Below are 57,671 nucleotides of genomic sequence, written 5' to 3'. Positions count from 1 at the left end.
GAAGTCATGCCAAATGTCAGCAAGTTCGCCGAAAAAACAGTGAATTTCACACAACATATGAGCGGCGGCAACTCAACTCAAGCGGGTATTTTCAGCCTGTTTTACAGCTTGCCAGCGACCTACTGGGAAAGCTTTTACGCAAGTCAACGCTCTCCTGTTTTTATGGATACGCTGCAAGCAGAAGGCTACCGCATGGGCATTTTTGGCTCGGCACCGCTCACCAGCCCGCCACTTTCTCGCACGGTATTCAAAAAAGTGTCGGACTTGACCCTGAAACAAACTGGGGAAACAGCAGTCGAGCGCGATCAGCAGATAACAGACAAGTTCATCGAGTTCCAAAAGCAGGATAGCGACAAGCCGTACTTTGGTTTTCTGTTCTACGATGCCGCCCACGGCACAGTATTTCCCGAACCTGAATTTGCGAAATTCAAACCATACTGGGAACGCGTTGACCACATTTTGCTCAACAACGATTTTGACGCTTCGCTTTACCATAATCGATACAAAAACTCGTTGTACTACATCGATAGCTTGATTGGTGATGTGCTGAAAAACGTCGACTTAGACAACACCATTGTGGTGATTTCATCAGATCATGGTGAAGAGTTTAACGACCATAAGATGAACTATTGGGGCCACACGGGTAACTACAGTGACGTTCAAGTACATGTGCCTCTTTACGTGTACATGCCAAATCGTCAGCCAGAGCAAGTTGATTACCGCACGACCCATTTTGACGTCGTGCCAACCATGATGAATACGCTGTTTGACGTTCAAGGCACAACGAGTTCATACAGTGTTGGTCATAACTTGTTTGATAGCTCTGCCTCTCGCGATTGGTATATTGCAGGCAGCTACTACAACTATGCATTGGTCGGCAAAGAACTGATGCTTGTGGTCAACCCTGGCGGGCACTCTCAGCAACTGAATCGTCAGTTAAAAGTCGAGAAAGAACAGAAAGTTCCTGTCGATATCATTCGTCATTCTCTGGATGAGATGTCGCGATTTTACAAAAAAGGCTAGCGTCCAACATCGACGCCGATTGAAATAAAAAAGCCTCTTGGTTGTAAGACCAAGAGGCTTTTTCCTATCTGTTATTTAAGCGTGATGAGCGTGCATCAAGCGTGGCTGAATCAACAAGTTGTTGATGTATTGTAAGGCCACATAAGAGACAACAAATGTTGCCACAATCAACTCAAGACCAGCTAAGCCTCGTACTTGTTGAACATAGTGCGCAGCCAATCCTTGCAACTCCATCCAATTCGCCATTTTAAACAGCGCCGTCGCACCAATCACCATCGGGAAGGTAAACGCTGCATAGCCTGGGCTAAATGGCAGTCTAAGCAATTTAAAGAATGCGAGGTAAATGATGGCTGTCATCAATACCGCGATACCAAATAGCATAGCGATGATCACTGGTGAAGGTGTTGCCGTTACGGTTAAGTACCCAGCCAACGATAGGCTTGCTGGTGCCGCCATGATTGCCATTGTTGGTTTCGCTGCATCTGGAATTTCATGAGTGAACATGAAACGGTAGATCATCATTGGCAACATCACCGCGTAAGCCACCATACCGAAGATCAACGCACCGTGTGCAATAGGTGCAAGCACTGGGTTACCTGAGAAAGACACGTCTGCAACGATAATACCCACTGGTGGTACGAACCAGCTTGGCACCATGTGGTGTAGTTCAAAATCTTTGGCGCGATGGTAAACAAAGCTCACCAAGAACACGATGTGCAAAACCACCGCAATCAGCCAAAGCGCATCGCCAGCTAATGGGTAAAAATGGCCGAGAGAGTTCGATACCACCATAGTGCCCATCGCAAATGTCGGAACCACGCTGCCCACAACCGGATGAGCAAGATCTTGTCTCAATAGATGATTATGTAGCAAAAACTTGGTTGCCAATATAGCCAATAATACGCTCGCGATACCCGCACTAATCCACTGTCCGTAGCCATGTAATTCGGCGAAGTTCTCCCAACTCCAGCCCAAGCTTGCAATACCAAGAGCCAAACCCGCCATTGGAGTTGGCGCTCCCATTACTTTTGCTTTTGTTCTTTGAATCATGATGACCTCAACCAGACTCACTCTTGATGGGACGTATAATACGCTTGCACTTCGTTCCGATATATCTAATTATTTAAAACAAACGTTCAGAATTACTTAACGGTGGGGTATGGCAAGTCACATTTCTCTTAAACAACTGAAAGTGTTTACGACGATCACGCAGCACAAAACGCTCACAGCAGCTTCTGATAGTCTCTTTTTATCGAAAGCCGCAGTGAGCATGGCACTCTCAGAATTAGAAAAACAGATCGGCCATCACTTGTTTGATCGTGTTAATAACCGACTGATTTTGAACCAAGAAGGTCAAAAACTGCTACCACTGGCGGATGAGTTACTCAACCGAGCCAAAGACATCGAGAGCATTTTCGATGGTGACCAAGCGCTATCGGGCCAACTTCGCATTGGTGCCAGCGACACCATTGGCAACCAAGTCGCGCCCTATTTGCTTAGCGAATTTCGTCAGCAAACGAACCATCGTTCTCAAAGCCTGTTCATTTCTAACTCCGCACAAATCTGCGACATGCTGACCGATTACGAGTTAGACATAGCCCTCATTGAAGGCAAAACACTTCACCCTGAATTGCAGTCCACCCAGTTTAGCGAAGATGAAATGTGCGTGATTTGCGCGCCCGATTCCCCAGCCGCGCACGAAGGGCCAGTAAACTTAACCGAGCTAGAAAACAGTGAATGGATATTGCGAGAGGCAGGATCTGGTTCACGCGAATTTTTTATGCGCGTTGTCGCGCCGCGCTTGGAACATTGGCATGAAGCTTTTCAGCTCAATACCACCGAAGCGCTGATCAACTCAGTATCGGCAGGGTTAGGCTTAGGTTGCTTGTCACGTTTGTCTGCAGAACCTGCTATTCGTGACGGCCGCGTAAAACTGCTCGACATGCCTTTAGATATGAAACGTCGCTTCTGGTTACTGGTTCATAAAGAGAAATATCAAAGCCCATTGCTCAGAACGTTTATCGAATTTTGCCAAGATTGGGAGCGACCAACAAACCTTCCTTTGGCGGACAAATCCGCAAAGTGAAACCAAGATAGTTTAAATGCTAGTCAGTTAGTTGTACGTGTCTCTCATTCTGAGGCTTGTCGCTAGACTTGATTGGTCAAAAACTGTATAAAAAGCCAGTATCAATACACCAAATTAGGGGACCAACCATGGCTGTAATCGTCAAGTACGTGGTAGAACGCAATGGAGAAGAGAAAATGACTTTTACCTCTAAAGCGGAAGCTGACGCATACGACAAAATGCTGGATATGGCAGACGAGTTATTCTCACTGCTGGGTAAAAGTGAACTTCTAGAAGACGAAGGTAAGCAAGAAGATCTTGCAATGTTCCTTGCGCAAAACAAAGAAGAAGTGCTTTACGCTCTTGGTGCAAAACGTAAACCTGCACCAAAAAAAGCAAAGAAGCTTGAAGCTGTTGAAGAAGATAGCGACCAAGAAGACGCTGCATAAGCCTCTCATTTGTTTAGAAAAAACGTCGCATTATGCGGCGTTTTTTTATTCCTGAAGTTAAACACTCTCTACTTCATAAAAACTAACCCCGGTAAACTCGTTTTTAGTCACTAGATTTAAAAAGCTATTGTCGGTATTTGAAGTATAGATGCTTATTGGAGAACCACTTAATTTGAAGAGCCTCGGGGTTGAAACTTTAGCACGATCAATAACAAAACGCTTATATGGTCTAGTTCTATGAACTCTGCCATTTGGCTTGTAGTTTATCTCGCACAGTTCAGTATGTAATGCATCCAATTTAGAAGTCACATTAAGTGCATACCAAATGGAGTTATCCACATTTACAGGTAGGAATTCACAACAATCTCCGAGCGTATCTTTGAACAAGCTAGCAATATCATGGCGAACTACGTACGTACAGCTACCCCAGGCAGCAATCATTGGTTTTATTAAGTCATCGGAATCATCATGCCGGAGCCAATCAAGTGTCAATGGTTGCCAAGTTGATATTTTTGAAGCTCCATCGAATATTGGTAAAACTTCATTATTCACGTCGTCTAAACCCAATAGGCTCGTGTGCTCTAGATATAAATATTTATCCACATCTGGCTGAATACCAAATACCTTAGTAAAAGTTTGTTTTTTAAACTGCAATTTCATTCGCCCTTATTTTTCTGGTTATTGGAAACATGCCCATTTTCAAGTCGTCTCCAATATCCTCTAAAACCTCAACGATATCTTCTCTATCTGCATCCTGAGCAATCGTATTTTCAAGTAAATGTTCAACGTTCAAATAGTAAAATGAAGTATGGATACAGGAGTGAGAATAAGCTTCAACCATTTGCGAATGGGGCACATGTTTATTCCATCTTGGTAAAAATACACCATTTTCCGCACTATCTATATCGATTCGAAATGCTGATAGCCTCATTCTGGACTTTGCAGCTCTAATGTCTTTCCATGATACAATATGATGAGCAGCTACATTCTTAGGACGACATTGCCCTGTTTTTTTAAGGATGTTTTTGGCCAAGCGATAACTATGGGCCTTATTATGCTCCCACCTTATATGTTGATTAAGTAAAAGATCATCTTTGGATATCACCCCTCTCTTATACTTAATAGAATCTATCACTGAACCTGCATAAAATATTTGAAATTGCGAAGCTTGCTTGGAAGCGAATAACTTATCACCAGTCACATTAAACAAATCTCTTTCCAGCTCAGACGTTGTAACCGTAACGACTTTTTTACCCATACTGATCTCATTGAAAATGCTTAAAAACGTAGATCAACCTTAATATGAATCAATATGAATATAAAGAATTATTTATCTCAAAACCGAGCCGCCTCAAGCTTGCGCCAAATTTATTTGAACTTATACGACACCTTGTTCTAAACAATTAAAAACATACCTCTGTATCTCGAAAGAACTCGCCAGAATAGGAAAACGCCCTTTCTTTCTAGAGCCGAGACAAGAAACTGCCTTCTATCGTTTCAGCAAAACTCCCCCAATAGACCACCTCGTAGCCACATTTCTCATCAGACAAACATATCTCTAAAAAGACAAAAGGTATCCATCTACGGACTTTCTCCATTTCCCCTCTTTAAACTCCCCAACACTCTCTTTATGATGACTGACAACTTAATTATTTCTTGTCAGTGAACAGACGAGACACAAGACTCAACACATGGAGATCAACTATGGCTTTCTTCTCTCTAGCCTTTGGTACGGCAACTAAAAACCGCGACGGCAAAATCATCGAAGCGTTTTTCCCAAACCCAGTTCTTAACCCAAGCGAAGCGCTTGTTAACGCACTAGCAGCAGTAGCAGGTTACGAGCAAGGCAACCAAGCTATCGAGATCTCTGCAGCACAAAGCGCAGAACTGGCAGCAGCATTTGAAGCAAACGGCGATGCGGCAAACGCATCTTTCGCAGCAAAAGCAGCAGAATCAGCACAACCACTTGTACTGGTTATCCTTGCAACTGACGAACAACCACAAAGCGTTGCTGAAGGCTTCCTAAAGCTTCAACTTATCTCTAACCGCCTAGTTCAACCACACGGCACGGTACTAGACGGCATCTTCGGTCTACTGCACAACATCGCATGGACTAACGAAGGTCCAATCGATCTACCTGAACTAGCAGAGCGTCAAATCGAAGCTCGCCTAGCGGGTCGTGCACTAAGCGTAGATTGCGTAGACAAGTTCCCTAAAATGGTGGACTACGTGGTACCAACTGGCGTTCGTATCGCTGATACTTCTCGCGTACGTCTTGGCGCACACGTTGGCGAAGGCACAACAGTAATGCACGAAGGCTTCATCAACTTCAACGCGGGTACAACAGGCGTAAGCATGGTTGAAGGTCGTATCTCTGCTGGCGTAGTGGTTGGTAACGGCTCTGACATCGGCGGCGGCGCATCTATCATGGGTACGCTATCTGGCGGCGGTAAAGTTGTGGTTTCTATCGGTGAAAACTCGCTACTAGGCGCGAACGCAGGTCTTGGTTTCCCAATGGGTGACCGTTGTACTATCGAATCAGGTCTGTACGTAACTGCTGGTTCTAAAGTACGCATGCTAGATTCTGACGGTCAAGAAGTCGAAGTGGTGAAAGCACGCGATCTTGCTGGAGTTTCTGACCTACTGTTCCGTCGTAACTCTGTAACAGGTCAAATCGAATGTCTTGCTAACAAGAGCGCGGTTGAACTGAACAGCGAACTGCATAAAAACAACTAATAAATAGTTAAGAAAAATCCCCCAGCAGGAAACTGTTGGGGGATTTTTTAGCTTAAAGAAAAATGCGTGATTACTGATTTAAAAAGCTGACCGCTTTATCTGGGAAATCAGTAAACAAACCATCCACTTTTACTTGGTTGTAGTACACATCCATCATGCCTTCAAAGCTGTCAGTGTACGCTGGAATGCGTCCTGGATCGGCGCGGAACGTGTATGGATGCACTTGCAAGCCAGCGTCTTTTGCAGCCTTCATCAACGGCTTGATGATGATATTGTCTTTGGTTGACTTATCATCCACCAGCATCGGCTTCCAAGGTCCAATTCCTTCCGCGTAACTCGCTACTTTCTTCATTCCGTCGGCTTCGAACATCCAGTCATAACTGTATGGTGTTGCCTTGTCGCCTTTGTACACCATAGTTTCGTTCCAGTCCGTGTAAGCCATAAGCTGAACGAGCTTTAAGTCCATGTCCATTGCAGGCATGAGTTCACTGTTGATGCGTTGAAGTTCATTCGCGTCAAAACACTGAAGGTAGACTTTGTCGTCTTGAGAGCCGTAACCGTACTGCTTCAAGACTTTAAGTACTGCTTTAGAAATGTCCTTACCTTCATGACGATGGAACCAAGGCGCTTTAATTTCTGGGTAAATACCGATGTCATAACCCAGCGTTTTGTTTAAGCCTTGGATCAGCTCAATCTCTTCAGCAAACGTCGGCACGGTGAAATCAGATTTCCACATAGGGAATCGGGTTGGATAGCCCGCTACTTTGTTGCCTTTGTCATCGATATTAAAGCCTTCAGTTACTCGCAAGGATTTGATTTCCGCCAGAGTGAAATCAATCGCATAATAACGACCATCTTTACGTGCACGATCAGGAAAACGCTCCGCAACATCCGTTACGCGATCGAGATAATGGTCATGCAACACGACCAACTGGTCATCTTTCGTCATTACCACATCTTGCTCTATGTAGTCAGGTTTCATTGCGTAAGCAAGTGCTTTGGCTTCTAGCGTGTGCTCAGGCAAGTAGCCCGATGCGCCACGGTGCGCAATGACAAGCGGCTTCGCAATCGCACCAGCAGAGAGGCTAAGTGCTAAAAAAGTAAGACATACTGACTTTGTTTTCATTGTTATTTCCTTGATAAAGCGAAGAGGCAGTATTCCACTGCCTCTTTAAACAAATATTACGCTAGCGCTTCCTTCTCGCGCTCTTTTTGCTCGTGGTGCGCACGCTCACCTAAGAAGGCGTACATCAAACACACGATAGAAGTAATACAAGAACCCACTAAGATGATAAAGCCACCATCCCAGCCAAAGTGGTCTACGGTGTAGCCCAAAATCGCGTTTGCGGCAACTGCCCCACCCAGGTATCCAAACAAACCAGTAAGACCAGCGGCAGTACCTGCGGCTTTCTTCGGAGCGAGTTCAAGTGCGTACAAACCGATCAGCATAACCGGACCATAGATTAGGAAACCAATTGCAATAAGCGCCATCATATCTACTGTTGGGTTGCCCGCAGGGTTAAACCAATAAACCATCACTGCAACTGTCACTAGCACCATAAATAAGATACCAGCAGGTGCACGACGACCTTTGAACAATTTGTCAGAGATCCAGCCACACAATAGTGTTCCGGGAATGCCAGCCCATTCGTATAAGAAATAAGCCCATGACGATTTATCTACCGAGAAATCCTTCGCTTCTTTTAGGTAAACAGGTGCCCAGTCCAGTACGCCGTAACGAATTAGGTAAACAAATGCGTTTGCAATTGCAATCGACCAAAGAAGTTTGTTGTTGAAGACGTATTTGAAGAAGATTTCCTTCGCTGTCATTTCTTGTTCATGGGACTTGTCATAGTCATCTGGGTAATCGTCTTTGTATTCTTCAATAGGAGGCAGACCACAAGACTGAGGGGTATCGCGAACCGTCATCCAAACAAACACAGCAACCAACGTGGCGAAAAATGCAGGAACATAAAATGCAGTGCGCCAATCATCGTTAAATGCCCATAGGCCAAGAATAAATAGTGGACCAATCAAACCGCCACCCACGTTGTGCGCCACGTTCCAAACCGAAACGATCTCACCACGCTCTTTACGTGACCACCAGTGCACCATGGTTCGGCCACAAGCAGGCCACCCCATCCCTTGGAACCAACCGTTCAAGAAAAGCAAAATGAACATCGCAGTGACGCTACCAGTCGCCCATGGCATAAAGCCAAAGCAAAACATCACTAATGCAGACATCAATAGGCCGCCACTAAGGAAATAGCGAGGGTTGGAGCGGTCTGAAACGCTGCCCATTAGAAACTTAGAGAGACCATATGCAATGGAAACAGCTGCCAAGGCGACACCTAAGTCTCCGCGGCTAAAGCCTTGCTCGATAAGATAAGGCATCGCCAAACTGAAGTTTTTACGAACTAGATAGTAACCGGCGTAGCCAACAAAGATACCGATAAAGAGTTGCCAACGGAGGCGAGAGTAGGTGCTATCGATGCTGCCAGGGGACAGACGATCAATGTGCGCCTTAGGTTTGAATATTCCAAACATAGGAACCTCATTATTTTGTATGCGATGGTAAAAACACAAAAGGAGCGAACGAAACAAAATAAATCTTCGTTCGAAAGTTCATGAATTGTATGGAGTTAGGATTTTATTTCTGTGACAAATGTTGCACATGGATTAAATATAAGTAAATACAGTAAATTATATGAGCATTAATTAGATCATCGTTCAACTTTACTCAAGATTCGTTAATATGAAACTGATATTCAAACCTCTCACTTGAGCATTCCAATTCGAAACCTTTGAAACAAAGGCTCGAATTAGAACATAAACTAACCGTAAAAAGGGCGATTTACGCCTGCCCTACTCGCTCCGAACCAACTAATAACTAAAAAGCTGAAAAACGATCACGTTTAGCATCAAACGAAATAAAAAAAACAATTTTTATTTGAATACAAGCCGAAGCAATGATTCACAAACACAAGACATTAACAGCGTTTATTCTCTTATCAACTCATCCTATTGGTACCAATGGGATGACGATTTTTTCTAAAAGTCCAAACATGACAGCGTATTTTTTATATCACTGCTATCCCTTGATACATTTGACATTCCGCTACTCCTTTAGGGTTAATTGCTACACAAGTTCTGTGCAATAAGTCTCCAAGCACGTAGCAGCTTCACAAAACTCCTCTTACCAGTTGTGCATTCTTTTTCACATCGGTAATTTGAGCGCTCTCAACACTGGCCTCGTGACAAATAAATTATTTTCGTTGTGTTCTTTTCCGGTTAAAAGATGCGCCATTTAACAAAAACGAAGACTTTGATTAACAAATTTATGCTCAAACGCTCATTTTTAACGCTCGTTTGTTTTCGCAAACGTTTATATATGCACAATAGTATCGTGCTAGACAGGCAAAAATGATCAAAGGACTTTTAACATGACAACGAACAAACACCCCTCTCTGCTTGGAGAATGTTTGGCCGAGTTTATCGGTACAGGACTACTTATTTTCTTCGGCGTAGGCTGTGTTGCAGCCTTAGTTCTAACAGGAGCATCATTTGGACAATGGGAAATCAGTATTGTATGGGGCTTCGGTGTCGCCATCGCTATTTACTGTACGGCTGGCGTCTCTGGTGCACACATCAACCCTGCCGTTACCATCGCACTTGCTATGTTCCATGGTTTTGATAAGGCGAAAGTGGTGCCATACATTATCGCTCAAATGCTTGGGGCATTCTGTTCTGCTGCATTGGTATACAGCTTATACAGCAACCTTTTCACCGACTACGAAATCGCTCATAACTTCGTTCGCAGCAGCCAAGATGCACTAGCAACTGCTGGTATCTTCTCAACCTATCCGCATGCCTCCCTCTCTTTCTTTGGTGCTTTTGCTGTGGAATTCGTTATCACTGCTGTGCTGATGTTTGCGATTCTGGCTCTGGGCGATGAAAATAACGGCGCGGCACGTGGCGCAATGAACCCTCTATTGATCGGTATTTTGATTGCCGTCATCGGTGGTTCACTTGGCCCACTAACAGGCTTTGCGATGAACCCTGCTCGTGACTTTGGACCGAAGCTGTTCGCTTACTTCGCAGGCTGGGATTACGCTCTGACAGGTGCTAAAGACATTCCTTACTTTATCGTGCCTTTACTTGCTCCGATTGCAGGTGCGTGTTTTGGTGGTTGGTTGTATCCAAAAGCGATTGCCGCTTACCTTCCACAACAAGGTCACGGTTGCACGATTCCAAACCAATGTGAGACGGAAGAAGAAACAGAAGAAGCTAGAGCTTAAAACTGACGTAACTCGAACATTTACTAAAATATAAATAACGAAACAAAAGGATTCTTACCATGACTGAGCAAAAATACATTGTTGCCCTAGACCAAGGTACAACAAGCTCTCGCGCAGTGATTCTTGATCACGATGCGAACATCGTAAGCGTCGCGCAACGCGAATTTACTCAGATTTATCCAGAAGCTGGTTGGGTTGAACATGATCCAATGGAGATCTGGGCAACACAAAGCTCTACCTTAGTAGAAGCTCTAGCTAAGTCTGGCATCCGTAGCGACCAATTAGCGGCTATCGGTATTACTAACCAGCGTGAAACGACCATCGTCTGGAATAAAGAAACAGGTAAACCCGTTTACAATGCGATAGTATGGCAATGTCGCCGTACTGCTGATATCTGTGAAGATTTAAAAGCACGCGGTCTCGAAAACTATGTACGTGACAACACTGGTTTGGTGCTTGACCCTTACTTCTCCGGTACCAAAGTTAAATGGATTCTGGACAATGTTGAAGGCGCACGAGAAGACGCAGAAGCAGGCAAGCTGTTGTTTGGTACTGTCGATACTTGGTTAGTTTGGAAGATGACTCAAGGTCGCGTTCACGTAACCGACTACACCAACGCATCACGTACCATGCTGTTTAACATCAACGATCTATGTTGGGATCAAAAAATGTTAGATGAGCTTGGCATCCCAGCATCTATGATGCCAGAAGTGAAGCGCTCATCGGAAATTTACGGTAAAACCAACATCGGTGGTAAAGGCGGTACTCGTATTCCTATTTCTGGAATCGCAGGTGACCAACAAGCGGCGCTTTACGGCCAAATGTGTGTTGAAGCGGGTCAAGCGAAAAACACTTACGGTACGGGTTGTTTCTTGCTAATGAATACGGGCCAAGAAAAAGTCACTTCGACACATGGTCTTCTAACAACTTTGGCTTGTGGTCCTGCAGGCGAACCAGCTTATGCACTTGAAGGTGCCGTATTCATGGGTGGAGCTTCTATCCAATGGCTACGTGATGAATTAAAAATCCTAAACGGTGCAGAAGACTCTGAATACTTCGCGACAAAAGTGGATACATCAAACGGCGTTTATGTCGTGCCTGCATTTACTGGTTTAGGCGCACCATACTGGGATGCCTACGCACGTGGCACGATTGTCGGCCTTACTCGCGGCGTGAATTCAAACCATATCATCCGTGCAACATTAGAAGGCATCGCTTATCAAACTCGTGACGTACTGGATGCGATGCAAGCTGACTCAGGCATTAAGCTTGCGAACCTTCGCGTCGATGGTGGTGCAGTAGCGAACAACTTCCTCATGCAATTCCAATCCGATGTATTGAACACAGAAGTACACCGCCCTCAAGTAACTGAGGTTACCGCTCTTGGTGCAGCCTACCTTGCCGGCCTTGCCGTTGGTTACTGGGATAGCATTGATGAGTTGCAGAATAAAGCGGTACTTGATCGCACCTTTGAGCCACACGATGATGAAGAAAAACGCAATCGTCGTTACAAGGGCTGGAAACGTGCAGTGAAATGTGCACAAACCTGGTCTGAACTTCACGACGAAGAAGATTAATCTCATCTCCATAAGAAAAAAAGAGCGCCATTTGTGCGCTCTTTTTGCGCTTTATCCCCGATTCCTGAACTCGCTTACTTCTCACAACGAGCAAATTCGAGCACAATAGAGCTTCGAATTTGAAGCATTGGCCGTTACCAATGCACAAGGGAGTGGTAAGTGAAGCAAATACCTCGACACCAGCAGATTGTTGAGCTGGTGAAAAAACAAGGCTATGTCAGCACGGATGAGTTGGTAGAAAGATTCAATGTCAGCCCACAAACCATCCGACGCGATCTCAATGAACTCGCCGATGACAACAAAATTCGTCGTTATCACGGTGGAGCCACTATTCCTCTCAGTTCTGAAAACACATCTTACAACACGCGTAAAGCGCTCAACTTCAATGAAAAAGATGTCATTGCAGACGAGGTAGTCAAACACATTCCAGATGGTGCCACACTATTCATCGATATTGGCACTACACCAGAAGCAGTTGCGCGAGCGCTCAATAAAAACCATAAACAGTTGCGTGTTGTCACCAACAACATCAATGTTGCGACCATTCTTTTCCCTAACCCTGAAATCAAAGTCATTTTGGCGGGTGGAGAAGTCCGCAGCAGAGACGGCGGTATTGTTGGCGAGGCTACCCTCGATTTCGTTAAACAGTTCCGTCTCGACTTTGGTATTCTCGGCATTAGCGGTATCGACTTCGATGGCTCGCTATTAGACTTTGATTACCACGAAGTCCGGGTCAAACAAGCGATCATTGACAATAGCCGTAGTGTATTTCTGGCCGTAGACCACACCAAGTTCGGGCGCAATGCTATGGTGAAACTAGGCAATATTGCACAGCTCAACATGATCTTTACCAATAAGCAGCCACCAGAAGAAATCTTGTCAATTTTGAAGGAAGCTTCTATCCCACTTGAAGTGGTTGAAGCTAACGAATCAAACTCCGAAAACGAGTAACGTCAATCGTATAATTTCCCCTCAAATGACCTCTGTCTTAATTAGACAGAGGTTTTTTTGTGTCTAAATCACACAAAACGCTCACAAACGAAAATAATAGATGATCACAAACGAAACCTGAGCTAGGATTACATTATGTTCTAAAATGCTCGTTCGCTCACCAAGAGGTCAAATTTATGAGTATACAAAATAATGCTTCCACTACTAGCTCATCCACTACCTTAGACTTGATCGTAATCGGTGGCGGCATTAACGGAGCTGGTATTGCAGCAGACGCAGCTGGCCGAGGTTTGAGTGTTGGCTTATATGAAGCAAATGACTTCGCATCTGCGACTTCTTCAGCAAGTTCTAAACTGATACACGGCGGTTTACGCTACCTTGAACACTACGAGTTTCGTTTAGTTTCGGAAGCGCTCGCAGAGCGTGAGGTTATTCTTCGTAAAGCACCACACGTCGCATTACCAATGCGTTTCCGTTTACCGCATCGCCCATTCCTACGCCCAGCTTGGATGATTCGTTGTGGCCTTTTCCTTTACGATAACTTGGGTAAACGTACGACGCTGCAAGGCAGTAAAACCGTCAACCTTGCGAAATCTGGCTTGCTAAAACCAGAGATGAAAACGGGTTTCGAATACTCTGACTGTTGGGTTGATGATGCACGTTTAGTATTACTGAACGTTCTTGCGGCTCGCGAAAACCATGCTGAAGTACGTAACTACTGCCGCGTGGAAAAAGCACACCGTGAAGGTGGTATCTGGCACGTTACTATTCACGATGTGATGACAGACCAACGTTTCGAACGTAAAGCGAAAGCGTTAGTCAATGCTGCAGGGCCTTGGGTAAAACAGTTCTTTGATGATGGATTAGAGCAAGCCTCTCCTCGTAACATTCGCTTAATCAAAGGCTCGCACATCGTTGTTCCTCGTATCCACAACGAACCGCAAGCCTACATCCTTCAAAACAAAGACAATCGCATCGTATTTATGATTCCTTACTTAGATAAGTTCTCAATCATTGGTACAACAGATGTGGAATACAAAGGTGACCCACGCGAAGTATCGATCTCAGATGACGAAGTCGATTACCTCATTGATATCGTAAACCAACACTTTGTCCACCAGTTGACTCGCGAAGATGTAGTTTGGACATACAGCGGTGTTCGTCCTTTATGTGACGATGAATCTGACTCTCCGCAAGCAATCACACGAGACTACACGCTAGAGCTCGATGCGGAATACGACCATGCACCTCTGCTTTCTGTTTTTGGTGGTAAGTTAACGACCTACCGTAAGTTAGGTGAAGCAGCAATGAAGAAACTTGCTCCGTTCCTACCTGAAATGGGTAAAGACTGGACGGCCAACCAAACCCTTCCTGGTGGTAACTTCAGCTGTAGTCGTGAACAATTAGCTAAACAAATTCACGCTAAATACACCTGGGCGCCAGAAGCATTGATTCTTCGTTATGTCACACAGTTTGGTACCCAAACCTGGAACTTAATGGAAGGCACAACAAGTGAAGCTGACTTAGGACAAACGTTCTCGGCACAAGCAGGTGGTGTTTACCAACGTGAGATCGATTACTTAATGAACCATGAAATGGCAATGACCGATGAAGACATTTTATGGCGCCGTACTAAGCTTGGTCTTTACATGAACGAGGAAGAAAAACAGGCCTTAACGGACTATTTAAAGAAAAAGCTACAACAGAAAGTGGTTAATCTTTCTCAAGTTGGCTAACAGCTCCCCTCCCTCCCTCCCCCACAATAAAGCCTGCTTAGTTGCAGGCTTTTTGTTTTGTTGTTTAAGCACAACACCTTGGTGCGCTCCACTCGATTGCAAATAAGAACAACTATTCATAGACATTTGGCGTTAAATACAATCATACTCATTTGAAAAATAATGCATCAATGACTTCAGAGTACCGTACTCAGAGTATTGCCTCTGTATGGCAATGCAATTCTCGCGAAAGAAGTATCTTGAGGTTATTTTGGTATCGGCTCAAACAAGGAAAAGAAAATGGGTTTTATGATTGAACATTGGGACTTCTCAACCCCAGAAGCAACTCAACAATCCACCACGGCAGAGCAAATTCAAGCTAAGCATTGGTACCATTGCGAACGGCTGCATCCTGATATTCGTGGTTGGCTGGAGCAGAACCAAGTGCCTCGTGCAACGGTTGATCATCTATTAGCCGACGAAAGCCGACCATCTTTCCATCCTTTAGATGACGAGAACTTCATGTTGATTTTACGAGGCGTCAATATGAACGGCAATGCATCACCAGAAGATATGCTTAGTATTCGAATTCTCTACTTTCAAGGCGCACTCATTTCAACTCGTAAAATTCCATCACGCGCGATCATGGAGATTCGCCAAGCATTAGCGGAACACAAAGGCCCAAAAAGTCTTGCCAGTTTACTTCATCAGATCATTGAAGGATTAAACAGTAAAATAGACATTTACCTTGATACAATTGAAGAAACACTAAACCAGTTCGACGTGAATGATGAATCGACGTACAAACATATGGCGACTCAAAAAGCACTGATTTCTATCAAGCGTTTTATTCGCCCTCAGCAGTACGCTATCCGTGATCTTGTGGAGTCAGAATCAGAATTGATTGCTTTGAGACCTCATCAATATCGCTTCGCACACAATAATATTACGCGCATAAATGAAACACTTGAGTTTTATCTTGGAGAAGTGGCGCTTTTCCAAGAAGAGATCAAACATCATCGTGATGAGAAAACCAATAAAAACAGTTACCTGTTTACTTTGGTAGCAACGATTTTTCTACCAACCAGCTTCTTAACAGGTTTACTCGGCATCAATGTTGGTGGAATGCCAGGTGTGGAATCCACCATGGCATTCACCTGGTTCTGCATCGCCTTAATTGTCATTTTTGGTCTAGAGTGGTGGCTATTTAAACGCTTGGGGCTCACGAATAAAGCGGACGACGAAGACGAATAAACACTAAACCTATAAAGAACAAAAACCAAAAGAGGAGCACGCGGCTCCTCTTTTCTCTACTCACATTAGAATCTTATCCGGGGTGACCATCCACACGAGGGGTCACAAGCATCACACCAAAGCGCCACACAAATAGCCCAAACGCAACAATCCATAATCCGCCGCTGATATCAATCCACAGTATCATGTTCGCTGGATCAAAGATCACGGCGAAACTGCGAACCAAAGCTGCCGCGGTAATCGCTGCAAACGCAAGGCTCATGTTTGGCCCTTTGTAGATCATGCGACCAGTATGTCCCATCGTCACCCGTGTAATCATCGCTAAAATCAAACCGCCTAACGCACCTATCGCAAACAGGTGAATGAGGTTATGGCTGGCAAATGCATCTCCCCAGACGCCTCGCAAAATTAAGCTTAGTGGTAAACACAAATACGCAGCATGCAGCGACCACACTAAAGGCTCGCTCAGGGTTAACCAAGGTTTCCAGCGAACAAAACGCACCAACTGAGCAACACCTGCAAATAGCATCAAAGGACTACCTAGTTCTGCAAACGTCACAGGGAAAAAGCTCAGCACAAATAGCATTACCAATGGCAAGTTCGCGAACCACTCTAACCAAGCCAATGGTTGCGCTTTTTCGAAATTAAATCGACGCGCAGTAAAAAATGGAATCACACGTCCGCCCATCACTGACAACAGCAAGGTAAACCACCACAGCATTGCTTGCCACACCGCTGAAGAGCTAAAGGGCGGCATACCTTTTATCGTTGCGTAGCTTGCAAAGTTCGCAAAGATGGCCAAAAGAAACAGTGGAACGAAAAACAAATTACGCCAACCTTTGGCTCGATACACACGAATGCCCACCTCATAGGCGACAAACAGTAAAAATACCGCTTCGATACTGCTGGTTAACCATAACGGTGCTTGTGTCCAAAGCAATATGCGGGGCACTAACCACAAGCCAAATAAAGCCAGAAGCATGTAATGCTTGGTACCATTAATGCCAGTCCAGTTTTGTACCGCGGTCAGTACAAAGCCAACTACGATTGCCATCGAAAAACCGAACAACATTTCATGTACGTGCCACCATAATGCCGGTACAGCTAATGCGTTTGGCTGTCCGCTCTGGAACATCCACACCCACAACGCGATCGCAACAATGGCGTAAATCGACCCAAACAGAAAAAACGGCCGAAAGCCTAATCGCAGCCATGCGGGGATTTTTTCTTCCACTTTTTTATCGGTGATATTCAGCATTATCTTGCCCTCAAGCGTCTCTTGATGCTGGTTGACTCAACTACAATATTAATGCTACCACAAACATGCATAAAAAATACATGTTTATAATTAAGATTATACTTAAGAGGTAAAGTTGTGCTTCAGAGGCGGGTTAGGTATAAACGGTGAGAGACACAACCATCAGTTAAGGGATGCAACGAAGATGTACATATTTGGCTATGGCAGTTTGATTAATTCTGCGTCACGTAAGTTAACCGGACAAACGGGAGAAGCCATTCCCGTCATTGCTCATGGACTGGTGCGCTACTGGGGGAAGATTGACGACAGCTACAGCCTCTCTCCATTAGTGGTGAACCAAGGCGATGGACAGGTTAATGGCGTTTTACTCGAAGTGAATAAAGAAGCGCTCGCAGAATTCGACCGCCGTGAGCGAGGTTATCATCGTATTCAACTTCAGCCAGATCAAATCGAAACAGATGCGAGTTTTAACCAAGAACATGACATTTGGGTTTACGTAAAAGACGAGCCACTACCACCATGCGCAAAGAGCCCAATCATGCAAAGTTATGTTGATACCGTGCTGGCAGGTTGCTTGGAAGTTTCCCACGCGTTTGCAGAGCATTTTGTGCGTCACACCATTGGCTGGCAACACGCGAAAGAAAATGACCGCCATCAACCCAAATATGGCAACCTTGCAGGCGTACAAGATCACCATTATGAGTTGATTGATAATCTGATCAAAAAAGGAGCCTAACGGCTCCTTTTTAGTATCTATGTTTTGCTTACGCGAGCTTAAAACTTGTAATCAACACCAACGTACAGGCTGTCAAAATCAAAATCTTCGCTGCCACCGTTTTCGGCATCAATACTTACCGAAGAAGCACGGTAGCCACCAGATACAACCAAACCTGAAGCAAACTCATAACCAGCCTCAACACCGTAGTTAAAGCCTACATCACGACCATCATCGGTAACAGTGCTAGATGATTTCACTTCATAAGAAACACTCATTACACCAAGGCCAGCAATCGCACCAACATAGAAGCCTGTACCTGCAAACTGGTATTTAGGCTTCGCATTGAAATTGAACGCAGAAGCATCAACACTAAATTTAACCGGCCACCCCATGTAAGAAAATGTTTCTTCAAAGTCGCCAAAGTATATGTACTCACCTTCAAAAGCTAGTTTGAAGTTTTCTGAATATTGCAGCTCTTTACCTACAGCAAGGCTAAGACCTGTCGCAGAAAAATCTTTTGACAAGCTTTTAACTTTAAGATCTGAATTTACCAAATCAGCACCAACATACCAGTTACCTTTTGCTTGAACTGACGCTGAAGCAACCACTGCACCTAAAGCCAATAATGGCAATACTTTTTTCATTATAATTTCCCAATTTTTCATACTGTTAGACAGCTTTTAAAAGCGCGGAGATTATAAATAGAGTTGAATACTTTCCTATTGATTTGTTTATAAAATGAGACACAAAACATAAACATGAACAATAAAACGTTTGCTTGATTAAACTCTAAACAGCTCGACTCCTATTAAGTACTAGAGTTACCACAAGTAGCAAGTTTCCAAACCAGTCGCGTTTTTCAGTATTTTTACAGCAATATAATCCTTACGTTTACGGCTTTATTTATTACTCAATAGAGTCTATTTCATGAAAACAAGTTGGCTTGATATGATGATTTAAAGTGTTTAGGACTGTCTTACTAAAGGTTTGTGCATATCTAAGTAGCTGTTTAAAATAGTCAGATTATTGAGCTCACACTTGGGCAGTGCCAACGGGAAATTTACATGGCAAAGCTAAAAGATATCGCCATTGAAGCAGGCGTCTCACTTGCAACCGTATCGCGGGTTTTGAACAACGACCCAACGTTGAGCGTTAAAGAAGAAACCAAATACCGCATTTTGGAAATTGCAGAAAAACTGGAGTACCGCACCAGTAGCTCGAAGAAAGGCATCAAAGAAGTTAAGCAAAAACATCACTTTTTAGCCTTATATAACTACAAACAAGAAACAGAGGTGAATGACCCTTACTACTTATCAATTCGTCATGGGATTGAAACGCAATGCGACAAATTAGGTATTACGCTAACCAATTGCTATAACAGTGAAATTGATGTTGAAACGAAAAAGATAACAGGTGTCCTTTTAGTCGGAAATGTCGACCAAAAGGTAGTAGATAAATTACCTAAACGTCTAGCCGATAGCATCTGCTACATAAACTTTTCAGATCCAACCTGCCCTTATGATTGCGTTGATGTCGACCTTATTCGAATCAGTAGGCAAGTGGTTGATTTCTTTGTACAACGAGGCCACCGCCGCATCGGTTATATTAGCGGTCAAAACAAGCCCGACGCAGCTGACACTCGTAAAAATGTGTTTTTGGACTATGGCTATCTAAAAGGCGTGGTCGCAGAACAAGATATACACTATTGTGCCTGCTCTAGTTTGTCCGGTTATAACTTAGCGAAAGAGATGCTAGCCAAAGGTGACTTCCCGAAAGCAGTATTCATTGATTCAGACTCCATCGCGATTGGCATAGTACGTGCAATCCATGAATTTGGCTTAAAGATACCAGAGGATATTACGTTGATTAGTATGAATGATATTCCTACTGCTCGCTTTACCTTTCCGCCGTTGTCTACAATTCGTATTCACTCTGAGTTGATGGGAATTCAGGGAGTGAACTTACTGGTGGAAAAATACCGAGATGGACGCTTACTCCCTCTTCATGTATACGTTCAAACAGAGCTTAAACTACGTGGTACAACTCAATGATACCTTTTCCATTAATCTCTTTTATGAATTAAATCTGGAACATCCCCCCCCTAACCCAAGACATTCATTTTGCACAATCAGTACTGTTTCGGTGTAACGCCGATAACTCAGCGGGTAGTAAGAAGTCCAACAACAAATAACTCTAAGCACCATGAGTGCCCCAAATGTTTATCATTTAGAGGTGATGGTCGAAAAAACCAACTCGCGTAGCCAAATGCCTTTGTCTTCATTGTTTCGGCTGGAATGCCACAGCATGGCAATATCAAAATCCGCAACGGCGATCGGCGGCTTAACAGTAGTGAGATCGTCCGAAAAGCCCTCCGCCAACGCCATTTTTTCTGGCACGATGGCAATGAGATCGCGCTTTTTCAACAGATGCCGAATAGTGAGAAAGTTGCGCGACGCCACGGTGACTTTGCGGCTCAAGCCATGTTCTGCGAGCTTTTGGTCTACTTGTGTCTTTAAGCTCCCATCGGGACTTACCAGAGCTTGCTCTATGTTCGCGAACGCTTCCAGAGACAGCTGTGTTTCCCCTTGCAATACCTGTTTATCACACATGCACACGTGCTTTTCGGTGTACAAGTACAAGCTCTCAAAGTTGTCATCCAACACCGGCATGCTGCCAATAATGACATCGAGCTTTTCATGCTCAGTTAATGCCACGTAGTTGCTACGATTGACGTTAATAAAACTGATCTGCGCCTCTGGGGCGCGCTGGCGTATTTCGTCATAAAGCCGAGGAGCAAAGATAAACTCGGCATAATCCGTTAACCCGATGCGACATACACCCGCGTAATTTTCAGGTTGGAAGGCAGACTTAGTGAGCAAGTCTTTGGCGATAGAATCCAATAAGTGATGCACAGTTGGCGCGATGTGGTGAGCGTGCTCGGTGGGCTCCATCTTGTGCCCTTTTCGCTCAAAAAGCGGGTCGTCAAACAACAACCTTAAACGAGACAAACTATGACTCATCGCCGACTGGCTAACGTAACTTTTCTCTGCCGCGACGCTAACGCTTCGATAGCGATACAAGTAGGAAAACGTCACCAATAAGTTCAAGTCAATGTTGCGCCACTGAATGTCCTCTTTCACTCCAACATCCTCATCCCATTTCATTCATAGATGAAATTAAAATCATCAATTTGAGTCATTTTAGAGCATTCGATAAATTAGCAACAATGCTTTTTAGATAAACAGGCTCGACATGTTCACCATATTCAAAACTTTTTTCTGGCTGGGTTGGTTCAGCTTCGGCGGCCCTGCGGCTCATATTGGTTATTTTCGCCAAACATTTGTTGAGAAACTGAAATGGCTTGATGACAGTGAGTACGCGCAAATTGTCGCGCTCAGTCAGTTTTTGCCGGGACCGGGCTCAAGCCAAGTTGGCTTTGCTTTAGGCTATAAACGTGGCGGTTTAGGTGGCGCATGCGCAGCATTTGTCGGATTCACGCTTCCTTCAGTGGCCATCATGTTGGCGCTGGCGATGGTGAGCAGCCAAATCACCGACACCGCAGTGTTCCAAAACATCGTTCACGGCCTAAAACTGCTCGCAGTCGTCGTCGTGGCGGATGCGACTTGGGGCATGTACAAAAACTTCTGCCAAAGTAAACTGACCGCGGGTGTGTGCGTCGCGACTGCGATTGCGTTGCTAGTGGCACCAAGCATCATGACGCAAATGTTCGTGTTGATCGCAGCAGGTTTTGTCGGAATGCGATATCTAAAGAAAGACTCCGCGCCATCAGCCGAGTCGTTTAAACCGTCTATCGCGCCATTGGCTCTATTTGCGGTGCTTTTACTCGGCTTACCGTTAGTGGCTCATACGTTACCTTTGCTTGGGCTGTTTAGTGATTTTTTCCAAGCTGGTAGCTTAGTGTTTGGTGGCGGTCATGTGGTTCTGCCGCTTCTGCAAAACATTGTTGGCGACCAGCTCAGCCAAGATGCATTTTTAACAGGCTACGCCGCTGCACAAGCTGTACCAGGGCCAATGTTCACCTTTGCGACTTTTATCGGTTACGAGCTTTCGGATACGCCAATTTTAGGCGCTCTGATCGCAACGCTTGGCGTATTCCTCCCAGGGTTTCTTTTACTGCTTGGCGTTCTTAAAAACTGGCAAGCACTGGCAGGCAAACCGCTGGTCTCCGGCGCCATCAACGGTGTCAATGCCTCGGTAGTAGGGTTGCTACTCGCGGCACTTTACCAGCCAGTATTTAGCAGCGCAGTTGTTGCTCCCATCGACATGGCGTTAGTGGTTGCAGGTTTTTATCTACACAAAAAGATCAACCTATCGGTGCTATGGATGATCGTGTTTTTTGTGGCAGCAGGCCTTGTCACGGGCATGATTTAGCCTGCTGATACACCAACTATTGAATCCAGATAAACCACGGGCACTCAAATACGAGTGCCCTTGCTTAGATTAGATAGCGAAAACGGAACAGACCCCGATAAAAAGAGCATCCAAAATTATGACTTAACTTCTCTCGGTTAAGCCATTGTTCATTCTTACCAACTTAACCGCATCATGACGAGAATGGACATCGAGTTTTTTGTACAACTTGTATATATGGCTTTTCACTGTACTTTCAGATAAAAAAAGTCTTGAAGCAATTTGTTGATTTGAAATGCCGTACACAAGTAGCTCTAGAATCTGTTTTTCTCTGCATGTTAACTCATCATGCTGCTGTTCTTCGGACAAATTTGCATGCCGATAATTGAGGACTAACTTCTCTAGGTACATTCTTGGTAGCCACAACCCTCCTTTCAGTACGTATTCCGCGCCATCACATATATGTGTCACTGATGCACTTCGGAGCAAAATTCCTTTTAACAACTTCCAATGCAGTAAGTCCGTTTGTACTTTTTCACAAGGGACGTTGTGAAGCATAAAGGACCACCCAAATAGATCAAAATCTGGTAACTTTCCTTGAACTTCAAGCTGACGCATAAAATCGTAATCAATAAACATCAAATCGATACTGAGTGAGTGACTTCTGAACACCACTTCATCTGGTTGCATTATCTTTACATCGACATCATGAATGGAAGATAGTTGTTTTTTTATTAAGTTACTTTGTAAATTACTCTCAGCTAGCAGTATCAAGTGCTTCTTTTCCATAGTCCCACCACATTAACTTACCTGTTTCACCAACCCCCGTTAGAAAATTAATTGGGGATAGCAAAGAGAATTTATCTTCATTTTAAGTAGAAAATATAGCACTTCAGAATGATATCGCATTGCTTTTCAGCACCGAAAAAGACTTAAAAAGTATGAACCTGTTGTGTTTTTATCCATACTTTTCAACCTGTGTTAGCATAAGGATATGATTTATAATATTAAATAATAAAGATAATAATTGGATAAAATACCATTTATAAAAAATGGATGACTGCTCCGCTCAGTGCAATAGAACGAATTACTTCTTTATATTGGCTTCATTTCATACTTGATGAGTACTTAAAGTAAATACAAAAAATAACATTATGATTATGTTATTTTTTTCTTTAACACCTTAAAGAGACGCACCTAAATACTCCCTTCCAGCCTGAATCATTCTCAATAATGAGAACAGCTTTCACTGATCCTTTCTTATAATTTCATCGCTTCCCACAACATTTGAAGGAAGCAGCAAGAAGTTAAGTGCAGTCATTTTTAATCAGGAATAACAGGAAATGGAGTAATCGTTATGACTCTAAACAAAACAGGGCTTGCTTTAGCAATGTCAGCAATTTTATTTAGTGGCTCTCTAATCGCGAATGAGATCGATGATGGAGACGACAACATGCAATGGACTGACAGCGCTAACACCGATATCGGTTTATCTGGCAGCTTCAATGATAACAGTGACAATAGCGCATCTCTCGGTGTTGGTGATAGCTTCAACGACAACAGCGATAATAGTGCGTCACTAGGTATTGGTCATAGCTTCAACGACAACAGCGACACTGACAACAGTGCAACTCTTGGTGTTGATGACAGCTTTAATAACAACAGCGACAACTCAAACTCGAGCACTAACACAGCTCAAAGCCACAACGACAATAGTACGTCTAACGCTAACGACAACAGTACCAGTGCTGATCTTGATGTGAGCCTAAATAGTGATAGTAGTGATTCAAGTACTAACACAAATAGAAGCCACAACGACAACAGCGACTCTAGTACTACTGTAAGACGTAGCAACAACGACAACAGTGACTCTAGTATCAACAGTAGCTTTAACGATAACAGCGATAATCGTAATCAAAGCGACAACCGCAACCAGAGTGATAACCGTAGCTACGCTGATTCAAGCACAACAAACTCGAACAGCTTTAACGACAATAGTAACTATCAAAGTGACTCGAGCTCAACAAATGTTGATAGCTTCAATCAAGTCCATATGGATACCGATATGGTTGTTGCGAGCTCAAGCCTAATGGGTGGTGTTACAGGTGCATCAGTTATTTATGCAACTAACGCGGATGATACTCGAGTTCGAGTTGAAAACATGAACACCCTTGGTGGTCTTGGTGGTGCAGCTGGTATTACTACCGTTGGTCAGAATGCTGGTTCAAATTCACTTGTACAACAATCTGTTACAACTAATGCAAGTGTGTTTACTGGGGGTGAGTAACCGACTAGTAGGAGAAAGCGATGCGTTTGGCAATCTGTACTTTGAGTATGATAGTTGCCTGCACTGCACTCGCTGATGACATTGCATTATCTGGCGGAGAAGTTAGCTTGGATATCATGAATGAATCAAGAGGTGGACAAAATGTTGAACTCGACTTGGTTTATGCAGAATCAGATATCAATGGTATTTCGTCAGATAATGTCGCGTCAAACACCGTGAGTGGTAACAATATACTATCAAGTGGAGCGTTCGCAGACAGTTCGGGTATATCCAACGTAATTCAGAACAGCGGAAACAACGTTTTAATCCAGAACTCTACCGTCGTTAACCTGACACTCAAGTAAACAATATGAAAGTATTAAATAACGTAATTTGGCTGATGCTCGTTTATTCAGCATCAGCCATTTCATTAGAACTGCTACCTTACCGAGCACATTACTCTGTTCCTGTTAAAAGCTACAAAGAAATAGTGTTCGGTGATGTTTTTCGCCAACAGTATGACTTCAGCTGTGGCTCTGCCGCCCTGGCTTCTCTTCTCACTTTTCATTATGCAACAGAGTCATCTGAACAAGATATCTTCAAAAGCATGTTTGAAAAAGGTGATAAAGAAAAAATCAAAGAGAAAGGTTTTTCTTTGTTGGATATGAAGTTTTACTTGGATTCCATAGGGTTACGTTCTGACGGCTTTCAAGTAGGACTGGAGAAAATTAAAGAAGTCGGCGTCCCTGGGATTACTCTCGTTAATTTCGACGGGTATATGCATTTTGTTGTCATCAGAGGTATAAACAATCACTCAGTTATTCTAGGAGACCCTTCTAGAGGAACCATGATAATGAAACTGGATGAGTTTGAAAAATATTACCAAGGAATTGTGTTACTGGTCCGTAACGAAGCGGAAATGGGACGGTCTAGCTTTATAACCAATGATAATTTCACCGTATATCAAAGATCACCATTAAAAACAGGAGTGTCTAGAGATTCCTTAGGGGTATTTAGCATTACTCTCCCAGTTTCCGGTGAAAATTAATATAACATTGTTTTAAATAACTTTAAGAACTTAACAACCTGAAAGGCCTACATTATGAACTACAATAAATTTTTGTTAGTGCTTTGTATGCTAATACCTCATTTTAATGTGAATGCTAAAGATGTTGGCCTGCAAGAACTTACTCCTCTTTCAAATTCATCTTTAGAAGAATATCGAGGTGGTTTCCAAATTACGGACGAGTATATTATTAATATTGGATTAAGCATTACTACGACTATAAATGGCGATGATATTTTGAACACAAACATTGCCAACTTAGTAATTGAAAATGGTAATTTAAAAAACATTAGCGCAAATAGTGAAAATCAAAGTGGAGATGTTTTCAACCAGGGTATTGTTAACATCATACAATTTGGTGAAGGCAATATTATTGGAGATGATTCTATAGATTCACCCAAAATGCCTTCGTCTCAAAATCCTAATATAATAAGTTCAGACTTTATAAATTCAAGTATTATCAATATTATTCAAAACACGAAAGATAACAGTATTATTGGACTTAGCACGCTCGTAGACATTGATGCTCAAGTAAATGGGGTAATACGGGAAATCAAAGCAAACCAACAATTAGAAGACGCCTTATTGAACCACCTTCAATGAGCATTTCCATTTTTATCTGAAAAATTGTCACGTTAAGCTTCTTTGATATTAGAAACGACTGATATCTATGATTACATACCAAAAGAAAGTTCGATATATCAATTGGCCACCATCATTTTAAGAATATATACCTACTTTATCCAATATAATCCAATCAATTTATAATGCGAACACTAGGCGCTAACGATAAATTAGGCCCAAGACTCAAGGGCCTAATATCCATTTTACAAATTAAAAGGTACTCGTACTGTTAATTGAAAGTCGGGAGTATCTTCTGTAAGACCAGCTTGAGCACTAACATTGATAGATGAGCGTTCACTAAAGGCATAGTTTATACCAAAAGTTAATGCATCTAATTGAAGCAACTTAGCATCATCTGCCGATCTGCCATTTACTTTGCTTTTTAAAATAGTTTTATGGCTAAGTCCTAAAGAGAATGAAAGATCAGGATTCACCGCAAACCCCATTCCCCCTGAAAGAGAAATAGTGTCTCCAAGTTCAACATCAGCTTTTGTGTCGCCAACTGTAACAGTATCCTCTAAGTTATAAATATAACTTAGACTAGCGAACAAGACCGCAGGATCAACAGGGTGAATAAGAGATAGATTAGGCTCAAAACTCCAAAAACCCGAACCTGTAGGGACATCACTAAATGAGTTGCTTCCATCTTCAATAGAAACATCATAAGGCGATCGTCCTGTATCCGACTTTACTCTAAGGCCACCTACCCAGTATGGCGCAGACTCAAAGTTAAACTGGTGCCTCAATGCGAACTCTACATCACCAAGCCCTCCGCCATCCACCGTTGTGTTTACTACTTCACTGTTTGAACCATCTTGAATGGGGCGCGTAGAAACTTGGTCATTACGATACACATACGGCACTCTAACTTCTAACTCTGTGGCGTTTGTTAAACCGTACCGAGCAGTTAATCCAACGGTTACTGTAGTCCTATCCGAATCACTCACTTCAATTCGCCCAACAATCAGAGTTGGTAAGACTGTATATCCAACAACAGATACTTTGTTTGAAGAGTTTTGTGTATAGCTCAAAGACGAATCAAATGACCATTTACCTTTAGGTGTGAGAACGCCTGGGCGCTCAATAACATCACCAACCGTTTGGGCGCGCTGAGGAATATCATCTCCTTCAGCACCATATGCATTCCCCGCAATGAATAAACTACAAAGATAGGTACCCAGTAAAGTCTTCCGTAACATCACATCTTTCCTTTTGCTGATGATCGTACCCAAGTAATCTCAGGCAATAGCTTGAGGTGAAGCTCCTAACTTTCCAAAGTAAGATTAGTATAGCTACTTCAAAACCACGACATACCTTTAAGTTTGGCGCTTTGAAGAAATTAGGAGACATTTATACTTATCTTCAACACTAAGCCACTAGTTAATAAATAATTAGGATAGATTCTATGTTTTCGCAATATTATTAATAAAATAAATTGCTTACCTGTGCTCTTAGTATGAAGTCGGTATGACATAACAGCTGAAAAGCCTGTTCTCTTTTGCGTAGCATCAATCACATTGCTTTTTAGATCGAGTCGCTCCGACTTCAACCATAACTAACGCTATCTTCCCCACATATTTCATCAAAATGCATTCCCGTGTCGCGATTTAACATGCTAAAGTTAACAATGCGTTAACAATTATAAATACAATGAGAAGACATGGAGTCACTTAAAATGAATCAGCCGAATCTAAATAGCGCTGCTGGTTGCGCTCTCCCACCACCAAATGAAATGATCCTCAAATGGGCTCAAGAGCGTCCAAATGAGGTCTACCTAAAACAAATTATTAACCGACAGTTTGTTGAGTACACATTCTCTGATGTTGCAGATCAAGCCTTAAAACTTGTCAGCGCACTACGCACGCTTGGTGTAAAGCCTGGCGACAAAGTCGCGTTAGTATCTAAAAACTGTGCAGAATGGTTTATTTGCGATCTTGCTATGATGCTTGGTGACTATGTCAGTGTGCCAATCTTTCCTACCGCCGGTGCAGACACCATCGAATACTGTGTGACTCATAGTGAAAGTAAAGCGATCATTGGCGGAAAACTCGATGATCCCAAAGCAACTCAGCAAGTCATTGATGCTATGCCTGAACTCATTAGCATCGCTCTACCTTATGACACGGCACCAAAGTGTAAGCACGAATACCAAGCGCTCATTGCTGATGCAGTGCCAAGTGAAGAGCGTCCGCAGCATTACGATGACAAGCTAATGTCGTTGGTGTATACCTCAGGCACATCAGGGTTACCGAAAGGCGCGATGCTAACTTACGGCGCATTCAGTTGGTCTGTTCAGCAACTGATCAATCATATTGGTATCCAAGAAAACGACCGATTGTTCTCTTATTTACCGCTCGCTCATATTACAGAGCGTGTTTATATCTTCGGTTCATCGATTATGGGTGGCGTGCCAACAGCATTTCCAGAGTCACTGGACACTTTTATCGAAGATGTGAAGATGCACCGACCAACTCTGTTTATCTCCGTCCCACGATTATGGACGCTATTCCAGCAACGTATTCAAGACAAACTTCCACAGAAGAAGCTCAATATTCTGTTGAAAATCCCATTCGTCAATTCTTTGATCAAGAAAAAGCTAGCAGATGGTCTAGGTTTAGATCAGGCTCGAGTATTAGGCTGTGGCTCCGCACCTGTATCGCCAGCGCTGTTGGAATGGTACCACTCAGTGGGCCTTGATATCACAGAGGCTTGGGGGATGACGGAATCATTTGCCTACAGCACGCTCAACTACCCATTTAGAGCTGACAAAATTGGTAGTGTCGGTAATGCAGGGCCAGGCATTGAGTTAAAAATCGCAGCTGATGATGAAATCATGGTGCGTGGCAAAGGGCTATTTTCTGGCTACTACAAAAATGACATTGCCACCCAAGAGTCTTTTGATTCAGAGGGCTGGCTACACACAGGCGATATCGGCGCTATCGATTCAGATGGTTATCTAACGATTCAAGGCCGTAAAAAAGATAACTTCAAAACCGCCAAAGGTAAATTTGTCTCTCCGGTTCCTATCGAGAAAAAGCTTTTCGAGTACAGTCGCGTAGAGATGATGTGTCTCATCGGTTTAGGGCTACCCGCTCCGATTCTTTTGGTTGTGCCACATGACTTCCCTAACTTTGATCGAGAGCGATACGCACGTACCACACGTAAAGTTATTGCCAGGATGAATCAAGAACTCGCCTCTCATGAGCAAATCAAAGGCGTGTTAATGATTAAAGAACCTTGGAGTATAGAAAATGGCGTACTGACGCCAACACTTAAAATTAAACGTCATGTGCTCGAACAAAAGTATCATGAGATAGGCCACAATTGGCCAAAAGATGAATTGGTCGTGTGGGAAGAAGACTTGTAATTTTGCTTGCACTCCTCAACACCATTGGGGAGTGCAGCTTAACTTTGAGCTTGAATCAAACTCATAGACTACTCTCTCCAGAATGGCTTACTCACTTCACAACTAATCTCCCTTTCACCTAATCCAATATCGTCCCAAAGGTGCTTTGGTAACTCTCTCAAGTGACGACGTGTCTTATAGTTCCTTCTCCAAGCCGCCAGTTTAGAATAAATTAACTGTAACCCGCTCTGATGGGCAGTAGGTATAGTACGCTCACAAGTGTGTGTCATGTTTTCCATTTCAGAGATTCCTATACAATGTTGACCACTTAATAATCAGCGACTACGCTGATATCCTCAAACGATAGAATCTGCCATAGAGTTAAGGAAAACTAATGTGAAAGATCGAATGCCTCCCTTACAGGGCTTGTATTACTTTTTCGTTGCAGCAAAGGAAGGAAGCTTTAAAACGGCAGCAAAAGAACTGTTTGTTACGCCAGCGGCCATTAGTCAGCAAATTCGTCATTTAGAAGAGTTCTTAGGCACGGACCTATTTGTTCGTCAGCACAGAAAAATCGTGCTCACACCTGAGGGAGAGCTACTGTTTACTCAGGCAGAAAGAGGGTTTGCTCATTTGCAGCAAGGGGTTAGATTAGTCAATCAAGATCCAAACCCGAACCACCTTTCGATATCAACACTCCCCTCTTTCGCTCATCATTGGTTGGTCCCGAAGATTACGGCTTTTCGCCAGCGTCACCCTGATATCGCCTTGCTATTAGAACCAACCAATGATTTGGTGTCTTTTCAAGATAGCCAGATAGATTTATGTGTTCGTTACGGTTTAGGAAAATATCCCAATTTAGAATCACAATGGCTGATGGACGAAGCTTTTTATCCTGCTTGTCATCCGGTGTATCAGAAAGAGCACGGGATCTATAACATCGAGGATTTAAGCAAAGCTGAGCTGATTGAAGATGTTTGGCCTGATCTTGATTGGAATATGTGGTTAGCAACCTTGGGTCACTGCGCAGCAAAGCCTACCTTAAAATACAGTGGATCACATCTCGTGCTTGAGGCTGCACTATCACTTCAAGGCGTCGCATTGGTAAAACACAGTTTAGCTCATCAATATTTTCGTTCTGGCAAATTGGTCCGAATTGGAGATATCGCCATCAAGCCCAATTTTGCGTATTACTTATGCGCGCCAAAAGGCTACTTAAAAAGACCTAAAGCTCAATTGTTTGCGCAATGGTTGAAGGAAGAAATAGAAATATTTGAAAAGTCAGTGGTACCAGACTTTAGGACCATTGACCTAAAAGGCAACAGTACTAGAACGGCATCATAACAATCATCAAAACAAACACGCTCTGCGTATAAGACTGCTAAATACAAAAAGCCCCGCACTAAGCGGGGCTTTCAAGTTATAGAGTTAACTTAAGAATTACTTCTTAGCGTTACGCTCTTTAACGTCAGCAATTACTTGCTCTGCAACGTTTGTTGGACATGGTGCGTAGTGTGAGAACTCCATAGAGAACTGACCACGACCAGAAGTCATAGTACGTAGAGTACCGATGTAACCAAACATTTCTGATAGAGGTACATCACCCTTGATACGTACGCCAGTAGACGCTGCTTGTTGGTCTTTGATCATACCACGACGACGGTTAAGGTCACCGATTACGTCACCAACGTGATCTTCTGGAGTGAACACGTCAACTTTCATGATTGGCTCAAGAAGTTGCGCGCCAGCTTTAGGCATAGACTGACGGAATGCACCTTTCGCTGCGATTTCGTAAGCGATAGCTGAAGAGTCAACTGCGTGGAAACCACCGTCGAATAGTTCAACTTCAACGTCTAGAGTAGGGAAGCCAGCTAGAACACCGTGCTCCATCATTGACGCAAAGCCTTTCTCAACTGCAGGCCAGAATTCTTTAGGTACGTTACCACCAACAACTGTAGATTTGAACGTGAAGCCAGAGTTTGGCTCACCTGGTTTGATGCGGTAGTCGATCTTACCGAACTGACCAGAACCACCAGACTGTTTCTTGTGCGTGTAGCTATCTTCGATTGCTTGAGTGATAGTTTCACGGTAAGCAACCTGTGGAGCACCAACTTCTAGCTCAACGCCGTAAGTACGCTTAAGGATATCTACCTTGATGTCTAGGTGAAGTTCACCCATACCTTTCAGGATAGTTTCGCCTGAATCTTCATCAGTCTCAACTTGGAATGATGGATCTTCTGCAACCATTTTACCGATCGCGATACCCATCTTCTCAGAACCGCCTTTATCTTTAGGCTTAACTGCGATAGAGATTACTGGATCTGGGAAGATCATTGGCTCAAGAGTACATTCGTGCTTAGGATCACATAGAGTGTGACCAGTTTGAACGTTCTTCATACCAACTACAGCGATGATGTCACCAGCTTGTGCTGAATCGATCTCGTTACGCTCGTCCGCGTGCATCTCAACCATACGGCCGATACGCTCTGTTTTACCAGTTGCAGAGTTAAGGATTGTGTCACCTTTCTTCATCTTACCAGAGTAGATGCGGATAAAGGTTAGAGCACCGAAGCGGTCATCCATAATCTTAAATGCAAGAGCACGTAGTGGCTCGTCTGCAGATACAGTCGCAACTTCACCAGTTGGCTCACCAGTCTCTGAATCAGTTAGAGGCTGTGGATCAACTTCTGTTGGAGATGGTAGGTAATCAATTACCGCGTCAAGAATAAGTTGGATACCTTTGTTCTTGTACGCTGAACCACAGTAAGTTGGGAAGAATGCTAGATCACGAGTACCTTTACGGATACAACGTTTGATGTCTTCTAGAGATGGCTCTTCGCCTTCTTCTAGGTAAGCCATCATTAGATCTTCGTCTTGCTCTAGAGCAGTTTCGATTAGCATTTCACGGTATTCAGCAGCTTTCTCTACCATGTCTGCTGGAATATCTTGAACTTCGTAGTTCTCTGGTTGGCCAGACTCATCCCATACGTAAGCTTGTTGGCTTAGTACGTCTACAACACCTACGAAATCTTCTTCGATACCGATAGGTAGAGTCATAACTAGAGGTGTAGCACCTAGTACGTTCTGTACTTGATCTACAACTTTGTAGAAATCTGCGCCCATACGGTCTAGTTTGTTAACGAAGATCAGACGTGATACGTGTGATTCGTCAGCGTAACGCCAGTTAGTTTCTGACTGAGGCTCAACACCACCAGAACCACAGAATACACCGATACCACCGTCAAGTACTTTTAGAGAACGGTAAACTTCGATAGTGAAGTCAACGTGTCCAGGAGTATCGATGATGTTTAGACGGTGATCGTTCCAGAAACAAGTTGTTGCTGCAGACTGGATTGTGATACCACGCTCAGCTTCCTGCTCCATGAAGTCAGTAGTAGTTGAACCGTCGTGAGTGTCACCGATCTTATGGATCTTACCAGTTAGCTTTAGGATACGCTCTGTAGAGGTAGTTTTACCCGCGTCTACGTGAGCAAAAATACCAATGTTTCTGTATTTTGATAAATCAGTCATTGTCTTACTCTGTTAATAAGGTATAAAGTGCGCGCAGAGTATATCACATTCTGTCAATACTGATACCCTTGCGTGCGGATGGAAGAAAAAAAATTTTAACGTGAAATTTCCGTCCCCAAAGCATAGTCAAACACAGCAATTTATGTACTTTATTCGCATTTTATTGAGGACGAATAGAACAGTTTGTGATTGCACAAATACCATTCTTATGAGCATTACAGCTCGTCAAAAGCCTCTATAGCTTCCGACAATTTCTTAACGCCGTGAATTTGCATGCCAGGGATGCCACCTTTCGGCATGTTGGCTGCTGGCACGATGGCTTTCTTGAAACCATGTTTGAACGCTTCATTCAAACGCTCTTGCCCACTTGGCACTGGACGGATTTCGCCCGCAAGCCCTACCTCACCAAAAATCACCACATCTTTAGGGAGTGGACGGTCACGAAAACTCGATAAAAGCGCCATAACTAAAGCAAGATCAGCGCTTGTCTCCGTCACCTTAACACCGCCAACCACATTAACAAAGACATCTTGGTCTGCCATTTGTAAGCCACCATGCTTATGCAACACAGCAAGCAAAAGTGATAGGCGGTTCTGCTCCAAGCCGACCGCAACACGACGAGGGTTGGCTAACTGCGAGTAATCCACCAGCGCTTGAATCTCTACTAGCAGAGGGCGCGTACCTTCCCAAACCACCATGACGGAAGAGCCTGATGTTTCTTCTTCACCACGAGAAAGGAAGATCGCAGATGGGTTACTCACTTCTTTCAATCCCTGGCCTGTCATTGCAAAGACACCAAGCTCATTCACAGCGCCAAAACGGTTTTTATGACTACGCAAAGTGCGGAATCGGCTATCCGTTCCACCATCGAGTAGTACCGAACAGTCGATAATGTGTTCAAGAACTTTAGGGCCCGCAAGGGTACCATCTTTTGTTACGTGACCAACAATAAATACCGCAACATTATTCTGTTTTGCGTATCGTGTCAGAGCCGTCGCAGATTCACGTACCTGAGCAACACTGCCAGGCGACGATTGAACATCAGAAACGTGCATCACCTGAATCGAGTCTATCACCATTATACGAGGCTGCTCTTTTTCGGCGATTTGGCAAATTTTGTCGACGTTCGTTTCCGATAGCATTTTTAAATGATCTTTCGGCAAGCCCAATCGGGAAGCACGCATTGCCACCTGCTGTAATGACTCTTCACCGGTTACGTAAAGCGTTGGCATTTGCGCAGATAAACTACACATGGTTTGCAACAGAAGGGTTGATTTACCAGCGCCAGGGTTACCACCAATCAAAATTGCGGCACCTGGTACAACACCACCACCCAACACGCGGTCAAGCTCTTTAAACCCACTGGTGAAGCGAGGTACTTCTTGCAGATCAATTTCGGATAGCGTTTGAACCGTAGCTTCTGTTGCGGAACCAGCGTAGCCGCTTAAGCGTTCATTGCGAGCAACGGTTGGCGATGCAGCGATACGTACTTCTGTTATCGTATTCCATGCACCACATGCGTTACACTGCCCCTGCCAACGGGGAAAGTCCGCGCCACAATCATTACAAACATACGCTCGTTTTGCTTTCGCCATGATGCCTCAATTTTTTCTACAAATGTGACTAAGCACAGCCAAGTCAGACCTGAACTGAAATGAACTATTGATATACTTAAGTATTACTTCGCTTAGCCGATACAATTTAAAGTAACGACATACTCTAACAGAAATAATGCAGCAATCTGAAATTCTCTCGCTCGCAGAACGACTCATTCCCGTTTACGGTACGAATGACTTTGACTTTGTCCTTGGCCAACTGACCGAGGAAGAGCCGCCTTCGGCCAAAATTTTGGTTAAAATGGAACTTAACCGCTTAATGGCTCCATGCAAAAAAAGCATTGATTTGCGAGGTCGCGTTCAAGGCGAATGTCGCGAGTATATTTTGGATGGTATTCCACATTGGTTGGATGATGTTGCTTTCAACGCTTACCATAAAAACATCAAAAAGTTTGGCTGCTACACGGAAGGAATGTGGGAAGCATTGGTCAACACGCGAAATAACTTTCGCGTAATGAGCAAGCGCCTTACTCAGCAAAAAACGCAATCGTTAACGGATCCTAAAAGCCCGTTCTTAGCAGAACCCGTTCACCTAGGCTACGATTTAAAGCGCCAAGAAAAACGCTTGAAAGTCCAATCTCAAGTTGAAATTTGCCGTTCTAAAGGACAGCTTCTTCATGGATTAAGCATTGATTTATCTAGCTCTGGCGCAAAGTTCAAAGTCCCTAGCGCATTTAAATATAACCTTGGGGAAATTATTCAGGTCACGTTTACTGAATTTGCCAGCAAATCTAACGTTGCAGGTATAGAGAAACCGCTTGCATACCGCATACTCGCGGTTGATGACTGTTACGAAAATGACTCAGTTCGATACCTCAGAACCATACGCTTAACTGACACCAATGTCGTCACCAGAGTGATAGATGAAGCGCTCAACAGTGCTGCTAAAAGGGCTCGTCACGACAATCAAGACAAGATTATTCGAGCTCGAACTCGCGGTTATGAGCACATCGCACTAAAGCACACCAGCAGCTTGCCTCTATTCTTTGATGGTAGTGACCTAAAATTAGCAATGTTAACGCCAAACAATCAAAAGCTTTGGCAATACTGGCACGATGAGAGAAACCAGCAAATGTTTGGTTCCTTATTCAACGAGCAACGCATCGCGTCACTCATTAAGCCTGGTGTTAAAGGAACAACCAATGTCCTTTATTCATTTACTCACGAGCACGAGAATCGAACCTATTTCTATTCGATGTTTCGCCCTGAAGCAACTCGCGAACAGCGCCAGCTATTTTGGCATTTAGGTGGCAAACGAGAGAGTTGGCGCGCCTTTAGAATTTCAATCTTTGAACTATCAGAGCAAGAACAGGAAGACCTAGCAGCATTCTCTCCAGAGTTGGCAGAAACGTCTCAATCACTGACTCATATTGGTATTTTGCAAGAAATTGCTGACGAAAAGTCAGGGCAGGATTACCTGCTAACTGAAAAGCCGCGCTTACCCGCTAATACGTTAAACGCGTTTCGCCATCCGAGAAGAGTTATTGGCAATCCAAAGGGCATTTATTTTGATGCAAAGTCTCGTCGTAAAGAGCCTCGTTATCGTTTTAAAACACCTTTAGAGTTGTACTCAGGACAAACTAAAACAGGCGGCTGTACTGTTGACCTTTCCAAACGAGGACTCGGAATTAGGCTAAGTGAGCCCACGATGTTACGTTCTGGGCAAGAGGTAAGAATCAACTTTCGAGAATTACAACTCTACGATAAAAAATTGCCGTTAATGTCGGTACCATACCGAGTAATTCGTGTAAGCCCAGATGGTTGTAGCGTGCAGTTAGTTATTGATGAAAGCAGCCAAACCATGAAGGTAATCGCTTTTTTCAACAGCATTATCGAGCACAATCAAGACAAGCTAATCCCGCAAAAAGAGACGCTACCAAGTAATGCTCTACTTGAAAGGCTGCACTGCATGTTGCTCTCGCGTACGCTGAGCACGCCCATTTTTATCAGTAAGAGTACGTCATCTTCAATAAAAACCCCCGTTATCGGGGTGAACTTGCCGCTACCTAAACACATTGAACTTTTTGCCCGTCTTGGGCATGACCAACTGTTGTCACTTGAACCTATCTTTAAAGGCCGGACAAGCACATTAATCGCAGAGCCAATAAAACGTGTAGAAGGTGCTCAAGCCAGACATCAGGATATCTACATAAGCGCCGCAAAAGTAGGCGATAAAATTACAGGCATTGAGTCAAAGCTTCATCAAGAGTTCAACAGCGTAAAAGAGCGGATTCAATTTATAAAGAAAGCGCGAATGATGGGTGACTTTTACGTGATTCGCCTTTCTACTGCGCCAATTTTCGATCCGATGACATCATTACTGCAACAAGATTTAAGTGACTTAACCCAATTTGGTGTACATCAAGCAAGCAAGTTAGAAAAAGAGTTGACGGCGCTCGTTGGTTACAGTGAATTTGAAGACATTACTGAAGAGGTAGTAATTAGATTGGAGTTAACCGAGTAAATTCAAAGTCATACCAAATTGAAAAAAAACACCGCCTTTCTGGCGGTGTTTTTGAATGGATGGTTAAGGTTTAGCTTTCCAGCTGACCTTTTGCTGCTTCACCAATGCGCCAGATAAAATACAGAGCACACCGCCCAACCCTGCAAAGCGAATCGCTGATTGCGCTTGAGCTTCCACTTTTGGTTTTGCGTGATACGCAATCCCTAATCCTGCCACCGACATCATCACAAGATCATTAGCGCCATCACCGACAGCAACCGTGTTGTGCTGCTCAATTTCATATTCATCCGCCAGTTCCACTAGAATGTCAGACTTCATCTGCGCCGTTACCACATCGCCAAGTACTTTACCCGTGAGTTTGCCGTCAATAATTTCTAATTGATTGGAGCGAGCAAAGTCTAAGTCGACTTTATCTTTGATGTAATCAGAGAAGTAAGTAAAACCACCGGAGGCAATCGCTGTTTTCCAGCCCAAGGCTTTCAACGTCGCAATTAGCGCTTCAAAGTCCGGCATGAATGGTAACTGGGAACGAACTTGTTCAAGAATTGATTCATCGGCACCTTTGAGCTTACCAACTCGCTGACGTAAACTTTGCTCAAAATCCAGCTCACCTTGCATGGCACGTTCAGTGACTTCAGCTACCTCATCCCCTACTCCTGCCAGTTTCGCGATTTCATCAATACACTCTATCTGGATCGCCGTTGAATCCATATCAAATACAATCAACCCTTGGGTTGATAGATCGGGCACTTCATTAAGCGAGGCGTAATCTAGGTTGAGACTTTGTAAGATCGTTTCATGTTGAGGAGTCAACTCTCCGGCCATCAAGGCTACTTCATATTGGCCAACTTTCCACGTTTCTAGTATCGGGTTGTAAAAGCCGGTGAAGAAATCAATGTCTTCGAAGTGACTTGGCGAAAGGTACTCAGCAAATACGATCCAGTTTGCTTTTGCTTTATCTAATTGGGAGGCAAATCGAGTCTCGGGTAATCGTTTTAAAAGTGTCGTATGTTTTCTGATAGGCAAGCTTTTTGACGCGTCCATGTATATAATCCCTTATGACTTTGCTAAAACGTTACCTCAACAAACTAAAAAGGCAAGTCTTTGTTTTATTTTAAATGGATGAGTAAAGAGCATGAGTGAATCTTTGTTCTCAGTAAGGAATGCCCTAAGAATTCTGGCACTAATCCTACTGTGTGTGATGTTGTTTATCACAATAAAAAACAGTGTTGTGATCAGTAAGGGTAATGAGAAAATTCAAGCACAACAGCTTGAAACACTCACCAAAGTTTTGATTTCACAGGCGTCTCTTTCTGCCAGTGAGATGATTTTAACTAAAGATCAAGAACGATTACTTCAGCTAACAAACCAGCTAGCACAAGACCGTTTAGTGTTTGATGCAACAATCTACGATGCACAGGGCGTACGTTTAGCGTCTAGTGAAGAGGCATTATCGGTACGCGAAGTTCTTGGCCTGGATACGCCTTTGGCAACAGCTTCCATTGGTCGCCAGCAGTTGGTTGAACCAGTTTTTGCAGATGGTGCGCTTATCGGTTTTGTTCGCGTGACCTTTGAGACGGGCCGGGTGACGGCAATTTCAGACCACCACTATCGCAAGAGCGATCGTTATATGTACATGATGGTCTTAATGAGCTTTGTCTGTGGTATGTTGTTCATCTTGATTTTACGTCGACAACCGATACGTCGTAAAAAAGCGCCAAACCTGCTGCTAACCAAGTAACTAGGTAGCGCTAACAACTCATATAAAAACAGCCCGCAATGTGCGGGCTGTTTTTTTAGCTCTTGAGAGCGAAAAATAGAATGACTCTTCGTCGCTTACTCTTCGTCACCAAGCAATACTGAATCTAGTGCGATTAGCATCATGTCGTTGAATGTCGTTTGACGCTCGTCAGATGTAGTCTGTTCGCCAGTCTTGATATGATCAGAAACCGTACAGATTGTCAGAGCTTTTGCACCGTATTCTGCCGCAACACCGTAAATACCAGCCGCTTCCATTTCAACACCAACAATGCCGTACTTGTCCATTACATCGAACATTTCTGGATCTGGCGTGTAGAAAAGCTCTGCTGAGAATAGGTTACCAACTTTAACGTCAATACCGCGAGCTTTTGCAGCGTCTTCTGCCGCACGAACCATGTTGTAGTCTGCGATTGCCGCGAAGTCATGACCTTTAAAGCGGATACGGTTCACTTTAGAGTCAGTACATGCACCCATGCCGATCACAACATCACGCACTTTGATGTCTTCATTCACTGCGCCACAGCTGCCAACACGGATGATTTTCTTCACGCCGAAGTCTTTGATTAGTTCAGTCGCGTAAATCGAGCATGATGGGATACCCATACCGTGGCCCATTACCGAGATCTTACGGCCTTTGTATGTGCCTGTGTAACCAAACATATTACGAACGTCACACACTTGAACGACATCTTCAAGGAAAGTCTCTGCGATGTATTTTGCACGTAGTGGATCACCAGGCATCAGTACGACGTCTGCAAATGCACCCATTTCAGCATTGATATGTGGAGTTGCCATTTTCTTTTCCTTAACCTTTCTCTAGCGCTCCGCGCTTAAGGCGATATAAGCCAGAGTATTCTCATTTCCGACAAGCAGCATTTACATACTGCAAACATAAAACTAGGAGCAATCAAGCTCCTAGTTTTCAAAAACCTAACTAATTATAGGAAGTTCTTACCGTAATCCATTGGAGAAGTACCGAAGTAACTTGCCAATGTTTGACCGATATCTGCGAATGTTTCGCGGCGGCCAAGAGAACCAGCTGGTACTTTTTGACCATAAACCAATACTGGGATGTGCTCACGAGTATGGTCAGTGCCTGGCCATGTTGGGTCACAGCCGTGGTCTGCCGTTAGGATAAGCACATCGTCTTCTTCCATAATCTCTAGCACTTCGTTGATACGACCATCGAAGTACTCAAGTGCCGCTGCGTAACCCGCTACGTCACGACGGTGACCGTAAGCTGAGTCGAAGTCTACAAAGTTAGTGAATACGATCGTGTTGTCGCCCGCTTCTTTGATTTGCTCTAGCGTTGCTTCGAACAATGCAGGGATACCTGTCGCTTTCACTTTCTTAGTGATGCCGCAGTTTGCGTAGATATCAGCAATCTTACCAATAGAAACCACGTTGCCTTGCTTCTCATCAACGAGCTTCTGAAGAACCGTTGCTGATGGTGGCTCTACAGAAAGATCACGACGATTACCTGTACGCTCAAATTGACCTTTACCAGCACCAACGAATGGGCGCGCGATAACACGACCAATGTTGTAATCTTCTAGCTCTTCACGTGCGATTTGGCAAAGCTCTAGTAGACGGTCTAGACCGAAAGTCTCTTCGTGACATGCGATTTGGAATACAGAGTCAGCAGACGTGTAGAAGATTGGTTTGCCAGTCTTCATGTGCTCTTCACCAAGATCGTCAAGAACTTGAGTACCAGACGCGTGACAGTTACCTAGGAAACCGTCAAGCCCCGCACGCTCAAGAATGCGGTCAGTCAATTCTTTCGGGAAGCTGTTTGCTTTGTCAGTGAAGTAACCCCAGTCAAACAGAACAGGAACACCTGCGATTTCCCAGTGACCAGACGGCGTGTCTTTACCTGAAGAAAGCTCTGCTGCATGACCGTATGCACCAATGATTTCAGCGTCTGCGTCTAGTCCAGGTGCGAAGCGACCTGTCGATTCTTTATGCGCCATTGCCAAACCAAGTTTCGATAGATTTGGAAGGCGAAGTGCACCTTGGCGATTGTCGTTATCTGCTAAGCCTTTTTCACATTGGTCAGCGATGTGACCTAGTGTGTCTGAACCTACATCACCAAATTCTTTAGCATCGGCAGTTGCACCGATACCGAATGAGTCTAGTACTAAAATAAATGCTCTTTTCATTGCTCGTTCCTTAGGCCCACTCGGCTTTTTATTATGGTTGAGTAGGCCTTGTGTAATTACTTGTTCTATTGGATATCTTCTGCACGAATTTGGCGGTAAACCTCTGGAGTTGGTGTGTATTCACCACCTACTTTGATTGCACTGCGCAGTGCTTTTGCCGCTTCTTCCCATTGCTCTTCAGTGCGAGCGTGGATAACCGCAAGAGGTTTATCACTGTCTGCGACCTCACCTAGGCGGATGAACTCGTCGAAACCAACTGCGTAGTCGATTTCATCAGTAGCAACTCGACGACCACCACCCATAGCAACCACAGCCATGCCGATAGCACGTGTATCCATTGCAGAGACAATGCCCGTTTCTGTTGCGTAAACTGGCTTGATGATTTCTGCTTTTTCTAAGTAGTTGTCGTAGTTTTCTACGAAGTCCGCAGGACCGCCTAAGCCAGCAACCATCTTGCCGAAGCACTCAGCCGCTTTGCCGTTATCCAGCACTTCCATCAGTTTTGCGCGTGCGTCTTCTGTGTTCTCAGCAAGCTTGCCAAGTACTAACATTTCAGCACATGAAGCCATGGTCACTTCAAGTAGACGAGGGTTACGGTATTCACCCGTTAAGAAACGAACCGCTTCACGAACTTCCACTGCGTTACCCGCTGAAGACGCCAATACTTGGTTCATGTCCGTAAGAATTGCCGTAGTCTTAGTGCCAGCACCGTTTGCTACAGCAACGATTGATTTTGCTAGCTCTTCAGACGCTTCGTAAGTTGGCATAAATGCACCTGAACCCACTTTTACGTCCATCACTAGCGATTCCAGACCCGCCGCCAGTTTCTTAGAAAGGATCGACGCCGTAATCAGGGAGATATTGTCTACCGTTGCGGTAATATCACGAGTCGCGTAAACACGCTTATCCGCAGGAGCAAGGTCACCAGTTTGACCGATGATCGCCACACCAGCGTCTTTGGTTACTTGACCAAAAACATCGTTGCTCGGCGTAATGTTGTAACCAGGGATAGATTCAAGTTTATCCAGCGTACCGCCTGTATGACCAAGACCGCGGCCAGAGATCATAGGTACGAAACCGCCACACGCTGCCACCATTGGGCCAAGCATTAAAGAAGTTACGTCACCCACACCACCGGTTGAGTGTTTATCGACAATTGGACCACCGAAGTTCATGTGGCTCCAGTCGATAACCATGCCCGAATCACGCATTGCACACGTTAAGGCAATGCGCTCATCCATGGTCATTTCATTAAAGAAAATCGTCATAGCAAACGCCGCAATCTGACCTTCAGATACCGTGTTGTTCGCTACGCCTTGAATAAAGAAGTTGATTTCGTCGGCGGTTAGGACTTCGCCGTCACGTTTTTTACGAATGATTTCTTGTGGTAAATACATTAGTGCCTCCCAAGCTCTTTTGAGCCATGGTTGTAGTAGGATAGAAGAGGTTTGGTAGCACCCGTTTAGGTGCTACCGTTCAGACGTATTATTGGAATTAGTACGCTGTTGGATCTGCGACGTCGTCCGATACTTCTAATGTATTTAGTAGGTTGGTTAGCAGGCTAGACGCACCAAAACGGTAGTGACGAGCATCAACCCAGTTGTCACCTAGGATTTCGTCAGCCATTGCTAGGTATGCTGCTGCGTCTTCAGCAGTGCGCACACCACCTGCTGGTTTGAAACCAACAGTTTCTGCAACACCCATGTCGCGAATAACTTCAAGCATCATGCGAGCGTATTCTGGTGTTGCGTTTACTGGCACTTTACCAGTTGAAGTTTTAATGAAGTCAGCACCTGCTTCAATACAGATTTGAGATGCTTTCTTGATTAGTGCTTCTTCTTTTAGTTCACCTGTTTCGATGATCACTTTAAGAAGAATGTCACCACAAGCTTCTTTACATTGCTTAACTAGTTCGAAGCCTACTTTCTCATCACCCGCCATTAGCGCGCGGTAAGGAAAAACTACGTCAACTTCGTCTGCACCGTAAGCAACCGCCGCTTTTGTTTCAGCAACTGCGATTTCAATGTCGTCGTTACCATGTGGGAAGTTCGTTACTGTTGCAATACGAACCTCTGGCGTACCTTGCTCACGAAGTGTCTTCTTAGCAATAGGAATAAAGCGAGGGTAAATACAAATTGCAGCTGTGTTGCCTACTGCTGTTTTCGCGTCATGACATAGTGAGATCACTTTTGCATCAGTGTCATCGTCATTCAACGTAGTTAGGTCCATAAGTTTAAGTGCACGTAGCGCTGCTGCTTTTAAATCGCTCATTTCTATCTCCGATCAATATTCAAAAAATTCACTACTCAGCCTTACATCACGTCTTTAACTATAATCAACAAGTCGAGACAATGTGAGTAAATGGCTAAACAGTCTATTAATGAACGGACTTGGTTCCCTGAAGACTCGGCATATACAGCGAAAATTTATCATATGCCAATTGCTATCCTTGTCACCGCACAGTACCAGTTTGGCCTATGGCACAACAATCTATGATTGCGGTGTCTTTAATATCACATCACAAAGCAAAACGCCTATTAGATCTGATATTGCAGGGCAATTCATTTGCCCATCGATTATGTAATATTCATTACGTGATTAAGAATCAAGCTTAACCACTATCCTGTGATTAATACATTATAGAGTTTCACCGCAAAACTGTAGCACCAAATAGAGCGCAAACGGTTTGTATCTCAAAATTTCCTAGCCCCTATTCCATTGACTGCGTAATACCTCGACTAAGGCAAACACCCGATGAAATTTTGGAGCCCGAAAAACGAAAAATGCCCCGCAGCAATCTCTTGCTACAGGGCATGATGTAAAACGGCGTCTATATATTAAGAACCGATTCTAATTATAGTGCTGCAAGGCTTAAGCAGAAGCCTGCAATTGTCGCGGCCATAAGGTTAGACAACGTACCTGCAAGAACTGCTTTAACACCCATGCGAGCGATGTCACTACGACGGTTTGGTGCAAGGCTACCTAGACCACCAAGTAGAATCGCGATAGAAGAAAGGTTCGCGAAACCACATAGTGCGAATGAGATGATAGCTGTTGTCTTCTCAGACATTACTTCACCAGTTGCCGCGATTACTTGAGCGTTTTCACCTAGGTATGGTGTGAAGTTCAAGTAAGCAACGAATTCGTTCACTACGATTTTCTGACCGATGAATGAACCAGCTGTTACAGCTTCTGCCCATGGAACACCGATTAGGAATGCTAGTGGAGAAAACGCGTAACCTAGGATTAGCTCTAGTGTTAGTTCTGGCATGCCGAACCAACCACCGATGCCACCTAGCATACCGTTGATTAGCGCGATTAGACCAACGAATGCGATTAGCATTGCACCTACGTTAAGCGCAAGTTGTAGACCAGAAGCCGCACCGCCCGCAGCTGCGTCGATTACGTTAACTGGTTTGTCGTCACCGCCGTCCATCGCTTCTTCGATACTTTCGTGAGGCTGGTCAGTCTCAGGGTGAAGGATTTTAGCGAACAGTAGACCACCTGGTGCTGCCATGAATGATGCCGCAACTAGGTACTCTAGTGGAACACCCATAGATGCGTAACCTGCTAGTACACCACCAGCAACAGAAGCTAGACCACCACACATTACCGCGAATAGCTCTGATTGAGTCATTTTTGGAACGAATGGGCGAACAACTAGAGGTGCCTCAGTTTGACCTACGAAAATGTTAGCTGCAGCTGACATTGATTCCGCACGAGAAGTGCCTAGCGCTTTTTGTAGTGCGCCACCAAGAATCTTGATAACCCATTGCATAACGCCAATGTAGTAAAGAACTGAAATCAGTGCAGAGAAGAAGATCAGTGTAGGAAGAACACGGAATGCGAAGATGAAACCGCCGCCGCCGAATACTTCGAACATCTTGTCAGAAACAAGACCACCGAATAGGAATGATGAACCATCGTTACCGTAGTTGATAACGTTAGAAACACCTGAAGAGAAACCGTTTAGTAGATCACGGCCCCAAGGTACATACAGAACAAATGCACCTAATGCGAATTGGATAGCGAATGCGCCACCCACAGTTCTAAAGTTGATAGCTTTTCGGTTGTTAGAAAATGCTACTGCAATCGCAAGAAGCACTACCATACCGATTAGGCTCATAAACAGGCTCATAGTTTATGACTTCCTTATAAGTTATTTATTGGCGTGTTACAAAATGGAGCTATAAAGCGGGGGCAATTATACTCATGCAGAATCAATTAAAGTAATGCCAGCCTCACACTTTCCTATAAGATTCATGATTGATTCAACCAGCTTTGTGAGTTAATTCACAATAAGCAGGAAAACGTTTTCGATTTCAAACTACATCTTTAGATTTTATTCACATATCGAGAAAGCAAAATTGCTATTTTTCCACAGTTGAGAGGCAATCGATTGCTTTCGGCCGTTATGCAACTCTACGAGCTCATTAAAGACGTGAATGAGTTTGGCTGGGTGATTTGACTCCCCTTGATATCCAAGTATAGGCATATCTGGTGCGTCTGTTTCGATTACTAGGTTTTCGAGTGGTAATTTTTGAATTGCGTCGCGTGTTTTCTTGGCTCTTGGGTAGGTAATCGTTCCTCCTACACCGATAAAAAAACCTAATTTGACCCACTCCATGGCTTGCTGATAACTCCCAGAAAAAGCGTGTAGCACACCACCTCTAGGGAGATTCGCCGCTTTCACCATTTGAATGAGGCGATTGTGCGCTTTTCGGCTATGTAAAATAACTGGGAGTTCGAAGCGTCTAGCCAGCTCAAATTGAACTTCAAGTGTCTTTTCTTGCAACTGTGGATAAACATCAATGGCAAAATCTAAACCACACTCTCCTATTGCTACGCACTGTGGTCCTTTTTGATTTAGATAGCCTTCTAGCTCTGTAAGGTGCTGCTCAACGTTATCTTCAAGAAAATACGGATGAAAGCCGAGCGCATAATACAAATTGGCATGTTGCTCTGCCAAAGTTTGAATACGAGCCCAGTTTTGCGGACCGACGGAAGGAATCAAAATTCTTGCGACGCCTTGCGTTTGAGCAAGCTCAAGTTGATGCGCAAAGTCATCTTGAAACACATCAAAATCAAAGTGGCAGTGCGTATCAAAGAGCTTCATCTTGACGCTTTTTATCTGTATCTGCGGGCAGAAAATCAGGAGATCGTTGGGCTTCACTCTTCTCTTCAGTTTGATGGGCAGGGTCTTTTCGATATGGGACACAACTGCGTTTCTGATCGGGAGTTAGCCCCATCTCTTTACACCAGTTGTCGTAACGCTTTAGCCCACGTTTAAACCAATTCATATCTTATCCTTATATAAAAACGCCCTTGGCTAAGTTTATAGCCAAGGGCGTTTTAAAATCTAGTTTGCGTTACGGCTTACCCTAACCGCGCCAAATTAGTGCTCACGCGTCGCACGGAAATCAACGTCAGGGAAACGCTCTTTCGCTAAGTTTAAGTTAACCATTGTTGGAGCGATATACGTTAGGTTATCACCACCATCCAATGCTAAGTTCGCTTGATTCTTGCGTTGGAACTCATCCAGTTTCTTCGCATCACCACACTCAACCCAACGCGCAGTTGCAACGTTAATGCCTTCATAAATCGCTTCAACGTTATACTCAGACTTCAAACGAGCCACAACAACATCAAACTGAAGTACACCAACGGCACCAACGATCAGATCGTTGTTCTGTAGAGGACGGAATACCTGTACCGCACCTTCTTCTGATAGCTGAACCAAACCTTTGAGAAGCTGCTTCTGCTTTAGTGGATCTTTCAGGCGAATACGACGGAATAATTCCGGAGCGAAGTTCGGAATACCAGAGAACTTCAGTGATTCACCTTGAGTAAAGGTATCACCAATCTGAATAGTGCCGTGGTTATGTAGACCAATGATGTCACCGGCGTAAGCGTGTTCTGCACGTGCACGGTCACCAGCCATAAAGGTTACTGCATCAGAGATACTCACTTGCTTGCCAAGACGAACGTGGTTCATCTTCATACCTTGCGTGTAAGTGCCAGATACAATACGCATGAATGCGATACGGTCGCGGTGTTTTGGGTCCATGTTCGCTTGGATCTTAAATACGAAACCAGAGAACTTCTCTTCAGTCGCTTCAACTTCACGTTCAACCGCTTGACGAGTTTTCGGCGCTGGAGCCCATTCAGTTAGACCGTCTAGCATATGATCCACACCAAAGTTACCTAATGCAGTACCGAAGTAAACTGGCGTCAGGTCACCTGTTAGGAACATTTCCAAATCAAACTCAGGGCAAGCACCCATAACAAGCTCAAGCTCTTCTCGAACACTTTCCGCAAGGCCTGCACCAACTTTTTCATCAAGCTCTGGGTTATCGAGACCTTTGATGATTCGAACTTCTTGAATCTCATGACCGTGACCTGATTCGTATAAAATCGTTTCATCACGGTGAATGTGGTACACACCTTTAAATTCTTTACCACAGCCGATTGGCCATGTAATTGGCGCACACATCATGCCCAACTCGTTTTCTACCTCGTCCAATACTTCCATTGGATCACGAACGTCACGGTCAAGTTTGTTCATGAAGGTTACGATTGGCGTGTCACGCAGACGCGTTACTTCCATCAGCTTACGTGTACGATCCTCGACACCTTTCGCCGCATCGATAACCATCAAACACGAGTCTACTGCCGTTAACGTACGGTATGTATCTTCCGAGAAGTCTTCGTGTCCAGGCGTATCAAGTAGGTTTACCAGACAGTCATTGTAAGGGAACTGCATTACAGAAGTGGTTACCGAGATACCACGTTCTTTTTCCATTTCCATCCAGTCTGATTTTGCGTGCTGTGCGTTACCACGACCTTTAACCGTACCTGCTTTTTGGATCGCGTTTCCGAATAAAAGGACTTTTTCAGTAATGGTGGTTTTACCCGCATCCGGGTGAGAAATAATAGCGAACGTTCTGCGCTTAGACACTTCGCCTAAAAAAAGGGGATTTGACATTAGTTAATCTTCTAAATTACTTTCATGCTCACAAAATAGGCAAGCATATCTACTATTCGATATTGTGCGGTATTCTCGCTTATTATCGCTGTGCTAGCAAACTGGAAAGACATGAACTGAATTTACTCGGCTCACCAGCCTTTACCTGCAACTAACAAGGGAAAGCCAGCGCCACACAAAGAGATGTAAAAATTCAAAAAATTGTTATTACATATTCAAAAGCCTCGAATCCGGATACGCATTTAAAGCATAAGTGTTGATGAGGTAATTAGTAACGGCCTAAAACTAACTCAAAAATAAGTAACTCATGATAATGGCGTCTTCCTTACCATTTCCCGATTTAGCTGGGTAATAGTTGTAACGACGGTCCACTTCATTAAAACCTGCTTGCTCATAAATATGGATAGCTGGGTGATTACTTTCACGCACTTCTAACCAAGCACTCTCTGCTTTGGCTTGTTCACAGTGTTCAATAAACGCGTCCAGCAATTTTTGCCCTAGCCCTCTGCCCTGCTGAGAAGGCGCTACTGCAATATTTAATAGTGTCACTTCTCCAACAATATTCTGTCCATAGAAGTAACCAACCACTTGAGAGCCTTCCAGCATCACATGGTGGCAAGCACCGCGACTGGATAAGTCACGAACCAAAGATTCGGCCCAAGGGTGAGAATGTGCTTGCTGCTCGATTTGCCAAACTTGGTCGAGGTGCTCTGCACGCATCGGCGTAATTTCAATTGTCACGCATTAGCTCCGTTAAGAGTACGAACAGATTTGTTGCCACAATGCGCGGCGCTGTTCGTTATTACCATCAATATCTTGTAATAGTGGCGAGATCAGGTGCTTTGCCTTGATGCTTTTATCAGCCTCACAGCCTGCAAACCACACCCACTCTAGCTGATGTTCACCCAGCATGGATAAGCGCTCAGGCTCTAGGTGCAGCGCATCATCAAGCGTGAGCTTAATGCTTTTTAATACGCGCTCAAACATCAATGCCGTCTCGTTTTCTGGACATATTGGCGATACCAATAGGAGTTTACATGAACTTTGCAAATCCAATAATGGCGATTGATAGCCTTCCAGTCTTTCAGGGTGTACCAGCTCCCATGTGCTGATCCCCATTTCACGTAAATACTGTTTCTCGTTAATTGACATTTTCCGTCACCTATTTGAACGAGGGCAATCCTATCAAATTATCGCGATTATACCTAAAGGACTTCAAGGAACACCTGAACACAATGAGATGATTTGGATATTCCTGAACATAGCGTTTTGCCAACGGCCACACATTGGGTATGACATATGAGGTACATTATGAAATTCTTAAATACGCTACTGCTTTGCACACTGGTAGCCGCCACCAGCATGAGTGTTTTTGCTAATAACAGCGACGAGTGGGAGCTGATTGCAACGAAAGCCGTTAACTTTCATACAGAAACAGATACCGTGACACCAAATAGCTTATTCCGAAACCGAAGCTTCAGTAAAATAAAACTAAAATGTGTGCAAGGAACGGTAGACATTAATGGTTTAAAAGTCGTCATGACAGATGGTAGTGAGAAAAAGCTTTCCTCTATGGGCGTACTAACAAGCGGATTGTCGACTCGTGCCTGGAGCCTTCCAGGTACAAAAGAAGCCAAGCTAAAACGGATTGAAATGACTTACAGTAGCTGGGGAAGCACAAAACTTAGCCTGCTAGGGGTAAGTAAAAAAGCGAAAATAGAGGTCTGGGGCAAAAAGAAAAGTAACCAGTCATCCTAACCTCCCTATCTCAGTTTTCAGTGAATAAGAAAGAAGCCCACTTAGTCGTGGGCTTCTTTCATTTACAGTTCAGAGAACTCTGGCGCATAGTCTATGCGTCCGGAGCGTCCAGCACATTGACCTTCGACCAACTCTGCGACTCGAAATGCACCTTTAGGGACATCCCAAGCACATTCAAAGCCCATCTCGTCGCATGATTGAAAACCCTGGCGCGCGTAATAATCAGGATCGCCCAACACCACACACACTGGATAGCCAAAATCACGCAGTGAATCAAAACCTTCTTTGATCAACTCTGCAGCGATGCCTTGGCGACGGTAATCTTCATGAACAGCCAATGGCGCTAGCCCTTGCCATGACAAATCTTCACCATTTAAGGTCACAGGGCTAAATAAAGCATGGCCTATCACCTCTCCCTCATCTGTACACGCGACTAAGGAAAGTGTGAATTTGCTGTTTTCGCGCAAACGCATCACAAGCTCAGCTTCAGCTTCCGTTGGGAAGGCGTGTTTCAATAAGCGGTCAATGGTAAGAATGTCCGCAGGGGCTTCAGTTCGAATAAGCATTCGCTACTCCGGTTGGTTGTGCAGGCGCTTGAACTCCTTTCTGAACAAAATCAGCCAATTGATTCAAAGCGACTTGCATTGCTTTCGGTAACTGCTCTAAGTCGACACTGTCCATTAAGTTTTTCACTTCTAAGCCAAGCTCAGTATCACCTTCAATTGAAAGGCGACGTTGGAAGAACAGTGTGTCAGGGTCTTCTTTACGACCAGCAATCAGTACTAGGTCGTTTAGATTACCACTAAAACTCACATCTTCCTGAACTGGTTTTTCAGCTACCACCAATTTTTCGTCTTGATAGCTGATGTACCATGCTAAGTTCAAGTCTTTAATCGCAACTTTTAACCACTTGTCTTCAAGGAACTCAAAGTCACCATCTTCCAAGGCTTCTTTAAACACCATTTTTAGCCCTTCCAGCAACGCTTTTTGCTGAATTGGCTGTGGTAATAACTGGACTGGAGAACGCAAAATATGAGCTGCGTTCTTTACTAGTTGACTGCGAATCTTGTTTAACACGTTCATTATCCGTTACTTTGTCATTAGGTTGCTTATATTAAGCAATCGTGGCGATGAGATTACTGTTATGTATCAATAAAGTGCTTATTTTAGATTGGTGGTTTATTGCTCACTAACGCTTCTTTTTTTGAACTTACGTGTATTATTGATGCGAACAGGTGGATAAACACTTTTACAACCGTATTTTCAAAGTTATAGTTATCTGAGCGTATCCATGTGATTGTCGACTGCACAGCTAAAACCGCGAGCCCTTTAATGGCAAGTAACACTTTAGCTTGGTGGTAGACCGCCGCAGGCTTATCAGGGTGTCGCTTTTTATACACGGACGAATAATCTGGCTCATTGGAGATCGGTAATACCCTAATGCCTTCCCAGCAATTAAAACATTGGTTTGCCACGCTAACCTCAAATAGCCCTTTCTTCTTTGCCATTCTTGATAAAAAACACAATTATCGAATGGTAAGTGACCGTTACTGCGATATCGCAGGTTTAAGTCATGAGGAAATCGTCGGCTTAAACGATTGCCAAGTGCTGGGTGAACAGTTTTATAAGAAGCTTGCACCATACTATCAGCGCGCGTTCAAAGGGGCACATGTCGAAGCCGAAATCACGCTCGATGAAACCGACCTTGAAACCAGTCTTCACTTTAGTCTTTCGCCAGTTTTTGAAGGTAACGACATTCGCTTTGTTGTTTTTCACGCTGTCGATACTTCAGAAAAGCAGATACTCGTTCGCTCCTTAGAAGAGTCCGAAAGTAAGTTTGCGAAGTTAACACAACTGCTACCAGACGGCTTACTGCTTATCGAAGATGATATTGTCATCTCTGCGAATCCCGCATCAGCGCGCCTTCTCGGACTTAACTCTCCTCATGAATTGTTGGGCGAAGAGCTAAGTCGTTTATTCATCGATGAAAACAGTAAAAAGGTATTTAGTCATCGATTGAGTACATTAATTTCTGACAAACCTTTTGTCTGCTTAACCAGTGCAAGATGCGGCTTTGAACGGAAAGTTCAGCTACACGCGGATTCCACGGCGATATTAGGTAGCGAATCTCAAATTATCCTAATCCAAGATGCTGATGATGCGCCCAAAAACCTGTCTTCTGCATCGAATGAAGACATACACATTGACTCGCTCACCAAACTCTACAACCGCTTTGGCTTCACCAAACGTTTGGAACAGCTGATCAAAAAGCAAACACCGCTTCTGGTGTTCTATTTGGATATCGATAACTTCAAAAACATTAATGACTCACTTGGTCACCATATTGGCGATAAAGTGATTCAAGAGGTATCGGCCCGTCTTAAACGGTTACTACCAAACCAAGCGATTATTGGTCATTTGGGTGGCGATGAGTTTGGCGTCATTCTGCCGGAGCCAGAAAATACCCGCATGGCTGAAATTTTATCCGATCGCATTATCTCGTTGATCAACCAACCTTTCGACTTGCACCACTTCAGCAAACGCCTTGCCTGTTCAATTGGTAGCGTTCGATACCCTGAAGACGGACAAGATGCACGAATCCTACTACAAAATGCCGATACTGCGATGTATGAAGCCAAAGATCGTGGTAGAAATCGTCTGATCAAATTTAACGATCAAATGAACAAAGAAGCGCGTATGCGTTTGTGGCTTGAAATCGAACTGCAAAAAGCATTGCAGCAGAACGGTTTGGAAGTGTGGTATCAACCTAAGGTTAACGCGCGAGACTTCAGTATCAACGGCGCAGAAGCGCTCGTTCGTTGGAAGCATCCAGTCGAAGGGTACATTAGTCCTGGCTCATTCATTCCTGTCGCCGAGCGCGCTGGGTTAATCGAACACCTTGGACGTGTCGTGATGCGTGATGTTTTCAATACGGTAAAACGTTGGAAGCAACAAGGCATACTGCCAGGCCGTGTCGCCATCAACCTCTCTCCCGAGCAATTTGGCAACCCACAGCTGATCGACTTTATGGAAAAGCTGCTTCGCACTACCGAGCTTGATCCAAGCTGCATTACCTTCGAGCTAACCGAAAGTGCCGTAATGAGTGATAGCGAACATACACTGCAGATGTTGAATGCGATTAAAAAGCTTGGCTTCGCTCTCTCTATCGATGACTTTGGTACCGGCTACTCTTCTCTTTCCTACTTAGCGCGTTTCCCTATTGACGAGCTAAAAATCGACCGCGCTTTTATTAATGATATCGACACACTACCGAAACAAGTCACTGTGATTGAAAACATCATTAATCTGGGTAAGTCGCTCGACTTAACTGTCGTTGCCGAGGGGGTGGAAACCCACCAGCAAGCTACTTTGCTCTCTAACCTTCAATGTAATGCGATTCAAGGATTCCATTTTTATCGCCCGCAGCCGAAACATGAAATTGAAGAGCTGTTTGTACAGAATCGTCGTCACAAGAACTAACCCCGACCCGATACCCTTACTCGCAAGGGGTAAATATCGACTTTATTGAGCTAAACCTAACTTAGGTCAATTTCGCTATTCATAATTCTTCATAAAATGCGGACACCTTTTTATTCTCAATGATTGTGAGCATATGGAACTCTTGTGTCCCGCGGGTAACCTGCCTGCGTTAAAAACTGCGATTGATTGCGGTGCCGATGCCGTCTACATTGGTTTCAAAGATGATACCAACGCCCGTCACTTTGCTGGCCTCAACTTTAACGGCAAAAAGTTAGAAAAAGCGGTGCAATACGTTCATGACCGCAATAAAAAAATTCATGTCGCGTTGAATACCTTCGCTCATCCCAATGGCTTCGAGCGCTGGACGAACGCAGTAGACAATGCAGCGGCACTGGGTGTAGACGCGCTGATTGTTGCAGACATTGCAGTGCTGGAGTACGCGGCTCGCAAATATCCCGATCTGGAACTACACCTTTCAGTGCAAGCATCAGCGACCAACGTCGCAGCCATTGATTTTTACAAACAAAACTTCAACGTAAAACGGGTAGTGCTACCCCGCGTTTTATCGATTCATCAGGTCAAACAGCTCTCACGCAACATCACTAGCGATGTCGAGTTAGAAGTCTTTGCTTTTGGTAGCCTTTGCATCATGTCTGAAGGTCGCTGCTACCTATCGTCATACATGACAGGCGAGTCTCCAAACACTGTGGGAGCATGCTCTCCAGCTAAGTACGTTCGCTGGCAAGAAACAGAAAATGGTCTGGAATCCCGCCTTAACGACATTTTGATCGATCGCTACAGCACCGGTGAAAATGCGGGCTACCCTACCTTGTGTAAAGGTCGTTTCGAAGCTGAAATCGAAGGCGAGAAAAAACGCTACCACGCACTGGAAGAACCAACCAGTTTGAACACCCTCTCTATGCTGCCAGAACTATTTGCTGCAAATGTGGCTTCTGTAAAAATTGAAGGTCGCCAACGTAGCCCTGCTTACGTAGAACAAGTCACTCGAACATGGCGAGCCGCGATTGACCGTTACCAAGCAAACCCAGAAGCTTACCAAGTCGAAGCGGCTTGGGATGCCGCATTGGCAAACGTGTCTGAAGGTACGCAGACCACACTTGGTGCTTATCACCGCAAATGGCAGTAGAGGTTAAGATGGATAATTCAATGAAATACGCGCTTGGCCCGCTGTTGTACTTCTGGCCAAAACAAGACATCGAAGCGTTTTATGAACAAGCGAAATCAAGCTCCGCGGACATCATCTATCTTGGGGAAACCGTATGCTCAAAACGTCGAGAAATGAAGCCTTCGCATTGGCTTGAAATAGCAAAAGAGCTGTCTGCATCTGGCAAGCAAGTGGTGCTATCAACAATGGCACTACTAGAAGCTCCGAGTGAAGTAAACATAATGAAGAAGTACATCGACAACGGTGACTTCGCGATTGAAGCAAATGACGTATCTGCTGTTCAATTGGCATCAGAGCATAAAGTGCCTTTCGTCGTTGGTCCTGCAATCAATACTTATAACGCACACACGCTCAACTTATTTTTGAAGCAAGGTATGATGCGTTGGTGCATGCCTGTCGAGCTCTCTCGCGAATGGTTAAACGATACTTTAGTTCAGTGTGACGAGCTTGGTATTCGTAACAAGTTTGAAGTTGAGGTATTTAGCCACGGTTATTTGCCTTTAGCGTATTCCGCTCGCTGTTTCACAGCCCGAGCTGAAAACCGAGCGAAAGACGATTGCGAAACCTGCTGTATCAAATACCCTACGGGTATCCAGGTCAGCAGCCAAGAAGGGCAAGAAGTCTTTAACCTTAACGGCATTCAAACACAGTCAGGGTATTGCTACAACCTCATCAATGACTTACCAAGTATGAAAGGGCTGGTTGATGTGGTCCGGTTAAGCCCTCTTGGTATGGACATTTTTTCAGAGTTAGAGCGTTTTCGCTCAAACGAATACGGCGATAATCCTGAAAAGCTCGAAAGCCGCCAATGCAATGGCTATTGGCATCAACTAGCGGGCTTAGAAGTAAAAACCATTTAATCCTTAAAGATAAAAGCGAGGCCTAGCCTCGCTTTTATCTGTTAGCTTTTGTTAGCAGGCTTGCACCCTTGGTTCGACAGAACTCTCATTAAGCAGCTTTTTCACATCTCGCCACAACATACTGATCACGACCAAACTCAATGCAATGTTAGACAATGGGAAAGCTAACCAAATACCTGTCACGCCGAAAAGTTTCGGCATAATGAACAAGAATGGCAACTGGACCAGCATGTTGCCTAGTGTTACAAACATAGCTTTGCTGCCTTTGTTTACTGATTGATAGTACGCGGCCGCCACAACTAAAAAACCATCTAAGAACAACGCAAACATGTGTAAACGAATCCCGATCACGGTGCTATCAATCAACTGTTGGTCAGCATTATTAAACACCGCAACCAGTTCGTACGGGAAAAGGTTCATCAAAACAACGAACGCCACCCCACCAAGCACAGATGTCCCCATCGCGACCTTTAATAACTTTCTGATGTTCTCCTGATTACGTGCACCGTGGTTGAAGCTCACTAAAGGCTGCATACCATTCGCAATTCCTTCGGCTATCAGATAGTAAACCGTCACGATGTACCCCAAAATGGCGTACGCTCCGATCAACATTGCACTTCCGTATTGAGCAAATAACGCGTTGTGCAGTGCCACCATCACAGAGCCGTAGGCGTACATAAAGAAACTTGATGTACCTATCATGATAATCTTTGGTGCAGCATCAACCTGAACTTTGAAGTCGCGGATACGAAGGCGTAATGTTGCTTTTGAAGTAAAGAAGTAACCAATACCGAGCACAGTGACCACTAATTGTGCAAGTGCAGTGGCAATAGCGGCTCCGGTTAACTCCCACTCCAACCAAGCAATAAATACGTAGTCTAATACAATGTTAATAACGGCACCGATGACCATCAAAATCGTTGCTAAGTTCGGGCTGTCGTCATTGCGTAATAAAAACGGAACTGCGATAGAACCCAACGTGAATACGCACGCGACAATCAGAATATGCAAATATTGCAGCGCAAGTTCAAACACTCGCCCTTCCGCACCTTGCCAGCGAATAAATTCATCCGAAAACAAGAACAATATTGTAGCAACGATCGGCATCAATGCCGCTAACAACGTCAATCCGCTCGTTAGGATTCGCTTAGCGCCTTCATGATCGTTCTCTCCTTGCTTGATCGAAGTCAGCGCGCCAGTCCCCACCCCAATCATCATTCCTATACCGAGGATCGAACCGATAATAGGCCACGCAACATTGATCCCAGCTAATCCGTCAGCGCCAACATAACGGCCAATAAAAATGCCATCAACTATTTGATACAAACCGTTTACGAGCATTGCTGCGACGGTTGGAATCGTATATTTCCAAAACTGTCTATAAATTGAGTTTTGCATGACTGTCACCAGTAGTTAGCAAAGCTAACCATTTAATTAGCAAGACTAACTAAATGGTTAAATTAAATAAAAGAAAGATGAAACAACAAAAACTAAACCATACAGCTGAGGCCTTTGCTTTAGTTTAAAATGACTTATTACTCAATGCTTTATCCAATAAAGCTTGTAACTGTTCAGCTTCTTGCTGATTTAATTGTTGCATCATTTGGTCAGAGATATCTTTGTACACTACCTGCTCCAAAGACATTTTTTCTGCGACTTCTTCCGTAAGCAACACACGCTTAGCACGAGCATCCTCATTACATGCGATGCGTTTCACCAAACCCTTTTTTTCCAAACGCACAACCATTGTCGATGCGGAAGGCTTAGTCACTTGCAGCTCTTCTGCAAGATCGGTTATTCGCACACCCTCAGGGTAAACCTGAATCACACGTAAATAATCGAACTCATTAAAGCTTAGATGTGATAATGGATCTTCTTTGGCATAGACACGCCAAGCTTTGGCGCAAAAACGCTCTAAATCAATCAAGCTTTCTTCTAATGCCATAAAAGCCACCACCACTTAGTTAGCAAGACTAACTATTTTAAATGAGTCACTCATCAAGTTCAATCATAAAAAAAGCCGCTCTCATCGAGCGGCTCTAAATCATTCAATTTCCAGCTTCTTGGCAGCCTTTAACTGGGCCAATCTATCTTGCTGTAATTGATCGTAAATTTGCGCCAACTCCAAGAAAGAATAGCGATGCTCAACATAAT

General features: G+C 44.1%; 54 protein-coding genes (2 of these 54 running past the window's edge). 25 read left to right on the top strand and 29 right to left on the bottom strand.

All coding sequences use genetic code 11. From position 1 onward, the window contains the following. Window positions 1-1,023 carry the 3' portion of a DUF3413 domain-containing protein gene (locus R8O70_RS11400; RefSeq protein WP_085569833.1) on the top strand. It extends 801 nt beyond the left edge of the window, so only the last 1,023 of its 1,824 coding nucleotides appear in the window; its start codon lies off the left edge, out of view; its stop codon occupies window positions 1,021-1,023. Window positions 1,024-1,098: 75 nt separating this feature from the next. Here R8O70_RS11400 and R8O70_RS11395 read toward each other — a convergent pair whose 3' ends face one another. Next, window positions 1,099-2,073 carry a TDT family transporter gene (locus R8O70_RS11395; protein WP_085569832.1) on the bottom strand — a complete coding sequence of 325 codons (975 nt, stop codon included), beginning with the start codon at window positions 2,071-2,073 and terminating at the stop codon, window positions 1,099-1,101. 109 nt (window positions 2,074-2,182) lie between these two features. On the opposite strand from R8O70_RS11395, the gene R8O70_RS11390 reads away from it, so the two are divergent. Together R8O70_RS11390 and R8O70_RS11385 are read left to right on the top strand one after the other, a co-directional pair. Continuing rightward, a complete protein-coding gene (locus R8O70_RS11390) occupies window positions 2,183-3,109 on the top strand; it encodes a LysR substrate-binding domain-containing protein (protein WP_085569831.1) in 927 nt (308 codons plus the stop codon). A 128-nt stretch (window positions 3,110-3,237) separates the two neighbouring features. Then, complete coding sequence (locus R8O70_RS11385) at window positions 3,238-3,537, top strand: YebG family protein (protein ID WP_054700491.1); 300 nt, start codon at window positions 3,238-3,240, stop codon at window positions 3,535-3,537. A 57-nt stretch (window positions 3,538-3,594) separates the two neighbouring features. Here R8O70_RS11385 and R8O70_RS11380 read toward each other — a convergent pair whose 3' ends face one another. Both R8O70_RS11380 and R8O70_RS11375 read right to left on the bottom strand, forming a co-directional pair. Continuing rightward, the gene (locus tag R8O70_RS11380; RefSeq protein WP_064354255.1) at window positions 3,595-4,197 is read right to left on the bottom strand and encodes a hypothetical protein; all 603 of its coding nucleotides are present in this window, start codon (window positions 4,195-4,197) and stop codon (window positions 3,595-3,597) included. Continuing rightward, window positions 4,181-4,795: an AHH domain-containing protein gene (locus R8O70_RS11375; RefSeq protein WP_033905557.1), complete on the bottom strand. Its 615-nt coding sequence runs from the start codon at window positions 4,793-4,795 to the stop codon at window positions 4,181-4,183. Before R8O70_RS11375 ends, R8O70_RS11380 begins: the two co-directional genes overlap by 17 nt. A gap of 446 nt (window positions 4,796-5,241) precedes the next feature. Here R8O70_RS11375 and dapD point away from each other — a divergent pair, with 446 nt between their 5' ends. Then, complete coding sequence (dapD, locus tag R8O70_RS11370; protein WP_025768219.1) at window positions 5,242-6,273, top strand: 2,3,4,5-tetrahydropyridine-2,6-dicarboxylate N-succinyltransferase; 1,032 nt, start codon at window positions 5,242-5,244, stop codon at window positions 6,271-6,273. 70 nt (window positions 6,274-6,343) lie between these two features. On the opposite strand, the gene glpQ is transcribed toward dapD, so the two are convergent. Then, window positions 6,344-7,399, bottom strand: coding sequence for a glycerophosphodiester phosphodiesterase (gene glpQ / locus R8O70_RS11365; RefSeq protein ID WP_025768218.1), 1,056 nt, complete (start codon window positions 7,397-7,399; stop codon window positions 6,344-6,346). Between the two features lie 56 nt (window positions 7,400-7,455). Continuing rightward, window positions 7,456-8,820, bottom strand: a complete 1,365-nt coding sequence (gene glpT / locus R8O70_RS11360) for a glycerol-3-phosphate transporter (RefSeq protein ID WP_005380199.1) — start codon at window positions 8,818-8,820, stop codon at window positions 7,456-7,458. 896 nt (window positions 8,821-9,716) lie between these two features. On the opposite strand from glpT, the gene R8O70_RS11355 reads away from it, so the two are divergent. The 5 genes from R8O70_RS11355 to R8O70_RS11335 all read left to right on the top strand — a co-directional run bounded on the left by R8O70_RS11355 (window position 9,717) and on the right by R8O70_RS11335 (window position 16,068). Continuing rightward, complete coding sequence (locus tag R8O70_RS11355; protein ID WP_005380195.1) at window positions 9,717-10,571, top strand: MIP/aquaporin family protein; 855 nt, start codon at window positions 9,717-9,719, stop codon at window positions 10,569-10,571. 59 nt (window positions 10,572-10,630) lie between these two features. Continuing rightward, the gene (gene glpK, locus R8O70_RS11350) at window positions 10,631-12,148 is read left to right on the top strand and encodes a glycerol kinase GlpK (RefSeq protein ID WP_005380193.1); all 1,518 of its coding nucleotides are present in this window, start codon (window positions 10,631-10,633) and stop codon (window positions 12,146-12,148) included. Window positions 12,149-12,307: 159 nt separating this feature from the next. Continuing rightward, entirely contained in the window at window positions 12,308-13,099 is a 792-nt protein-coding gene (locus R8O70_RS11345; RefSeq protein ID WP_005380192.1) for a DeoR/GlpR family transcriptional regulator, read from the top strand. A gap of 176 nt (window positions 13,100-13,275) precedes the next feature. Then, the gene (gene glpD, locus R8O70_RS11340) at window positions 13,276-14,835 is read left to right on the top strand and encodes a glycerol-3-phosphate dehydrogenase (protein ID WP_017636005.1); all 1,560 of its coding nucleotides are present in this window, start codon (window positions 13,276-13,278) and stop codon (window positions 14,833-14,835) included. A 279-nt stretch (window positions 14,836-15,114) separates the two neighbouring features. Beyond that, entirely contained in the window at window positions 15,115-16,068 is a 954-nt protein-coding gene (locus R8O70_RS11335) for a CorA family divalent cation transporter (protein WP_005391702.1), read from the top strand. A gap of 73 nt (window positions 16,069-16,141) precedes the next feature. On the opposite strand, the gene R8O70_RS11330 is transcribed toward R8O70_RS11335, so the two are convergent. Beyond that, a complete protein-coding gene (locus R8O70_RS11330) occupies window positions 16,142-17,326 on the bottom strand; it encodes an NnrS family protein (protein WP_182016232.1) in 1,185 nt (394 codons plus the stop codon). 184 nt (window positions 17,327-17,510) lie between these two features. On the opposite strand from R8O70_RS11330, the gene R8O70_RS11325 reads away from it, so the two are divergent. Then, on the top strand, window positions 17,511-18,062 hold the full coding sequence (locus tag R8O70_RS11325) for a gamma-glutamylcyclotransferase family protein (RefSeq protein ID WP_042521366.1): 552 nt from the start codon (window positions 17,511-17,513) through the stop codon (window positions 18,060-18,062). Window positions 18,063-18,100: 38 nt separating this feature from the next. On the opposite strand, the gene R8O70_RS11320 is transcribed toward R8O70_RS11325, so the two are convergent. Beyond that, window positions 18,101-18,688, bottom strand: coding sequence for an outer membrane beta-barrel protein (locus R8O70_RS11320; protein WP_017636001.1), 588 nt, complete (start codon window positions 18,686-18,688; stop codon window positions 18,101-18,103). Between the two features lie 420 nt (window positions 18,689-19,108). On the opposite strand from R8O70_RS11320, the gene ebgR reads away from it, so the two are divergent. Further along, complete coding sequence (gene ebgR / locus R8O70_RS11315) at window positions 19,109-20,095, top strand: transcriptional regulator EbgR (protein WP_258623887.1); 987 nt, start codon at window positions 19,109-19,111, stop codon at window positions 20,093-20,095. Window positions 20,096-20,266: 171 nt separating this feature from the next. On the opposite strand, the gene R8O70_RS11310 is transcribed toward ebgR, so the two are convergent. Beyond that, the gene (locus R8O70_RS11310) at window positions 20,267-21,184 is read right to left on the bottom strand and encodes a LysR family transcriptional regulator (RefSeq protein WP_158156818.1); all 918 of its coding nucleotides are present in this window, start codon (window positions 21,182-21,184) and stop codon (window positions 20,267-20,269) included. A gap of 112 nt (window positions 21,185-21,296) precedes the next feature. Here R8O70_RS11310 and chrA point away from each other — a divergent pair, with 112 nt between their 5' ends. Continuing rightward, window positions 21,297-22,436, top strand: coding sequence for a chromate efflux transporter (gene chrA / locus R8O70_RS11305; RefSeq protein ID WP_158156820.1), 1,140 nt, complete (start codon window positions 21,297-21,299; stop codon window positions 22,434-22,436). Window positions 22,437-22,559: 123 nt separating this feature from the next. On the opposite strand, the gene R8O70_RS11300 is transcribed toward chrA, so the two are convergent. Then, window positions 22,560-23,204: a helix-turn-helix transcriptional regulator gene (locus R8O70_RS11300; protein ID WP_005380169.1), complete on the bottom strand. Its 645-nt coding sequence runs from the start codon at window positions 23,202-23,204 to the stop codon at window positions 22,560-22,562. Window positions 23,205-23,772: 568 nt separating this feature from the next. Here R8O70_RS11300 and R8O70_RS11295 point away from each other — a divergent pair. The 4 genes from R8O70_RS11295 to R8O70_RS11280 are packed head-to-tail and all read left to right on the top strand — an operon-like array spanning window position 23,773 to window position 26,350. Next, on the top strand, window positions 23,773-24,702 hold the full coding sequence (locus R8O70_RS11295; protein WP_005391691.1) for a hypothetical protein: 930 nt from the start codon (window positions 23,773-23,775) through the stop codon (window positions 24,700-24,702). Window positions 24,703-24,722: 20 nt separating this feature from the next. Continuing rightward, window positions 24,723-25,046 carry a hypothetical protein gene (locus R8O70_RS11290; RefSeq protein ID WP_005380167.1) on the top strand — a complete coding sequence of 108 codons (324 nt, stop codon included), beginning with the start codon at window positions 24,723-24,725 and terminating at the stop codon, window positions 25,044-25,046. Between the two features lie 5 nt (window positions 25,047-25,051). Beyond that, window positions 25,052-25,729, top strand: coding sequence for a C39 family peptidase (locus R8O70_RS11285; RefSeq protein ID WP_033905563.1), 678 nt, complete (start codon window positions 25,052-25,054; stop codon window positions 25,727-25,729). 54 nt (window positions 25,730-25,783) lie between these two features. Next, entirely contained in the window at window positions 25,784-26,350 is a 567-nt protein-coding gene (locus R8O70_RS11280) for a hypothetical protein (protein ID WP_064376472.1), read from the top strand. Window positions 26,351-26,574: 224 nt separating this feature from the next. On the opposite strand, the gene R8O70_RS11275 is transcribed toward R8O70_RS11280, so the two are convergent. Beyond that, a complete protein-coding gene (locus tag R8O70_RS11275; protein ID WP_005380160.1) occupies window positions 26,575-27,570 on the bottom strand; it encodes a transporter in 996 nt (331 codons plus the stop codon). Between the two features lie 476 nt (window positions 27,571-28,046). Here R8O70_RS11275 and R8O70_RS11270 point away from each other — a divergent pair, with 476 nt between their 5' ends. Then, window positions 28,047-29,738 carry an AMP-binding protein gene (locus tag R8O70_RS11270; protein ID WP_206953302.1) on the top strand — a complete coding sequence of 564 codons (1,692 nt, stop codon included), beginning with the start codon at window positions 28,047-28,049 and terminating at the stop codon, window positions 29,736-29,738. A 68-nt stretch (window positions 29,739-29,806) separates the two neighbouring features. Here the strand turns inward: R8O70_RS11270 and R8O70_RS11265 are convergent, their stop codons facing one another. Continuing rightward, complete coding sequence (locus R8O70_RS11265) at window positions 29,807-30,007, bottom strand: DUF1127 domain-containing protein (protein ID WP_224721253.1); 201 nt, start codon at window positions 30,005-30,007, stop codon at window positions 29,807-29,809. 106 nt (window positions 30,008-30,113) lie between these two features. Between R8O70_RS11265 and R8O70_RS11260 the strand changes: the two genes are divergently transcribed. Further along, window positions 30,114-31,061, top strand: coding sequence for a LysR substrate-binding domain-containing protein (locus R8O70_RS11260; protein WP_170893994.1), 948 nt, complete (start codon window positions 30,114-30,116; stop codon window positions 31,059-31,061). A gap of 96 nt (window positions 31,062-31,157) precedes the next feature. Here the strand turns inward: R8O70_RS11260 and fusA are convergent, their stop codons facing one another. Next, window positions 31,158-33,248, bottom strand: coding sequence for an elongation factor G (gene fusA / locus R8O70_RS11255; RefSeq protein WP_005386444.1), 2,091 nt, complete (start codon window positions 33,246-33,248; stop codon window positions 31,158-31,160). Between the two features lie 215 nt (window positions 33,249-33,463). Next, entirely contained in the window at window positions 33,464-34,843 is a 1,380-nt protein-coding gene (gene radA, locus R8O70_RS11250; protein ID WP_005386443.1) for a DNA repair protein RadA, read from the bottom strand. Window positions 34,844-34,979: 136 nt separating this feature from the next. Here radA and R8O70_RS11245 point away from each other — a divergent pair, with 136 nt between their 5' ends. Continuing rightward, window positions 34,980-37,328 (top strand): PilZ domain-containing protein, encoded by a 2,349-nt coding sequence (locus tag R8O70_RS11245; protein ID WP_258623891.1) that lies wholly within the window; start codon window positions 34,980-34,982, stop codon window positions 37,326-37,328. Between the two features lie 63 nt (window positions 37,329-37,391). Here R8O70_RS11245 and serB read toward each other — a convergent pair whose 3' ends face one another. Beyond that, window positions 37,392-38,372, bottom strand: coding sequence for a phosphoserine phosphatase (serB, locus tag R8O70_RS11240; protein ID WP_005380142.1), 981 nt, complete (start codon window positions 38,370-38,372; stop codon window positions 37,392-37,394). Window positions 38,373-38,463: 91 nt separating this feature from the next. Between serB and R8O70_RS11235 the strand changes: the two genes are divergently transcribed. Continuing rightward, window positions 38,464-39,069: a YtjB family periplasmic protein gene (locus R8O70_RS11235; protein WP_005391677.1), complete on the top strand. Its 606-nt coding sequence runs from the start codon at window positions 38,464-38,466 to the stop codon at window positions 39,067-39,069. Between the two features lie 95 nt (window positions 39,070-39,164). Here the strand turns inward: R8O70_RS11235 and deoD are convergent, their stop codons facing one another. From deoD to deoC, 4 genes are all read right to left on the bottom strand, one after another. After that, window positions 39,165-39,884, bottom strand: a complete 720-nt coding sequence (deoD, locus tag R8O70_RS11230) for a purine-nucleoside phosphorylase (protein ID WP_005380140.1) — start codon at window positions 39,882-39,884, stop codon at window positions 39,165-39,167. A 143-nt stretch (window positions 39,885-40,027) separates the two neighbouring features. Beyond that, entirely contained in the window at window positions 40,028-41,248 is a 1,221-nt protein-coding gene (locus R8O70_RS11225; RefSeq protein ID WP_017820430.1) for a phosphopentomutase, read from the bottom strand. Window positions 41,249-41,313: 65 nt separating this feature from the next. Beyond that, on the bottom strand, window positions 41,314-42,645 hold the full coding sequence (gene deoA / locus R8O70_RS11220) for a thymidine phosphorylase (protein WP_017820429.1): 1,332 nt from the start codon (window positions 42,643-42,645) through the stop codon (window positions 41,314-41,316). 97 nt (window positions 42,646-42,742) lie between these two features. Next, window positions 42,743-43,519 (bottom strand): deoxyribose-phosphate aldolase, encoded by a 777-nt coding sequence (gene deoC / locus R8O70_RS11215; RefSeq protein WP_005380133.1) that lies wholly within the window; start codon window positions 43,517-43,519, stop codon window positions 42,743-42,745. A gap of 90 nt (window positions 43,520-43,609) precedes the next feature. On the opposite strand from deoC, the gene R8O70_RS11210 reads away from it, so the two are divergent. Continuing rightward, window positions 43,610-43,744 carry a hypothetical protein gene (locus R8O70_RS11210; protein ID WP_005391675.1) on the top strand — a complete coding sequence of 45 codons (135 nt, stop codon included), beginning with the start codon at window positions 43,610-43,612 and terminating at the stop codon, window positions 43,742-43,744. A gap of 358 nt (window positions 43,745-44,102) precedes the next feature. On the opposite strand, the gene R8O70_RS11205 is transcribed toward R8O70_RS11210, so the two are convergent. The 6 genes from R8O70_RS11205 to R8O70_RS11180 form a co-directional block, all read right to left on the bottom strand. After that, entirely contained in the window at window positions 44,103-45,386 is a 1,284-nt protein-coding gene (locus R8O70_RS11205; RefSeq protein ID WP_005380131.1) for a NupC/NupG family nucleoside CNT transporter, read from the bottom strand. 204 nt (window positions 45,387-45,590) lie between these two features. Next, entirely contained in the window at window positions 45,591-46,364 is a 774-nt protein-coding gene (locus R8O70_RS11200; protein WP_213871656.1) for a TatD family hydrolase, read from the bottom strand. Continuing rightward, on the bottom strand, window positions 46,351-46,548 hold the full coding sequence (locus R8O70_RS11195) for a DUF5363 family protein (RefSeq protein ID WP_017635884.1): 198 nt from the start codon (window positions 46,546-46,548) through the stop codon (window positions 46,351-46,353). The genes R8O70_RS11200 and R8O70_RS11195 overlap by 14 nt, the downstream gene beginning before the upstream one ends. A 95-nt stretch (window positions 46,549-46,643) precedes the next feature. Further along, the gene (prfC, locus tag R8O70_RS11190; protein WP_005380123.1) at window positions 46,644-48,233 is read right to left on the bottom strand and encodes a peptide chain release factor 3; all 1,590 of its coding nucleotides are present in this window, start codon (window positions 48,231-48,233) and stop codon (window positions 46,644-46,646) included. A 285-nt stretch (window positions 48,234-48,518) separates the two neighbouring features. Beyond that, window positions 48,519-48,974 (bottom strand): ribosomal protein S18-alanine N-acetyltransferase, encoded by a 456-nt coding sequence (rimI, locus tag R8O70_RS11185; protein ID WP_005386430.1) that lies wholly within the window; start codon window positions 48,972-48,974, stop codon window positions 48,519-48,521. Between the two features lie 12 nt (window positions 48,975-48,986). Then, a complete protein-coding gene (locus tag R8O70_RS11180; RefSeq protein WP_053306748.1) occupies window positions 48,987-49,385 on the bottom strand; it encodes a DNA polymerase III subunit psi in 399 nt (132 codons plus the stop codon). 159 nt (window positions 49,386-49,544) lie between these two features. Here R8O70_RS11180 and R8O70_RS11175 point away from each other — a divergent pair, with 159 nt between their 5' ends. Continuing rightward, on the top strand, window positions 49,545-49,991 hold the full coding sequence (locus R8O70_RS11175) for a hypothetical protein (protein ID WP_064368743.1): 447 nt from the start codon (window positions 49,545-49,547) through the stop codon (window positions 49,989-49,991). Between the two features lie 62 nt (window positions 49,992-50,053). Here the strand turns inward: R8O70_RS11175 and R8O70_RS11170 are convergent, their stop codons facing one another. Together R8O70_RS11170 and R8O70_RS11165 are read right to left on the bottom strand one after the other, a co-directional pair. Next, window positions 50,054-50,557, bottom strand: a complete 504-nt coding sequence (locus tag R8O70_RS11170) for a GNAT family N-acetyltransferase (RefSeq protein WP_005380119.1) — start codon at window positions 50,555-50,557, stop codon at window positions 50,054-50,056. Continuing rightward, complete coding sequence (locus R8O70_RS11165; RefSeq protein ID WP_318184190.1) at window positions 50,541-51,068, bottom strand: ubiquinone anaerobic biosynthesis accessory factor UbiT; 528 nt, start codon at window positions 51,066-51,068, stop codon at window positions 50,541-50,543. Before R8O70_RS11165 ends, R8O70_RS11170 begins: the two co-directional genes overlap by 17 nt. A 363-nt stretch (window positions 51,069-51,431) precedes the next feature. On the opposite strand from R8O70_RS11165, the gene R8O70_RS11160 reads away from it, so the two are divergent. The 3 genes from R8O70_RS11160 (at window position 51,432) to R8O70_RS11150 (ending at window position 55,517) form a co-directional block, all read left to right on the top strand. Continuing rightward, entirely contained in the window at window positions 51,432-53,471 is a 2,040-nt protein-coding gene (locus tag R8O70_RS11160) for a bifunctional diguanylate cyclase/phosphodiesterase (protein WP_005380112.1), read from the top strand. Between the two features lie 133 nt (window positions 53,472-53,604). Next, entirely contained in the window at window positions 53,605-54,618 is a 1,014-nt protein-coding gene (ubiU, locus tag R8O70_RS11155; protein ID WP_005380110.1) for a ubiquinone anaerobic biosynthesis protein UbiU, read from the top strand. Between the two features lie 20 nt (window positions 54,619-54,638). Continuing rightward, entirely contained in the window at window positions 54,639-55,517 is an 879-nt protein-coding gene (locus tag R8O70_RS11150; RefSeq protein ID WP_054576345.1) for a U32 family peptidase, read from the top strand. Between the two features lie 51 nt (window positions 55,518-55,568). Here R8O70_RS11150 and R8O70_RS11145 read toward each other — a convergent pair whose 3' ends face one another. The 3 genes from R8O70_RS11145 to nlpI all read right to left on the bottom strand — a co-directional run. Then, window positions 55,569-56,915: an MATE family efflux transporter gene (locus R8O70_RS11145; RefSeq protein ID WP_318184186.1), complete on the bottom strand. Its 1,347-nt coding sequence runs from the start codon at window positions 56,913-56,915 to the stop codon at window positions 55,569-55,571. 124 nt (window positions 56,916-57,039) lie between these two features. Continuing rightward, window positions 57,040-57,462: a MarR family winged helix-turn-helix transcriptional regulator gene (locus tag R8O70_RS11140; protein WP_318184185.1), complete on the bottom strand. Its 423-nt coding sequence runs from the start codon at window positions 57,460-57,462 to the stop codon at window positions 57,040-57,042. 99 nt (window positions 57,463-57,561) lie between these two features. Beyond that, window positions 57,562-57,671: the final stretch of a lipoprotein NlpI gene (gene nlpI / locus R8O70_RS11135; RefSeq protein ID WP_318184184.1), read on the bottom strand. The gene runs 811 nt beyond the window's last position; the window shows 110 of its 921 coding nt (coding positions 812-921); its start codon lies off the right edge, out of view — the gene reads right to left on this strand; the stop codon is at window positions 57,562-57,564.

This window comes from Vibrio sp. 779(2023) (genome assembly GCF_033344285.1).
In the GTDB taxonomy this organism is placed as follows: Bacteria; Pseudomonadota; Gammaproteobacteria; order Enterobacterales; family Vibrionaceae; genus Vibrio; species Vibrio alginolyticus.
The sequence above is the reverse complement of the archived record's forward strand: the minus strand, read 5'-3'. Positions and strand labels throughout refer to the sequence as shown.

Coding starts and splice junctions, on each gene's coding strand:
- fusA (WP_005386444.1), bottom strand. CDS start 33,248: ATGACTGATTTATCAAAATACAGAAACATTGGTATTTTTGCTCACGTA.
- R8O70_RS11355 (WP_005380195.1), top strand. CDS start 9,717: ATGACAACGAACAAACACCCCTCTCTGCTTGGAGAATGTTTGGCCGAG.
- R8O70_RS11225 (WP_017820430.1), bottom strand. CDS start 41,248: ATGAAAAGAGCATTTATTTTAGTACTAGACTCATTCGGTATCGGTGCA.
- R8O70_RS11325 (WP_042521366.1), top strand. CDS start 17,511: ATGTACATATTTGGCTATGGCAGTTTGATTAATTCTGCGTCACGTAAG.
- glpT (WP_005380199.1), bottom strand. CDS start 8,820: ATGTTTGGAATATTCAAACCTAAGGCGCACATTGATCGTCTGTCCCCT.
- deoC (WP_005380133.1), bottom strand. CDS start 43,519: ATGAGCGATTTAAAAGCAGCAGCGCTACGTGCACTTAAACTTATGGAC.
- ebgR (WP_258623887.1), top strand. CDS start 19,109: ATGGCAAAGCTAAAAGATATCGCCATTGAAGCAGGCGTCTCACTTGCA.
- radA (WP_005386443.1), bottom strand. CDS start 34,843: ATGGCGAAAGCAAAACGAGCGTATGTTTGTAATGATTGTGGCGCGGAC.
- R8O70_RS11205 (WP_005380131.1), bottom strand. CDS start 45,386: ATGAGCCTGTTTATGAGCCTAATCGGTATGGTAGTGCTTCTTGCGATT.
- R8O70_RS11385 (WP_054700491.1), top strand. CDS start 3,238: ATGGCTGTAATCGTCAAGTACGTGGTAGAACGCAATGGAGAAGAGAAA.
- R8O70_RS11265 (WP_224721253.1), bottom strand. CDS start 30,007: ATGACACACACTTGTGAGCGTACTATACCTACTGCCCATCAGAGCGGG.
- R8O70_RS11195 (WP_017635884.1), bottom strand. CDS start 46,548: ATGAATTGGTTTAAACGTGGGCTAAAGCGTTACGACAACTGGTGTAAA.
- R8O70_RS11235 (WP_005391677.1), top strand. CDS start 38,464: ATGAGTGAATCTTTGTTCTCAGTAAGGAATGCCCTAAGAATTCTGGCA.
- R8O70_RS11150 (WP_054576345.1), top strand. CDS start 54,639: ATGAAATACGCGCTTGGCCCGCTGTTGTACTTCTGGCCAAAACAAGAC.
- R8O70_RS11175 (WP_064368743.1), top strand. CDS start 49,545: ATGAAATTCTTAAATACGCTACTGCTTTGCACACTGGTAGCCGCCACC.
- R8O70_RS11180 (WP_053306748.1), bottom strand. CDS start 49,385: ATGTCAATTAACGAGAAACAGTATTTACGTGAAATGGGGATCAGCACA.
- R8O70_RS11200 (WP_213871656.1), bottom strand. CDS start 46,364: ATGAAGCTCTTTGATACGCACTGCCACTTTGATTTTGATGTGTTTCAA.
- R8O70_RS11275 (WP_005380160.1), bottom strand. CDS start 27,570: ATGTTACGGAAGACTTTACTGGGTACCTATCTTTGTAGTTTATTCATT.
- R8O70_RS11245 (WP_258623891.1), top strand. CDS start 34,980: ATGCAGCAATCTGAAATTCTCTCGCTCGCAGAACGACTCATTCCCGTT.
- R8O70_RS11295 (WP_005391691.1), top strand. CDS start 23,773: ATGACTCTAAACAAAACAGGGCTTGCTTTAGCAATGTCAGCAATTTTA.
- R8O70_RS11140 (WP_318184185.1), bottom strand. CDS start 57,462: ATGGCATTAGAAGAAAGCTTGATTGATTTAGAGCGTTTTTGCGCCAAA.
- R8O70_RS11290 (WP_005380167.1), top strand. CDS start 24,723: ATGCGTTTGGCAATCTGTACTTTGAGTATGATAGTTGCCTGCACTGCA.
- R8O70_RS11280 (WP_064376472.1), top strand. CDS start 25,784: ATGAACTACAATAAATTTTTGTTAGTGCTTTGTATGCTAATACCTCAT.
- deoA (WP_017820429.1), bottom strand. CDS start 42,645: ATGTATTTACCACAAGAAATCATTCGTAAAAAACGTGACGGCGAAGTC.
- R8O70_RS11375 (WP_033905557.1), bottom strand. CDS start 4,795: ATGGGTAAAAAAGTCGTTACGGTTACAACGTCTGAGCTGGAAAGAGAT.
- deoD (WP_005380140.1), bottom strand. CDS start 39,884: ATGGCAACTCCACATATCAATGCTGAAATGGGTGCATTTGCAGACGTC.
- R8O70_RS11320 (WP_017636001.1), bottom strand. CDS start 18,688: ATGAAAAAAGTATTGCCATTATTGGCTTTAGGTGCAGTGGTTGCTTCA.
- R8O70_RS11170 (WP_005380119.1), bottom strand. CDS start 50,557: ATGCTTATTCGAACTGAAGCCCCTGCGGACATTCTTACCATTGACCGC.
- ubiU (WP_005380110.1), top strand. CDS start 53,605: ATGGAACTCTTGTGTCCCGCGGGTAACCTGCCTGCGTTAAAAACTGCG.
- prfC (WP_005380123.1), bottom strand. CDS start 48,233: ATGTCAAATCCCCTTTTTTTAGGCGAAGTGTCTAAGCGCAGAACGTTC.
- glpK (WP_005380193.1), top strand. CDS start 10,631: ATGACTGAGCAAAAATACATTGTTGCCCTAGACCAAGGTACAACAAGC.
- chrA (WP_158156820.1), top strand. CDS start 21,297: ATGTTCACCATATTCAAAACTTTTTTCTGGCTGGGTTGGTTCAGCTTC.
- R8O70_RS11270 (WP_206953302.1), top strand. CDS start 28,047: ATGAATCAGCCGAATCTAAATAGCGCTGCTGGTTGCGCTCTCCCACCA.
- R8O70_RS11330 (WP_182016232.1), bottom strand. CDS start 17,326: ATGCTGAATATCACCGATAAAAAAGTGGAAGAAAAAATCCCCGCATGG.
- R8O70_RS11380 (WP_064354255.1), bottom strand. CDS start 4,197: ATGAAATTGCAGTTTAAAAAACAAACTTTTACTAAGGTATTTGGTATT.
- R8O70_RS11160 (WP_005380112.1), top strand. CDS start 51,432: ATGCCTTCCCAGCAATTAAAACATTGGTTTGCCACGCTAACCTCAAAT.
- R8O70_RS11145 (WP_318184186.1), bottom strand. CDS start 56,915: ATGCAAAACTCAATTTATAGACAGTTTTGGAAATATACGATTCCAACC.
- R8O70_RS11390 (WP_085569831.1), top strand. CDS start 2,183: ATGGCAAGTCACATTTCTCTTAAACAACTGAAAGTGTTTACGACGATC.
- R8O70_RS11300 (WP_005380169.1), bottom strand. CDS start 23,204: ATGGAAAAGAAGCACTTGATACTGCTAGCTGAGAGTAATTTACAAAGT.
- R8O70_RS11395 (WP_085569832.1), bottom strand. CDS start 2,073: ATGATTCAAAGAACAAAAGCAAAAGTAATGGGAGCGCCAACTCCAATG.
- R8O70_RS11210 (WP_005391675.1), top strand. CDS start 43,610: ATGGCTAAACAGTCTATTAATGAACGGACTTGGTTCCCTGAAGACTCG.
- R8O70_RS11285 (WP_033905563.1), top strand. CDS start 25,052: ATGAAAGTATTAAATAACGTAATTTGGCTGATGCTCGTTTATTCAGCA.
- serB (WP_005380142.1), bottom strand. CDS start 38,372: ATGGACGCGTCAAAAAGCTTGCCTATCAGAAAACATACGACACTTTTA.
- glpD (WP_017636005.1), top strand. CDS start 13,276: ATGAGTATACAAAATAATGCTTCCACTACTAGCTCATCCACTACCTTA.
- glpQ (WP_025768218.1), bottom strand. CDS start 7,399: ATGAAAACAAAGTCAGTATGTCTTACTTTTTTAGCACTTAGCCTCTCT.
- dapD (WP_025768219.1), top strand. CDS start 5,242: ATGGCTTTCTTCTCTCTAGCCTTTGGTACGGCAACTAAAAACCGCGAC.
- R8O70_RS11335 (WP_005391702.1), top strand. CDS start 15,115: ATGGGTTTTATGATTGAACATTGGGACTTCTCAACCCCAGAAGCAACT.